This window comes from Mesorhizobium sp. B1-1-7 (genome assembly GCF_006442705.1).
In the GTDB taxonomy this organism is placed as follows: Bacteria; Pseudomonadota; Alphaproteobacteria; order Rhizobiales; family Rhizobiaceae; genus Mesorhizobium; species Mesorhizobium opportunistum.
Genome location: NZ_VFWQ01000001.1, coordinates 1 through 57,515, shown reverse-complemented (window position 1 = coordinate 57,515; position 57,515 = coordinate 1). Strand labels below are relative to the sequence as shown.

General features: G+C 63.7%; 48 protein-coding genes (1 of these 48 running past the window's edge). 19 read left to right on the top strand and 29 right to left on the bottom strand.

The genetic code is table 11. The features are described 5' to 3' along the window. Window positions 1–408, bottom strand: the 5' portion of a protein-coding gene (gene dksA, locus FJ978_RS00235) for an RNA polymerase-binding protein DksA (protein WP_006202025.1). 9 nt of this gene lie to the left of the window's left edge; the window shows 408 of its 417 coding nt (coding positions 1–408); it begins with the start codon at window positions 406–408; the stop codon falls past the left edge of the window. 273 nt (window positions 409–681) lie between these two features. Here dksA and FJ978_RS00230 point away from each other — a divergent pair, with 273 nt between their 5' ends. From FJ978_RS00230 to FJ978_RS00215, 4 genes are all read left to right on the top strand, one after another. Then, window positions 682–1,185, top strand: coding sequence for a histidine phosphatase family protein (locus tag FJ978_RS00230; RefSeq protein ID WP_013895270.1), 504 nt, complete (start codon window positions 682–684; stop codon window positions 1,183–1,185). 76 nt (window positions 1,186–1,261) lie between these two features. Beyond that, window positions 1,262–2,740 carry a YcjX family protein gene (locus tag FJ978_RS00225; RefSeq protein WP_140569316.1) on the top strand — a complete coding sequence of 493 codons (1,479 nt, stop codon included), beginning with the start codon at window positions 1,262–1,264 and terminating at the stop codon, window positions 2,738–2,740. After that, a complete protein-coding gene (locus tag FJ978_RS00220; protein ID WP_140569314.1) occupies window positions 2,737–3,846 on the top strand; it encodes a YcjF family protein in 1,110 nt (369 codons plus the stop codon). The genes FJ978_RS00225 and FJ978_RS00220 overlap by 4 nt, the downstream gene beginning before the upstream one ends. A 99-nt stretch (window positions 3,847–3,945) precedes the next feature. Further along, complete coding sequence (locus tag FJ978_RS00215; RefSeq protein ID WP_013895267.1) at window positions 3,946–4,497, top strand: hypothetical protein; 552 nt, start codon at window positions 3,946–3,948, stop codon at window positions 4,495–4,497. Window positions 4,498–4,574: 77 nt separating this feature from the next. Here FJ978_RS00215 and FJ978_RS00210 read toward each other — a convergent pair whose 3' ends face one another. After that, window positions 4,575–4,841, bottom strand: coding sequence for a hypothetical protein (locus FJ978_RS00210; protein WP_013895266.1), 267 nt, complete (start codon window positions 4,839–4,841; stop codon window positions 4,575–4,577). Between the two features lie 246 nt (window positions 4,842–5,087). Here FJ978_RS00210 and FJ978_RS00205 point away from each other — a divergent pair, with 246 nt between their 5' ends. Further along, window positions 5,088–6,923: a monovalent cation:proton antiporter-2 (CPA2) family protein gene (locus tag FJ978_RS00205; RefSeq protein WP_023769333.1), complete on the top strand. Its 1,836-nt coding sequence runs from the start codon at window positions 5,088–5,090 to the stop codon at window positions 6,921–6,923. Between the two features lie 27 nt (window positions 6,924–6,950). Further along, window positions 6,951–7,496 (top strand): DUF924 family protein, encoded by a 546-nt coding sequence (locus FJ978_RS00200; protein WP_140569312.1) that lies wholly within the window; start codon window positions 6,951–6,953, stop codon window positions 7,494–7,496. Window positions 7,497–7,508: 12 nt separating this feature from the next. Here the strand turns inward: FJ978_RS00200 and folK are convergent, their stop codons facing one another. The 3 genes from folK to folP form a co-directional block, all read right to left on the bottom strand. Further along, window positions 7,509–8,021 carry a 2-amino-4-hydroxy-6-hydroxymethyldihydropteridine diphosphokinase gene (gene folK, locus FJ978_RS00195; protein WP_013895263.1) on the bottom strand — a complete coding sequence of 171 codons (513 nt, stop codon included), beginning with the start codon at window positions 8,019–8,021 and terminating at the stop codon, window positions 7,509–7,511. Beyond that, window positions 8,005–8,364, bottom strand: coding sequence for a dihydroneopterin aldolase (folB, locus tag FJ978_RS00190; protein ID WP_023769331.1), 360 nt, complete (start codon window positions 8,362–8,364; stop codon window positions 8,005–8,007). The genes folK and folB overlap by 17 nt, the downstream gene beginning before the upstream one ends. Before the next feature lie 73 nt (window positions 8,365–8,437). Further along, window positions 8,438–9,322: a dihydropteroate synthase gene (folP, locus tag FJ978_RS00185; RefSeq protein WP_013895261.1), complete on the bottom strand. Its 885-nt coding sequence runs from the start codon at window positions 9,320–9,322 to the stop codon at window positions 8,438–8,440. 213 nt (window positions 9,323–9,535) lie between these two features. Here folP and FJ978_RS00180 point away from each other — a divergent pair, with 213 nt between their 5' ends. Beyond that, window positions 9,536–10,159 carry a DUF922 domain-containing protein gene (locus tag FJ978_RS00180; protein ID WP_181176735.1) on the top strand — a complete coding sequence of 208 codons (624 nt, stop codon included), beginning with the start codon at window positions 9,536–9,538 and terminating at the stop codon, window positions 10,157–10,159. 221 nt (window positions 10,160–10,380) lie between these two features. Beyond that, entirely contained in the window at window positions 10,381–11,859 is a 1,479-nt protein-coding gene (locus FJ978_RS00175; RefSeq protein ID WP_140569308.1) for an MDR family MFS transporter, read from the top strand. Window positions 11,860–11,874: 15 nt separating this feature from the next. Here FJ978_RS00175 and FJ978_RS00170 read toward each other — a convergent pair whose 3' ends face one another. The 3 genes from FJ978_RS00170 to FJ978_RS00160 form a co-directional block, all read right to left on the bottom strand. Next, complete coding sequence (locus tag FJ978_RS00170) at window positions 11,875–12,906, bottom strand: NAD(P)/FAD-dependent oxidoreductase (protein WP_140569306.1); 1,032 nt, start codon at window positions 12,904–12,906, stop codon at window positions 11,875–11,877. An 82-nt stretch (window positions 12,907–12,988) separates the two neighbouring features. Then, window positions 12,989–13,309, bottom strand: a complete 321-nt coding sequence (locus FJ978_RS00165; RefSeq protein WP_027144910.1) for a 2Fe-2S iron-sulfur cluster-binding protein — start codon at window positions 13,307–13,309, stop codon at window positions 12,989–12,991. 97 nt (window positions 13,310–13,406) lie between these two features. Beyond that, on the bottom strand, window positions 13,407–13,775 hold the full coding sequence (locus FJ978_RS00160; RefSeq protein WP_013895256.1) for an Hpt domain-containing protein: 369 nt from the start codon (window positions 13,773–13,775) through the stop codon (window positions 13,407–13,409). A gap of 272 nt (window positions 13,776–14,047) precedes the next feature. Here FJ978_RS00160 and FJ978_RS00155 point away from each other — a divergent pair, with 272 nt between their 5' ends. Both FJ978_RS00155 and FJ978_RS00150 read left to right on the top strand, forming a co-directional pair. Beyond that, window positions 14,048–20,347, top strand: a complete 6,300-nt coding sequence (locus FJ978_RS00155; RefSeq protein ID WP_140569304.1) for a kinesin — start codon at window positions 14,048–14,050, stop codon at window positions 20,345–20,347. A gap of 188 nt (window positions 20,348–20,535) precedes the next feature. Continuing rightward, on the top strand, window positions 20,536–21,150 hold the full coding sequence (locus FJ978_RS00150) for a 3'-5' exonuclease (RefSeq protein ID WP_140569302.1): 615 nt from the start codon (window positions 20,536–20,538) through the stop codon (window positions 21,148–21,150). Between the two features lie 40 nt (window positions 21,151–21,190). On the opposite strand, the gene FJ978_RS00145 is transcribed toward FJ978_RS00150, so the two are convergent. The 4 genes from FJ978_RS00145 to FJ978_RS00130 are packed head-to-tail and all read right to left on the bottom strand — an operon-like array spanning window position 21,191 to window position 25,265. Continuing rightward, window positions 21,191–21,898 carry an ABC-type transport auxiliary lipoprotein family protein gene (locus FJ978_RS00145; protein WP_013895253.1) on the bottom strand — a complete coding sequence of 236 codons (708 nt, stop codon included), beginning with the start codon at window positions 21,896–21,898 and terminating at the stop codon, window positions 21,191–21,193. Continuing rightward, on the bottom strand, window positions 21,879–23,252 hold the full coding sequence (locus FJ978_RS00140) for an MlaD family protein (RefSeq protein ID WP_023763666.1): 1,374 nt from the start codon (window positions 23,250–23,252) through the stop codon (window positions 21,879–21,881). The genes FJ978_RS00145 and FJ978_RS00140 overlap by 20 nt, the downstream gene beginning before the upstream one ends. Before the next feature lie 14 nt (window positions 23,253–23,266). Next, entirely contained in the window at window positions 23,267–24,076 is an 810-nt protein-coding gene (locus FJ978_RS00135) for an ABC transporter ATP-binding protein (protein ID WP_140569300.1), read from the bottom strand. A 1-nt stretch (window position 24,077) separates the two neighbouring features. After that, window positions 24,078–25,265, bottom strand: a complete 1,188-nt coding sequence (locus FJ978_RS00130) for an ABC transporter permease (RefSeq protein ID WP_140569299.1) — start codon at window positions 25,263–25,265, stop codon at window positions 24,078–24,080. Window positions 25,266–25,342: 77 nt separating this feature from the next. On the opposite strand from FJ978_RS00130, the gene dgcA reads away from it, so the two are divergent. Further along, window positions 25,343–26,326 (top strand): N-acetyl-D-Glu racemase DgcA, encoded by a 984-nt coding sequence (gene dgcA / locus FJ978_RS00125; protein ID WP_140569298.1) that lies wholly within the window; start codon window positions 25,343–25,345, stop codon window positions 26,324–26,326. Here the strand turns inward: dgcA and FJ978_RS00120 are convergent. Continuing rightward, complete coding sequence (locus tag FJ978_RS00120; protein ID WP_140569296.1) at window positions 26,297–27,511, bottom strand: MFS transporter; 1,215 nt, start codon at window positions 27,509–27,511, stop codon at window positions 26,297–26,299. The two genes, dgcA and FJ978_RS00120, sit on opposite strands and share 30 nt — an antisense overlap. A 125-nt stretch (window positions 27,512–27,636) precedes the next feature. Next, window positions 27,637–28,452, bottom strand: coding sequence for a UDP-2,3-diacylglucosamine diphosphatase (locus FJ978_RS00115; RefSeq protein ID WP_140569294.1), 816 nt, complete (start codon window positions 28,450–28,452; stop codon window positions 27,637–27,639). Window positions 28,453–28,571: 119 nt separating this feature from the next. On the opposite strand from FJ978_RS00115, the gene FJ978_RS00110 reads away from it, so the two are divergent. The 3 genes from FJ978_RS00110 (at window position 28,572) to FJ978_RS00100 (ending at window position 33,135) form a co-directional block, all read left to right on the top strand. Beyond that, complete coding sequence (locus tag FJ978_RS00110) at window positions 28,572–29,351, top strand: SDR family oxidoreductase (RefSeq protein WP_140569292.1); 780 nt, start codon at window positions 28,572–28,574, stop codon at window positions 29,349–29,351. 161 nt (window positions 29,352–29,512) lie between these two features. Next, complete coding sequence (locus FJ978_RS00105) at window positions 29,513–31,855, top strand: NADP-dependent malic enzyme (protein WP_140569290.1); 2,343 nt, start codon at window positions 29,513–29,515, stop codon at window positions 31,853–31,855. 56 nt (window positions 31,856–31,911) lie between these two features. Then, window positions 31,912–33,135, top strand: coding sequence for a DUF2865 domain-containing protein (locus tag FJ978_RS00100; RefSeq protein ID WP_140569288.1), 1,224 nt, complete (start codon window positions 31,912–31,914; stop codon window positions 33,133–33,135). Here FJ978_RS00100 and gltX read toward each other — a convergent pair. From gltX to FJ978_RS00090, 3 genes are all read right to left on the bottom strand, one after another. Beyond that, window positions 33,053–34,426, bottom strand: a complete 1,374-nt coding sequence (gene gltX, locus FJ978_RS00095; RefSeq protein WP_140569286.1) for a glutamate--tRNA ligase — start codon at window positions 34,424–34,426, stop codon at window positions 33,053–33,055. The genes FJ978_RS00100 and gltX overlap by 83 nt on opposite strands. Before the next feature lie 190 nt (window positions 34,427–34,616). Beyond that, window positions 34,617–34,775 carry a hypothetical protein gene (locus FJ978_RS32640; RefSeq protein ID WP_167313527.1) on the bottom strand — a complete coding sequence of 53 codons (159 nt, stop codon included), beginning with the start codon at window positions 34,773–34,775 and terminating at the stop codon, window positions 34,617–34,619. 217 nt (window positions 34,776–34,992) lie between these two features. Further along, window positions 34,993–36,798 (bottom strand): ABC transporter ATP-binding protein, encoded by a 1,806-nt coding sequence (locus tag FJ978_RS00090; RefSeq protein ID WP_140569284.1) that lies wholly within the window; start codon window positions 36,796–36,798, stop codon window positions 34,993–34,995. A 475-nt stretch (window positions 36,799–37,273) separates the two neighbouring features. Between FJ978_RS00090 and FJ978_RS00085 the strand changes: the two genes are divergently transcribed. Continuing rightward, the gene (locus FJ978_RS00085; protein WP_013895240.1) at window positions 37,274–37,804 is read left to right on the top strand and encodes a dihydrofolate reductase family protein; all 531 of its coding nucleotides are present in this window, start codon (window positions 37,274–37,276) and stop codon (window positions 37,802–37,804) included. 29 nt (window positions 37,805–37,833) lie between these two features. Here FJ978_RS00085 and FJ978_RS00080 read toward each other — a convergent pair whose 3' ends face one another. Beyond that, window positions 37,834–39,510 carry an NAD+ synthase gene (locus tag FJ978_RS00080; RefSeq protein WP_013895239.1) on the bottom strand — a complete coding sequence of 559 codons (1,677 nt, stop codon included), beginning with the start codon at window positions 39,508–39,510 and terminating at the stop codon, window positions 37,834–37,836. A gap of 75 nt (window positions 39,511–39,585) precedes the next feature. Then, window positions 39,586–40,302, bottom strand: coding sequence for a DNA-3-methyladenine glycosylase I (locus tag FJ978_RS00075; protein WP_140569282.1), 717 nt, complete (start codon window positions 40,300–40,302; stop codon window positions 39,586–39,588). Between the two features lie 86 nt (window positions 40,303–40,388). On the opposite strand from FJ978_RS00075, the gene FJ978_RS00070 reads away from it, so the two are divergent. Continuing rightward, window positions 40,389–40,949 carry a DUF1003 domain-containing protein gene (locus FJ978_RS00070; protein ID WP_140569280.1) on the top strand — a complete coding sequence of 187 codons (561 nt, stop codon included), beginning with the start codon at window positions 40,389–40,391 and terminating at the stop codon, window positions 40,947–40,949. Further along, window positions 40,946–41,533, top strand: a complete 588-nt coding sequence (locus FJ978_RS00065; RefSeq protein WP_140569278.1) for a DedA family protein — start codon at window positions 40,946–40,948, stop codon at window positions 41,531–41,533. The genes FJ978_RS00070 and FJ978_RS00065 overlap by 4 nt, the downstream gene beginning before the upstream one ends. 20 nt (window positions 41,534–41,553) lie before the next feature. Here the strand turns inward: FJ978_RS00065 and FJ978_RS00060 are convergent, their stop codons facing one another. Next, complete coding sequence (locus FJ978_RS00060; protein ID WP_013895235.1) at window positions 41,554–41,913, bottom strand: diacylglycerol kinase; 360 nt, start codon at window positions 41,911–41,913, stop codon at window positions 41,554–41,556. A gap of 78 nt (window positions 41,914–41,991) precedes the next feature. After that, window positions 41,992–42,408 carry a GFA family protein gene (locus FJ978_RS00055; RefSeq protein ID WP_013895234.1) on the bottom strand — a complete coding sequence of 139 codons (417 nt, stop codon included), beginning with the start codon at window positions 42,406–42,408 and terminating at the stop codon, window positions 41,992–41,994. A gap of 395 nt (window positions 42,409–42,803) precedes the next feature. On the opposite strand from FJ978_RS00055, the gene FJ978_RS00050 reads away from it, so the two are divergent. Continuing rightward, window positions 42,804–43,874 (top strand): diguanylate cyclase, encoded by a 1,071-nt coding sequence (locus FJ978_RS00050; protein ID WP_140569276.1) that lies wholly within the window; start codon window positions 42,804–42,806, stop codon window positions 43,872–43,874. Between the two features lie 109 nt (window positions 43,875–43,983). Here FJ978_RS00050 and FJ978_RS00045 read toward each other — a convergent pair whose 3' ends face one another. From FJ978_RS00045 to FJ978_RS00035, 3 genes are all read right to left on the bottom strand, one after another. Further along, window positions 43,984–45,357 carry a 3-deoxy-7-phosphoheptulonate synthase class II gene (locus tag FJ978_RS00045; protein WP_140569275.1) on the bottom strand — a complete coding sequence of 458 codons (1,374 nt, stop codon included), beginning with the start codon at window positions 45,355–45,357 and terminating at the stop codon, window positions 43,984–43,986. A gap of 135 nt (window positions 45,358–45,492) precedes the next feature. Beyond that, the gene (gene mfd, locus FJ978_RS00040) at window positions 45,493–48,990 is read right to left on the bottom strand and encodes a transcription-repair coupling factor (protein WP_140569274.1); all 3,498 of its coding nucleotides are present in this window, start codon (window positions 48,988–48,990) and stop codon (window positions 45,493–45,495) included. Between the two features lie 70 nt (window positions 48,991–49,060). Continuing rightward, window positions 49,061–49,348 carry a succinate dehydrogenase assembly factor 2 gene (locus tag FJ978_RS00035; protein ID WP_140569273.1) on the bottom strand — a complete coding sequence of 96 codons (288 nt, stop codon included), beginning with the start codon at window positions 49,346–49,348 and terminating at the stop codon, window positions 49,061–49,063. 92 nt (window positions 49,349–49,440) lie between these two features. On the opposite strand from FJ978_RS00035, the gene recG reads away from it, so the two are divergent. Continuing rightward, window positions 49,441–51,549: an ATP-dependent DNA helicase RecG gene (gene recG / locus FJ978_RS00030; protein ID WP_140569272.1), complete on the top strand. Its 2,109-nt coding sequence runs from the start codon at window positions 49,441–49,443 to the stop codon at window positions 51,547–51,549. On the opposite strand, the gene FJ978_RS00025 is transcribed toward recG, so the two are convergent. The 5 genes from FJ978_RS00025 to FJ978_RS00005 all read right to left on the bottom strand — a co-directional run bounded on the left by FJ978_RS00025 (window position 51,501) and on the right by FJ978_RS00005 (window position 57,117). Beyond that, window positions 51,501–52,256, bottom strand: a complete 756-nt coding sequence (locus tag FJ978_RS00025) for a DUF502 domain-containing protein (RefSeq protein WP_013895228.1) — start codon at window positions 52,254–52,256, stop codon at window positions 51,501–51,503. The genes recG and FJ978_RS00025 overlap by 49 nt on opposite strands. A gap of 90 nt (window positions 52,257–52,346) precedes the next feature. Beyond that, window positions 52,347–54,170 (bottom strand): glutamine--fructose-6-phosphate transaminase (isomerizing), encoded by a 1,824-nt coding sequence (glmS, locus tag FJ978_RS00020; RefSeq protein ID WP_140569271.1) that lies wholly within the window; start codon window positions 54,168–54,170, stop codon window positions 52,347–52,349. A 173-nt stretch (window positions 54,171–54,343) separates the two neighbouring features. Then, window positions 54,344–55,702, bottom strand: coding sequence for a bifunctional UDP-N-acetylglucosamine diphosphorylase/glucosamine-1-phosphate N-acetyltransferase GlmU (glmU, locus tag FJ978_RS00015; RefSeq protein ID WP_140569270.1), 1,359 nt, complete (start codon window positions 55,700–55,702; stop codon window positions 54,344–54,346). Window positions 55,703–55,849: 147 nt separating this feature from the next. Continuing rightward, window positions 55,850–56,287, bottom strand: coding sequence for a nuclear transport factor 2 family protein (locus FJ978_RS00010; protein WP_140569269.1), 438 nt, complete (start codon window positions 56,285–56,287; stop codon window positions 55,850–55,852). Window positions 56,288–56,370: 83 nt separating this feature from the next. Next, on the bottom strand, window positions 56,371–57,117 hold the full coding sequence (locus FJ978_RS00005; RefSeq protein ID WP_140569268.1) for a cytochrome c biogenesis CcdA family protein: 747 nt from the start codon (window positions 57,115–57,117) through the stop codon (window positions 56,371–56,373). Window positions 57,118–57,515 lie beyond the last annotated feature (398 nt).

The following is a 57,515-nucleotide window of genomic DNA, read 5'->3' as shown; positions in this document are numbered from 1 at the left end:
GCGGTAGACTTTCTCGCGGCGCTCATGCCGCTCCTGCGCTTCGATCGACAATGTCGCGATCGGGCGCGCATCGAGCCGCTTCAGCGCGATCGGCTCGCCGGTTTCCTCGCAATAGCCGTAAGTGCCTTCGTCGATGCGCTGCAGCGCCGAATCGATCTTCGAGATGAGCTTTCGCTGGCGATCGCGGGCCCTGAGCTCGATGGCGCGGTCTGTTTCCGAAGAGGCGCGGTCGGCGAGGTCCGGGTGGTTGGCGTTTTCCTGCTGTAGGATTTCGAGAGTTTCGCGCGCTTCGCGCAATATGTCATTTTTCCAGGTGACGAGCTTTAGGCGGAAGTAGGATTTCTGCCGTTCGTTCATGAACGGCTCGTCTTCGGAGGGTACGTAATCGGCGGTAACGATGTCGTTCATTCGACTCACCCAAACAGCCCCAAATTTGGCGCCTATATATTCGCGACCAAACGCCTGCACAAGCGCAATCGGCCACCGACTCACGCAATTGTTAAAGTATCCCGGCGGCCCTCCTTGGGGCGAGATGCCCCTGATTCGATGGAGAAAGTGCGTCAACCCTTTGCCGCGCAGTCTCCTGTGATTCATCGCGCCGAGAACACGAACCATTGTGCGCCAAGCCGTTCTCGTGGCTAATCGCGGTGCGGTTTCGGCTTTCGGCGTCATGGAGGTTGGGTGAGCAGGCTCTATCTGTTACGGCACGCCAAGGCCGGTTGGGCGCTGCCCGGCATGCGCGATTTCGATCGCCCGCTCGACGCATCCGGCCGCGCCGATGCCGAGATCATCGGAGCGGCCATGCGATCACGGGGCTATGTTCCGGACCTGACGCTGTGCTCCAATGCCAAGCGCGCCAAGGAGACACTCGAGGGTCTGGCCGGCCAGACCGACACCGGCAAGGTTCTGTTTTTCGACACGCTCTACAGCGAGGACGCGGCCGGCTATCTCCGCCTCATCCGGGAGCACGGCGGCCCGGGTTCGCTGCTGGTCATCGGCCACAACCCGATGACGGAGGACCTCGCCATGGCGGTTTCGGGCGACGGCGACGAGACGGCGCGTGCAATGCTCAATCATGGTTTCCCGACCTCGGGCCTGGCGGTGGTGCGTTTCCTCGACGATCTGGCGAAAGCGTCCCAGCACGCCGGCTATCTCGAAGCGTTTCTGACACCGGCCGATCTTTGATCCCGATTTCCCGCACCATTTCAAAGCCGGGTTCCAGAGCCTATATCGGACGGACCGAAGCCCGAAAGATTACATTTTGGCATCATCGCTGACCACCTTCACCGACGAGGCGAGAATTGCCCTCGATACGCTGTCGGGACGTGCCTCAGGGCTTTTTTCTCCGTCGATGCGGTTGGGGGTTACAGGGCTTTCGCGCGCCGGCAAGACGGTGTTCATCTCCGCCCTGGTCCACAATCTGATCCACGGCGGGCGCCTGCCGCTGTTCGAGGCGCAGAAGTCCGGGCGAATCGCACGCGCCTTCCTCGAAGAACAGCCGGATGACGCCGTGCCGCGCTTCCAGTACGAAGATCACATCGCCGCATTGGTCAACGACCGCGTCTGGCCTGATTCGACGCGCGCCATTTCGGAACTGCGGCTGACCATCGAGTATGAATCGGCCTCCGGCTGGAGCCGCGTGTTCTCATCAGGCAAACTGTCGGTCGACATCGTCGATTACCCCGGAGAATGGCTGCTCGACCTGCCGCTGCTCGGCAAATCCTTCGCCGATTTTTCACGCGAGGCCATTGAAATGGCCACTTTGCCGGTGCGTGAGGACCTGTCGCGGGCCTGGCGGGCGATATCCGAAGAGATCGACCCGAACGCCGACGCCGACGAAATGACCGCACGCCGCCTGGCCGAAAGCTTCGCTGCCTATCTCAAGGCCTGCAAGCTCGACGAAAGGGCGCTTTCGACCTTGCCGCCAGGCCGCTTCCTGATGCCTGGCGACCTCGAAGGCTCGCCAGCGCTGACTTTCGCGCCGCTGCCCGGCCTCGGCGACAGGCGCCCGCGTAGCGGCTCGCTCCATGCCATGATGGAAAGGCGCTATGAGGCCTATAAGACGCATGTCGTCAAACCCTTCTTCCGCGAACACATCACGCGTCTCGACCGCCAGATCGTGCTGATCGACGCCATGCAGGCGCTGAATGCCGGTCCCGGCGCCATGGCCGACCTGGAGCGGGCGGTGACCGAGATCCTGGCCTGTTTCCGTCTAGGGCGGGGCAGTTTTCTCACCGACCTGTTTTCGCGGCGCATCGACCGCATCCTGGTCGCGGCGACCAAGGCCGATCACCTGCACCATGAAAGCCATGACCGCTTGCAGGCGATCGTGCGTCGCCTGGCCGACCGTGCCGTGGCGCGGGCGAATTTCACCGGCGCCGACGTCGATGTCGTCGCCATGGCGGCAGTACGCGCGACCCGCGAAGGCACCGTCAAGCAGGGCCGCGAGACTTTGCCGGTCATCATCGGCACGCCGATCGCCGGCGAGAAGATCAACGGTGAAACGTTCGATGGAAAGACGGAAACCGCTATATTTCCCGGCGACTTACCGGAGAAAATTGATGCGGTGTTCGATGTTTCGGGCCCGGATCATAGACAGGACTCCACCGACCCGGCAATCCGTTTTGTCCGGTTCCGTCCGCCAAAACTCGAACGCACGGCCGAAGGCGTCACGCTGTCGCTGCCGCATATCAGGCTCGACCGTGCCCTGCAGTTCTTGATCGGAGACCATCTGGCATGACCGCGCCCCGCAAGCCGGCGGCCTTCCGCATCGAGCCGGAGGCCGCGCCGAGACAACAGACGTCACAGGCGCGCCCGGACGAGCCCTCGCGCAAACCCCGAGCGATGAAGCCCGGCGTCGCGCTGGTCATCCCGGCGGAAGCCGACGTCTTCGACGAACCCGACATCATCGCCGCCGAACCGCCGCCGGCGATCGCCCCCAGGAAGCGCTCGCTGTTCGGCAGCATTTTCTTCGGCGCCATTGGCGTGCTGGTTTCGCTGGCCGTCGGCCTGTGGACCGACCAGCTCATCCGCGATCTGTTCGCGCGCGCCGAATGGCTGGGCTGGCTGGCCGCCGGCATGGCTGTAATCGCCGTGCTGGCGCTGCTGGTGATCCTCATCCGCGAATTCCTGGCGATCGCCCGCCTCGCCGAAGTCGAAAAGCTGCAGAAGCGGGCGCTGGATGCCATCGCCCGCGACGATCCGAAGGCGGCACGGTCGGTGGTCGACGAGCTGTCTGCCTTCGTCGCGGCCAAGCCCGAGACGGCGGCCGGCCGCCGCGCCCTGTCCGAACTGCGCGGCGAGATCATCGACGGTGGCAATCTGGTGCGCCTGGCCGAAGAGGAGATTCTCGGCCCCCTGGACGCCAGGGCCAAGGTGATGATCCTCGAGGCCGCCAAGCGCGTCTCGCTGGTGACGGCGGTCAGCCCGCGGGCGCTTGTCGATGTCGCCTATGTAGTCTTCGAGGCCGGGCGCCTCATTCGCCGCCTGTCGGAACTTTATGGCGGGCGTCCGGGAACGCTAGGGTTCTTCCGCCTGGCGCGCAGCGTGCTGGCGCATCTGGCGGTCACCGGCTCGATCGCTGTCGGCGACAGTTTCGTCCAGCAGATCGTCGGCCACGGCCTGGCGGCACGCCTTTCGGCCAAGCTTGGCGAGGGCGTCGTCAACGGCATGATGACGGCGCGCATCGGCATCGCGGCGATGGAAACCGCGCGTCCCCTGCCCTTCAGCGCCGCGAAGCGCCCGGGCCTGGGCGATTTCCTCTCGGCGCTGACATCGTTTGCGACAAGGAAAGGCGCCGAAACCGCCGAGCCCGGCAAACAAGGTTCGAGCCTTCGAGATGGTTGACAGATTGCGCTTTCGAGCACCGAAAGTGACGAAGCATTAACCAATCTTCTTCATGGTCGAACCGGTTTCAAACAGCCTCTTTGTTGCCGGGTGTCGTCGATGAAAAGCGTAATTCTGTCCAGCATCCTGCCTCTCGCCGCCGCGATCACAGCGGTCGCCGGTATCGCCTCGGGGGCGTCGGCAGCGGAGCCGGACAAACAATTCTTCCATTCGGCCGAAGGCAAATGGGTTGGCCCGGGCGAGATCGTCGCCGGCAAGTACAAGGGCACGAAGTTCAACTGCAGCTTCACGGGCTCGACGCCCGACGGCAAGATGGGCATGACGCTCGACGGCGGCTGCCGGGTCGGCATGTTCACCCAGCAGATGTCGGCCAAGATCGAGCGCAAGGGCCGCGACTACAAGGGCTCTTTCATGGGCGGCGCGGCCGGTTCCGGCCTCGACATTATCGGCGGCAATGTGGTCGACGCCCGCAAGGTGGTCTTCACCATCAACCGCAACCAGCTGCGCGGCGTCATGCAGGCGCGCATTCCCGACGACAATTCGATGACGGTAACGGTTGCCGTCCGCGTCGCCGATCAGCTTGTCCCGGTGATCGGCATGAGCCTGAAACGTGTCGACACCGTCGAAGTCGGTTCCATCGCCCCGAACTGACCATCCTGGATCTTGCCCGAACAAAAAAGCGGCGACCATCAGGCCGCCGCTCGGTTTTGATTCCATCGAATCAGGCGTTAGCCCTTGATCGCCGTAGTCAGCTCGTCATAGGCCTTGCAGGCGTCGGCCAGCGTGGTGGCGCCCTGGTACTTCGTTGTCACCGCCTGGACCTTGGCGGTCAGGTCGGCCGCCTTGGACGGATCCTTGGTGATCGCTTCCTGCAGCGCGGCGGCCATGTCCTGCGCTTTCTTGGTCGCGATCTCCGCCGTGCACTCAGGCGCCTTGGAGCAAGCCGAACCGGCCAGCACCGCCAGGCCGACGGCAACAAACAAAAACTTCTTCATGTCAGTCATCTCCTCAAAAAGGGCGCGACTTGATCGTCGCGCCCTCCAATGGCCGAAGCCGAGCGTCCTTAACCTCTGATTGTGGCAAGAAGCAACGTGGTTGCGGCGTCAACTTGTGTATCGCGCCTGCAACATCGCCTTGGTCCGGATTCGGGGCTATTCGATCCCCGCCGAAGCCCGTATCTTTGCGCCCTTGTCACACGACTTCACAATCGAAAACGATCCTCGAACGAGCGGAATGACGGCATGGCGGCAGAGGCATCGGGCAGCGATCTGGTCCAGGTGGTGGCGCTGCTTGCTGCCGGCGTCGTCGCCGTTCCCATCTTCAAGCGCATGGGGTTGGGCTCGATTCTCGGCTACCTGGCCGCCGGCGTGGTGATCGGACCGTTCGGCCTGCGCATCTTTTCCGAATCGGAAGCCATCCTCCATGTCGCCGAACTCGGCGTCGTCATGTTCCTGTTCATCATCGGGTTGGAAATGCAGCCGTCGCGGCTATGGGGCCTGCGCCGCGAGATTTTCGGGCTCGGCGCGTTTCAGGTCGGGGTCTGCGCAGTCCTGCTGACCGGCGTTGGAATGGCCGGCGGGTTTCCAGTCTCGCAATCCTTCGTTGCCGGCGCCGGATTCGTGCTGACCTCGACGGCAATCGTCATGCAGCTCCTCGAGGAACGCGGCGAAATAGCCTCGCCGAAAGGCCAGCGCATCGTCTCCATCCTGCTGCTGGAAGACCTCGCCATCGTGCCGCTGCTGGCCCTGATCGCGTTCCTGGCGCCCGGCGGCGCCGATACCAGCCTGTCGGAGCGGCTGACAGAGGTCGGTATAGGCCTTGCCGCGATCGTCGGGCTGGTGGTGGCCGGGCGCTATCTGCTCAACCCCTTCTTCCGCATCCTGGCGGATGCCCGTGCCCGCGAAGTCATGACGGCCGCCGCGCTTCTGGTCGTGCTCGGGTCGGCGCTCGCCATGCAGCTCAGCGGCCTGTCGATGGCGATGGGTGCGTTCCTGGCCGGCGTGCTTCTGTCCGAATCGACCTTCCGCCATCAGCTCGAGGCCGACATCGAACCGTTCCGCGGCATCCTGCTCGGCCTGTTCTTCCTCGCGGTCGGCATGTCGCTCGACCTGCATGTCGTGGCCGCGAACTGGAAGCTGATCGCCATCTATGTCGTCGCCTACATGGCAATGAAGGCGTTCGGCATCTATGCCGTCGCCCGCATCCTCAAGACAGGCCATCGCGAAGCGCTTGAACGCGCGGTTTTCATGGCGCAAGGCGGCGAATTCGCCTTCGTTCTCTATTCCGCGGCCGCCGCTGTCGGCATCATCGACAACCAGGCCAATGCGACACTCACCGCCATCGTCATCATCTCCATGGTGCTAACCCCGCTGGCCATCGTGGCGTTGCGGTACCTGACGCCGCACGACGAGCAGTCGCTCGATGGGGTCGATGTCGCCGACGGTCTGAGCGGCAGCGTACTGATCATCGGCTTCGGCCGCTTCGGGCAGATCGCCAGCCAGCCGCTGCTGCTGCGCGGCATCGATGTGTCGATCATCGACAACGACGTTGAGATGATCCAGGCGGCGGCCGACTTCGGCTTCAAGGTCTATTATGGCGACGGCACGCGGCTCGATATCCTCCATGCCGCGGGTGCCGGCAGGGCGCGCGCCGTGCTCATCTGCGTCGACAAGGCCGATGCCGCCGTTCGCATCGCCGAGCTTGTCAAAGCCGAGTTCCCCTTGCTGACCGTACTGGCCCGCGCCTTCGATCGCGGCACGGCACTGCAGCTCATTCGCGCGGGCGTCGATTTCCAGCTGCGCGAGACCTTCGAATCGGCGCTGGTGTTCGGCGGCTCGGCCCTGGAATCGCTCGGCGTGGATCCGGAGGACGTGGCCGAAACGATTGAGGATGTCAGGCGCCGCGACACCGACCGTTTCGAAACCCAGCTCGCCGAAGGCATCCGCGCCGGACAGCGTTTCCTCAGGGGCAATATCGGAACGCCGATTCCGACGCCGCTGTCCACGCCGCGACGTGCCGGTCAGGCCCTCAATGAAGAGACGGCCGGCGTCCTGCATAAATCCGAAACTGCCGATTGAATCCGCCGATTGAATAGGGAACCACGCATGGAATTGGACAGCAGAGCCCTGTCGGTCAGCAAATTCTGGCGTGACGCCGGCGAGGACGCATGGTTCGAGAAGAACGAGGCCTTCGATACCGACTTCCGCAATCGCTTTCTCGACCTGCACTACGCAGCCGCGCGGCGTGAATGCGACGGCTGGTCGGATCATGCCGAAGGCTCGCTGGCGCTGATGATCCTGCTCGACCAGTTTCCGCGCAATTGCTTTCGCGGCACCGGCCATATGTGCGCCACCGACCCGCTTGCCAGGCATTTCGCTCAAAAAGCGGTCATGGCTGGCCACGATCTGTTGCTCGAACCCGAACTCCGCGTGTTCCTGTATTTGCCATTCGAGCACTCGGAACTGCTCGCCGATCAGGAAAGGTCCGTGGCGCTCACCGCCGCCAATGCGCCGGAATACCTCAAATATGCCGAGGAGCACCGCGACATCATCCAGCGCTTCGGCCGCTTTCCGCACCGCAACAGGATGCTCGGCCGCGAAACCACGCCGGAGGAAAAGGCATTTCTGGACGGTGGTGGTTTCTCTGGCTGATGCCCAGCCCGCCTAGGGTAGCCACCAGTCGCGGCCGGATGGCAGTCGCTCGATGCCTGATGCGTCGACGGCCCCCAAGCGCTCGGCCACGCTACGGCCGGCAACCGCCAGACCGGGCGCGATCTCGGCCAGCGGCGCCAGGACGAAAGCGCGTTCCAGCATGCGCGGATGCGGCACTTCCAGCCCCGTCTCATGGATGACACGGTCACCGAACACCAGAATGTCGATGTCGATCAGGCGCGGCCCCCAGCGCTCCTCGCGCACCCGCTTCAGCTTGCGCTCCGCGTCGAGGCAGAGGTCGAGCAGCGCGCGAGGCGAAAGCCGCGTCGACAGTTCGGCGGCGGCGTTGAGGAAATCCGGCTGGTCGAGCTTGCCCCAGGGCGGCGTGCGGTAGAGCGAGGAGACGGCGGCCACGCTTGTATCGGCATCGGCGTCGAGAATGCGCAGCGCCGCGGCCATCGAGGCCGCCGGGTCGCCGAGATTGCCGCCGAGGCTGAGATAGACGGTGTTATTCTGGCCAGACAACGGTCACCTCGACGTAATCGAGCACGCCGGGCACCGGTGCGTTGGGCTTGCGCACGGTGATTTCGGCCTTCCTGATTTGGGGAAACCGTTCCGTCAGCGCCTTTGCCACCTCCATTGCCAGGGCCTCGATCAGGAAGCGCCGCTCCCCGGTGATGATCTTCTCGATCACCATGAAGGCGATGCCGTAATTGACGGTCTCCCCGATCGCGTCGTCGACAAGGGCGCGTCCGGGTTCGACGGACAGCACCGCGTCGACATAGAAACGCTGGCCCAGCGCCTCCTCCTCGTCCAGCACGCCATGCCGGGCAAAGAAGGCGCAGTTTTTCAAGCGGATGACATACATGGCTCAGCGTCCCGGTCCTTAGAGCGACGTGCGTCCACTTGGACGCACGAAGTACGCTCTAACACTTCTGAATCTACGCATCGTGCTTTCCGAAAATCGATCCCGATTTTCGGGCCGATGCGGCGGTTTCACGTGCCAGCATAGCATCCGCCATGGCCAGTGCGTCCACGTTGATTGCGACATCGTGGACGCGAAACAGATGCGCGCCCTTGAGCCTGAGGATGACGCTGGTCGCCGCCGTTCCAGCGGCGCGGTCGGCCGCATCGCGGCCGGTGACGGTGCCGATGAAGCGCTTTCGCGAGGTGCCGGCCATCAGCGGAAAGCCGAGCCCATGAAGCTCGGAGAACCGCGCCATCAGGTCGAGGTTTTCCTCCGCCGTCTCCTTGGCGAAGCCGAAGCCGGGGTCGAGCACGATATGGTCGTCGGCGACACCGTGCCCGCGGGCGATCTCCAGCGATTTTCCCAGGAAAGCCAACTGGTCGGCAATGACGTCGGGCAGCTTCTCGCGATCCCGCCCGGTATGCATGATGATGAGCCCGGCACCGGTTTCAGCCGCGATGCGCGCAATGTCAGGTTCGCGCTGCAAGCCCCAGACATCGTTGACGATGTGCGCGCCGGCAGCCACCGCAAGGCGCGCGGTTTCGGCACGATAGGTATCGACGGAAATCAGCACGTCGCCGGCGCTCGCCAGCGCCTCGATTACAGGCAGGACGCGCGCCTGTTCCTCCCCGGCCGATACCGCGCCAGCGCCGGGCCGGGTCGATTCTCCCCCGACATCGACAATCCCCGCCCCTTCGGCGATCATGCGGCGTGCCTGAGCCAGCGCCGTCTCGATCCCACTAAACAGGCCGCCGTCGGAAAAGCTGTCAGGGGTGACGTTGAGGATGCCGGCAACCACGGCTCTTTCGCCAAGGTCGAGATGGCGTCCATGGGCCAGTTGCCATCGCCTCGCCGTCATTGCTCGTCAACCTTGGAGAATGATGCCGAAAAATGTGAAGCGGTTTTCGGACGACATCATGCTCTACCCCTTTGATTTAGAGGCGGATTCAGATTTCAGGTCGAACCGACCTGAAATCATCCGACTCTAGGCTCATCAACGATGTGTGATCCGCATCGGATCAATTCCGTTGCGCCGGCAACGGCCGTAAAGCAAGGTGCTCGAAGAGGCAACATGATGAAACGATCCCTGCTCTGCGCACTGCTGCTTGCCATGACCGCCATCCCGGCGGGCGCGGCCAGCCTCGTGAAGACATACAGCTATTTTTCCATCGGCGGCAGCACCCTCGACGATATCGAGACGCAGCTTTCCAAACACGGGCCACAGGTCAAGAGCACTGGTTCCCGCCACCCCGGCGCCACCCAGATGGCCTTCACCACCCGCATCAGCTACGCCCGGCAGGCAGGTTCCTGCCGGATCGCCGACGCCGCCGTGACCGTCAAGGTCAAGGTGATCCTTCCGGAATGGCGCCGCCCCCGCAAGGCGGACGCCGACGTGAAGCTGTTCTGGGACACGCTGTCGGCCGACATCAAGCGCCATGAGGAGCGCCATGTCGAGATTGCCAAGAACCATGCCCGCAAGCTGGAAGAGGCGCTGAAGGCGACCTATCCGCGGAAGGATTGCGATGCGGCAAAGGCCAAGGCGGCCCAAATCACCGCCGCCGTCCTCGCCGAGCACGACCGCGCCCAGGTGCAGTTCGACCGCGTCGAGAGCGTCAATTTCGAAAGCCGCATCCTGCGGCTCCTGCGCTATCGCATCGAGCGCATCGAGAGTGGCCAATTGCGGCCGCCGGCCTGAATTTTCCTCGGCGCATCCATGGCGCCAACCCGGTCGAAGCGTAGTGCCAGGTTCGAAAAATTTGCGAGCGGCGGTCGAAATCGGCCTATAGGGAACGACATATCACGGGTTGGCAGCGCACGACCCATAGAGCACGAGCACCACGACCGATCGCGTGGCGGACACACCAGGCCGGCCCTGTCGGTGAACCGCACGGCGCGCAAGCACATGGACAAAAGACTATGGACCAGGCTGTCGACAAGCAGACCATGACGGCTGCAGCCACGCCGCTGACCGAAAGCGAGAAGAACGCCATCATCGCCGGCGTGCTTCTGTCGATGCTGTTGGCGGCGCTCGATCAGACCATCGTCGCGCCGGCGATGCCGACCATCGGCCACGCGCTCGGCCATGCGCAATATCTGCCATGGATCGTCACCGGCTACCTCCTGACCGCGACCGCCATGGCACCGCTCTACGGCAAGATCTCGGACGTTTATGGCCGCCGGCCAACCGTTTATGCCGCCATCCTGATCTTTCTCCTCGGATCGGTGGTCAGTGCGATGGCGCCAAACATGTTTGTGCTGGTCGTCGGCAGGGCCATCCAGGGCGCCGGCGGTGGCGGCCTGTTCACCTTGACGCAAACCGTCATCGGCGACCTCGTCCCGCCACGCGAACGAGCGCGCTACGCCGCCTGGATCTCCGGCACCTGGGCCGTCGCCAGCATCGCCGGGCCCCTGCTTGGCGGCACCTTCGCCGAACATCTTCACTGGTCGCTGATTTTCTGGATCAACATCCCGCTCGGCCTGCTGGCGATGGCGATCATCAACAACCCGCTCAAGAAGCTGCCGATCGCCGCCAAGCATCATCGCATCGACGGCCTGGGCGCGCTGCTGCTGGTCGCGGCCACGGCCTTGCTGCTGCTGGCGCTCAACTGGGGCGGCAGCGAGTACCCGTGGCTGTCCGGCGAAATCATCGGGCTGCTGGCGGCGTCCGCGGTTTTCTGGGCGGCGTTTTCGCTGCGGCTGCTGCGCGCGGCCGAACCGCTCATCTCGCTTGAAGTGCTGAGCAACCCGATCGTCCGCGCCGGCACCTTGTCGATGTTCCTTCTGCAGGCTGCCAACATAGGCCTGGCGGTCTACCTGCCTGTCTACCTGCAGTCGATCGTCGGCCTTTCGGTCAGCGAGTCGGGTCTTGCGATGCTGGGGCTGCTGCTTGGCACCGTGGCCGGCGCGACATTCAGCGGGCGAACAATACCGCGCTTCGTCCACTACAAGCGGATCGCCATGGTGGGCGTGCTCTTCTCGATCATATGCCTCGGCCTGCTCGCCCTCGTCGCCGGACACGCTTCGCTGCTGGTTGTCGAAGTCCTGACGGTCTGCATCGGCCTGGGCAGCGGGACGACCTTCCCGGTCGCCACCGTATCGGTCCAGAACGCCGTCGACCGGGCGCATCTTGGCGTCGCAACCGGCGTGCTGACCTTCCTGCGTTCGCTGGGCAGCGCGCTGGGCGTTGCAATGCTCGGCGCCGTCGCCCTCGGCTATGGCCTGCCGCTGGCCGGCGAAGGCACGCTGGCCGTCGGCCAGGTCATATCCGCCGAGCCCTTCGTGATGATCTTCCTTGTCGCCGCGGCGACGCTGTTCCTGGCGCTGATCACGCTTGCGTCGATGCCGGAAAAACCGCTTCGCGGCCAGGCCGAGCACCCGCCGGTGATGGCCGAGTAGAGCCGGTCAGCCAGGTCACTCCACCACGCCGAGCTTCTTTTGCAGGCTCGTGGACGATGTCGTGTACTGGAACACGATACGTTCGCCGGGGCTGATGATGCGCTTGGCGGCCTGCGCCATCAGCGCCACCTCGTGAAAACCCGACAGGATCAGCTTCAGCTTGCCGGGATACCAGTTGATGTCGCCCACCGCGAAAATGCCGGGCACCGATGTCTGGAACTTCTCGGTGTCGACCGGGATCAGGTTTTCGTGGAGATTGAGCCCCCATTCCGCGATCGGGCCGAGCTTCATGGTCAGGCCGAAGAATGGCAGCATGCGGGTGCAAGGCACCTCGACATCGCCCTCTGGACCACCCTTGATCGTCGCGGATGAGAGCTGGCCGTCGGCGCCGGTGAGCCCGGTCACCTGGCCAACCCTGAATTCCAGCTGCTTCATCTCCTGCATGGCATACATCTTGTTGACGCTGTCCGGCGCCGCCCGGAATTCGGGCCGTCGGTGAACCAGCGTGACGCTCTTTGCCACCGGCTGCAGGTTCAGCGTCCAGTCGAGCGCCGAGTCGCCGCCGCCGACGATGACCAGGTCGTGGCCGCGAAAATCCTCCATCCGGCGCACCGAATAGAAGACGCTCTTGCCTTCATAGGGTTCGATGCCGGGGATCGGCGGGCGCTTCGGCTGAAACGAGCCGCCACCGGCGGCGATCACCACCACCTTGGCCTCGAACACCTCATTTTCGTCCGTGGTGACGCGAAAGCTGCCATCCTCCAGCTTCTCGAGGCTGGAAACCATGCGGTTGTAGGTGAAATCCGGCTTGAACGGCGCGATCTGCTCGAGCAGCTTGTCGACCAGCCCCTGCGCCGAGATCGAAGGCCAGCCGGGAATGTCGTAGATCGGCTTCTCCGGATAGAGTTCCGCGCATTGGCCGCCCGGCCGGTCGAGAATATCGATCAGGTGGCACTTCATGTCGAACAGGCCGAGCTCGAACACCGAAAACAGGCCGACCGGCCCTGCCCCGACAATGAGGACGTCTGTGCTGATGGTGCCGGTCATGCGCTCTGCCTCGCTGCTGTGTTGGCGTGAGACTGCATGACCACCGGCTCGCTGCCAAGCGGCAGCGGGAAAAATCGGCTTTTCAGCCCTGGCGCTCCGGCACCCGCACGATGAGGCCATCGAGTGCGTCGCGCACCTTGATCTGGCAGGAAAGCCGCGAATTCGGCTGGACCTCGTAGGCGAAGTCCAGCATGTCCTCTTCCATCGCCTCCGGCTCTCCGACTTCGGCCGTCCACGCCTCATCGACATAGACATGGCAGGTCGCGCAGGCGCAGGCGCCGCCGCACTCCGCCTCGATCCCAGGCACGGCGTTGCGGATTGCGTTTTCCATCACCGTCGAGCCGTTTTCGGCATCCACGTCGAAATGTGTGCCGTCATGGGCGATGAAGGTCAGCTTTGTCATTTGTCACCTGAGAGTTTCCGCCGAGATAATCACTCCGGCAGACAAGTCAACTGCCGCGCGAAAGCGCCGCTCGGTGACGTTTTTCCGCAAACCGGGATCAGCGATTGATGGCGGCGATGAAATCGCGCACTTCGTCGATCAGCGTGCCAAGCCGTTTGAGTGTCTGACCGTCCTCCGGACGACGCTCGATTTCGGTGGCGCAATCGGCGATGGCGAAGGCGCCGACGCCGCGCGCCGAGCCTTTCAGCCCATGCGCCAGCAGAAGCCGGCCCTTGACGTCGGCGTCGACTATTTTGTCGCGCACAGACAGCGCCTGCTGTACAAACAGCGCCAGCACCTCTTGCTCGAGGGCGCGATCGCCCATCGTTTGCCGGGCAAGGTGTGCCAAATCGACCGGCCGGGACTGCCTCGTTCCCGATACGTCGCCCCCGGGCATTGAGAAGGCAATGCCGCTTTCGCCACGCATGAACTCGAACTCCGTTTTCTTCGGTCGCCTGAAAAACTAGGCGAATCCAGTGGACAACGAGTTAATGAGTGGCCCGGAAAAATGTTGCGAAAACGGCACCGGAATCACGCTTCTGTTAACCTTATATTTAAAGTTTTACGTATCCCACGGAATGCATGTTTTCTTTACCCCCCTGTGTCATTACGATACGAGGGGTCCATTTTCAGCCTCCTGCGCGGGGTACGACAAAGACAATTATAAGCCCGCGGCAGCTAGTACAGGGTAGCGAAGGCATGGCGAAGAAACCAACGACGACGACGAGAACTCTCGACAACGATGTAGCCAGGGAACTGGAAAAAGCGCTCGATATCGACCTCAGCAGCGACAGTGACGGCGATCTCGATATCGCAGCTTCGATGGAAGATCTGGAAGCACAGATATCCCAGGCCGCCGATGAATTGGCACGAGAGGGGCGCAACCAGAAGCCGGAGCCCATCGTCAGTCAGGCCCAGCCCGCCAAGCCCGCGCCAAAGGCCAAGCCCGCCGAACTGCGCCCCGTTGAGACGCGCAATGGCAATGGCAATGGCACACAGGCGACGGGCTTCGGCACACAGGCGACGGGCTTCGCCCCGGCCAATGACGATCGCCAGAAGGATTACAAGACACTCCTGCACAGCCTCAACCGGCGCGCCTCCAACACCGTCTATTGGGTCATTGCCTTTGTCTCGCTCGCCTGGATCGCGGGCGCCGGCGGATTGGCCAACCTGCTTTTCGGACCGAGCATCTGGCGAATCCGCACGCTCGACCAGTTCTTTGCCCGCCCCGAACTGATTGGCCTCGCCGTCGCGGCGATCGTGCCGGTCATCCTGTTCTGGGCCTTCGCGGCGATGATCCGTCGCGCCCAGGACATGCGCATTGCCGCCCAGTCGATGACCGAAGTGGCTTTCCGCCTGACCGAGCCAGAAAACCTCGCCCAGGATCGCGTCATGATGATCGGCCAAGCCGTTCGCCGCGAGGTCGCGGCCATGGGCGAAGGCATCGAACGCACGCTCGCCCGCGCCGTGGAACTGGAAACGCTGGTCCATAGCGAAGTCAACCAGATCGAGCGCTCCTATTCGGAAAACGAGACCCGCATCCGCTCGCTTGTCGACGGGCTCGGCAGCGAGCGCGAGGCGGTCGTCACCCATGCGGAGCGTGTCCGCGCCTCGATTTCGGGTGCGCATGAAACGCTCAAGGAGGAAATCGGCGCCGCCAGCGACATCATCCGCGACTCGATCCTCAACGCGTCGACCAAGCTGTCGATGACGATCACCAATTCCGGTGACACGCTCATCGACCGCATCAATGAAAGCTCGATGTCGATCTTCGATTCGGTCGAAGGCCGCCTCGACACCATTACCGACAGGCTGTCGACCTCCGGCGAGGCTTTTGCCTCCCTGCTCGACACCCGTATCGCCAAGTTGACGGACACGACGGACGGCCTGACCCGGTCGCTGACCGACCTGCTCGACGATCGCACCACCGGGATGGTGTCGCTGCTTGGCGGCGCCGCCCGCACCCTCAATTCGGAATTCGAAGCCAGCCTCAACGGCATCGAGCGCACGCTCGCCGAACGTGGCCAGGCGCTGATCAGTGAATTCCAGACCCGCGCCGAGGCGCTCGACACCGGCACGCAGAAGCTCAACGCGGCGCTCGAGGCCCGCGCCCGCCAGATCAACGAGACACTGGTCGAACGCGCCCGCGAAATCGCCCACACCTTCGCCGAAAGCAAGGATACGTTGTCCGCGATGATCGATCAGGGCAAGACCCAGATCGGCGCCGACATGGCCGACATCGTCAACTCGACATCGACCATGCTGGAGGCTCGCGCCAGCGACTTTGCCGGACGCATGGAAGCGGCGCGTCATGTCGTCTCGCGCTCGTTCGATTCCGATATCCAGCGCCTTTCCGATGCCCGCGTCGGCATCGAGGAAGCCGTCGAGAACCACAGCCGCAAGCTGTCCGAAAGCCGTGAGCGCATGGCGGCCGCCATGCAGGAGGACCTGGCGAAATTCGACGAGAGCCGTGCCGGCATGGATGCCGCGGTGACCAACCAGGTGCAGAAGCTGGCCGAAGGCCGCAGCCTGATCGCGCGTGCCCTCGAAGAGGATCTGCGCAAGGTCAACGAATCGCGCGCTGCCATCGATGCGTCGCTCGGCAGCCATCTCGAAAGGCTGGAGGAAGGCCGCAACCGGCTCTCCCTGGCTCTGAACGAAGACTCCGGGAAGCTCGTGCAAGCTCGTACCATTATTGATGAAATGGTTGCCGGACATGTCGGCAAACTGGCTGAAGGCCGCAACATCCTGTCGCGTGCCCTGGAGGCCGATCTCGGCAAATTGTCCGACAGCCGCGCCGACATCGATGGCCTCGTCGCCGGTCAGGTCGAGAAGATCGCCGAAGGCCGTGCCGTGCTCGCCAAGGCGTTGGAAAGTGACATCGCCGGCATCAAGAGCCTCATCGAGTCGCACTCGGCAAAGCTGGCCGAGGACCGCAGCCTGCTCGGCCGTTCGCTCGAGGACGACCTTTCGGGCATAAGGAACCTGATCGAAGATCATTCGGGACGGCTCTCCAACGACCGCAGCCTGCTGTCGCAGACGCTCGAAGCCGACCTTGCCAAGCTGGCCGAGAGCCGCTCGAGCATCGACGGCCTCGTCGCCGGCCAGGTCGAGAAGCTGGCCGAAGGCCGCGACATCCTCAAGCGGGCGCTGGAGTCGGACCTCAACACCATCAAGGGCGTCATATCCAGCCAGTCGGAGAAACTGGCCGAGGACCGTGGACAGCTTTCTCGGGTCCTGGAAGCCGACCTGCAGAACGTGAACAGCGTCATCGCCGACCACATGAACAGGCTCGTTCAGGACCGCTCGACCCTGTCGAAGGCTCTCGAGGACGACCTTGCCAAGTTGGCCGAAAGCCGCTCCAGCATCGACGGTCTGGTCGCCGGTCAGGTCGAGAAGCTGTCGGAAGGCCGCGACATCCTGCGGCGCGCCCTGGAAGCCGACCTCAACACCATCAAGAACACCGTCGCCGACCAGTCGCAGAAGCTGGTCGATGACCGTGCGCAGTTCGCCAGGGCACTCGAAGCCGATCTCGAAAGCGTCAACAGCCTTGTCAACAGCCATTCCGAACGGCTCGTCCAGGATCGTTCGACGCTGTCGAAGGCGCTGGAGGACGACCTCGAAGGCGTCAACACCCTTGTCAACAGCCACGCGGACAGGCTTGTCCAGGAACGTTCGACCCTGTCCAGGGCACTCGAGGACGACCTTGCCAAGCTGGCTGAAAGCCGCTCCAGCATCGACGGTCTGGTCGCCGGCCAGGTGGAGAAGCTGGCCGAAGGCCGCGACGTTCTCAAGCGCGCGCTCGAAGCCGATCTTGCCAAGCTGGCCGAAAGCCGCTCCAGCATCGACGGCCTGGTTGCCGGCCAGGTGGAGAAGCTGGCCGAGGGCCGCGACATTCTCAAGCGCGCGCTCGAAGCCGACCTGCAGAAGCTGACCGAGAGCCGAGGCGACATCGACGGCATCATCGCCGGCCATGTCGGCAAGCTGGCCGAAGGCCGCGACATGCTGAGCCGCGCGCTGGAAGAGGATCTCGGCAAGCTCGCCGAGACCCGCAAGGACGTCGATCGCTCGCTGTCTGGCCACATCGATCAGATCGCGGCCAGGAGCACCGACATTTCCACCGCGATCGCGGCCGACGTGGAAAAGATCGAAGAGGCGTTCAGTCGCCAGACCGGGATCATCGAGGAACGCGCAGGCACCATGGAACGCGCGCTCTCGACCGGCGTCGACAACGTCCGCAACGTGCTCGAAAAGAGCGCCGTCTTCGTCGCCGGCGCTTTGCGCGAAAAGGTCCTTGAAGTCACCAGCGCGCTGCATGAGCAGGCTGGTGCGGCGTTCAGCGACGCCGATCGCAAGATCGCCGAGCGCGCCGAGCAGACGTCCGCCGCATTGCTGGCGCGGGCCGAAGACATCGCCCGTACCTTCGAGGATGCGGATCGTCGCCTCCATGCCCGTGCCGAAGACACTTCGAACGCCTTGCTTGCCCGGGCGGACGATACTTCCAGCACGCTGCTGGCCCGCGCCCACGAAACCGCCGACCAACTGGCTGCCCGTGCCAGCGAGATCGCCGGAACCTTCGACATGGCCGACCAGAAGCTTGCCGCTCGCGCTCAGGAGACCGCCGATCAGCTCTCCGCCCGCGCCAACGAGATCGCCGGCACTTTCGACGCGGCCGACCAGAAGCTTGTCGCCCGCGCCGTCGAGACGGCACAGTCGCTGGCCGCCCGCGCCGGCGACATCCTGCGCAACTTCGAAAGCGCCGACCAGCGGCTCGGCGTGCGCATCGGCGAATCGGCCGAAGCGCTCGCTGCCCGCGCATCGGACCTCGGCCGCATCTTCGATGCCGCCGACCAGCAATTGGTGTCGCGCATCGCGGAAGGTTCGGACGCGCTGTCCAACCGCGCTTCCGAGATCGGCCGCATCTTCGAAGAGGCCGACCAACGCCTGGTTTCGCGCATTGCCGACAGCACGTCGACGATCGGCGAGCACGCGCAGACCATCGTCGGCGCCTTCGCCAACACCGAGCAGAGGGTCGCCGATCGTGCGCGCCAGACCGGCCAGGAACTGGCCGTGCATGCCCGCGAAATCGAGCAGGCGCTTGCCGGCGCCGACGAGCGTCTCGCATCGAGCGCGGCGGCCGCGGCTGCCCGTGTCGAGGAGCAGGTCGCCAGCGTCGAGAACCGGCTCGCCTACACCGCCGAGACGATGGGCCAGAGGCTCAACGAGCAGGTCTCGAGCGCCGAGGCACAACTGGTGTCACGCGCCAATGTGATCGCCGAGACCTTCACGGCGGTCGGCCAGCATATCGGCCAGAGCACCAACGACGCCGCCAAGACGATCGGCGCCAACACCCGTGAGCTCAACACCATGCTCGCGGCGCGCTCCGCCGAGATGTCGAAGATCCTCGACGAAACCGCCCGCCCATTGGTCGAGCGTTTCGCACAGGGCGGCTCGGAGTTGCAAAAGAGCATGGAAGAGGTCACGGAACGCGCCACCGAGAAGCTGCGCAGCGAGAATGCAGCCCTTGTCAACGCGCTCGCCAGCCGCACCGCCGAGACCTTGTCGGCGGTCGAAGGCGCGCGCTCGTCGCTGTCCGACAGCGTCGCTGACCTCATCGGCCGCATGACCAAGTCCAGCTCGCAGCTCGGCCAGCTGATCGAGCAGGCCGCGGTCAATCTCGGCGAGGTCGACGAACGCCTGACCGGCAGCACGCAGAGCTTCGCGGCCACCACCGAAAAGGCGGCACAGACCTTTGCCAGCTCGGCGCGCCTGGTCGATTCGAACACGACAAGGCTGACGGACCTGTCCTCGTCGACCTTGCGTGAAGTCGCCTCGATCGCCACCAAGTTCGACGAACACAGCCGTCTGCTGGCCAGCGCCTCGGACCTGTTGAGTTCGGCCCAGAGCAACCTCGAACACACGCTCGAAAGGCAGTCGTCGCTCGAGGATCTTGCCGTCGGCCTGGTCAAGAAGTCGGAAGATCTCGAAAGGGTCATGCGCTCGTTCGAAAACCTCGTCGGCCAGACGCTGCAGAACGCCGAAGGCAAGACGATGGAGTCGGCCGACAAGATCCGCAACGCCATCACCGACGTCGTCGATTCGGCCACCAAGCGCTTCGCCGATGCGACCGAGGAGATGCGGCGCACGGCGGGCTCGATCAAGAGCGAGCTCGACCTCACCCGCGCCGAGCTCAAGAAGGGCGTCATCGAGATGCCGGAAGAGGCAAAGGAATCGACCTCCGCCATTCGCCGCGCCGTTTCGGAGCAGATCAACGCCCTGAAGGAGCTCTCGGATATCGTTGCCAAGTCCGGTCGTGGCGGCGGCGATGGTTCGGAGCAACGCCCCTTGCGCCCGGCGCCGCAAGCACCGGCGGCACGCCCGGCCGAACCGCCGCGTCGCGCCCCGGCCCCGCAGCCGGAACTGCGCACGCCTCAGGCGCCGCTGGGTGGAACCGCGCTGCGTGGCACGCTCGACCTCGATCGTCCGGCCGAGGCGGCACCGCGCCCTCGCGCTGACGCCAATACCCGCACGCCGCAGGGCGGCTGGGTACGCGATCTCTTGACCGCGGCGTCGAACGAAGGAGACCTCAGGCCCACGGCGCCTTCGGCGCCCGCGGAAGCACCACGCGCGGCCCCTGCCCAGCGCTCGCCGTTGCACGTCGTGGAATCGCTGAACTCGCTCTCCGTCGATATCGCACGGGCCATCGACCACGATGCCTCGATCGAGTTGTGGAACCGCTACCGGCGCGGCGAGCGGGACGTGTTCACGCGCCGGCTCTACACGCTGAAGGGCCAGCAGACGTTCGACGAAATCCGCCGCAAGTACCAGGCCGAGGCCGAATTCCGTGCCGCCGTCGACCGCTACTGCGACGACTTCGAAAAACTGCTCAAGGATGTCTCGCGCAACGACCGCGATAACATCATGGCGCAGACCTACCTGACGTCGGACACCGGCAAGGTCTACACCATGCTGGCCCACGCCAGCGGCCGGCTGCACTAAGCCAGGAATCGAACAGGCGGGGCCAAGGTCCCGCCTGTTCGATCTCCAAACCTCCGGCACGCGCTTAACCTGCCAACAACGACTGTTGCGAGCCGATGGATGCGTCGGGGACCGTCCAAGGTTCGACTTCCCCCACAGCGCGGAAATCCGCCGGAAAGCCGCAGCCCTGACGCTCAAAGGGTGTGATCGTGAAGACGGCAATCATATTCGACTGCGAGTTTCTTTGCCTTGAGGGCTCGCAACGCCGATTCTGGTGCGCGGCCCACGATCCCGACCCGGTCATCGCGCAGATCGGCGCGATCAAGCTTGGGCTCGAGGACGACTTTCCGCTGCTCGGCACGCACAAGGCCTATATCAGACCGGTCGACCGGTTTGGCCGGAGATACGCCCTCGACCCGTTCTTCACCAAACTGACCGGCATCACCGAGAAGGACGTCGAGACCGAAGGGGTCGTGCTGGGAGAAGCCCTCGCCGAAATCGATCGTTTTTCCGGTGGCGCGCGATTCTGGTCCTGGGGCAAGGACGAACTGAACATGATCGCCATCAGCTGCTATGTCGCGGGCATTCAGCCTTCGATCCCGGCCACCCGGTTTGACAATGCCGTCAAGCTGCTGATCGCGGCCGGGATGCCGATCGAGGACCTGGCGAGGACGCCGAGCAACAAGCTCGCGGACTACTATGGCGTCGAGCACCCGCCATTGCATGGGCATGACGCGCTCGACGATGCGCTGTCCGTAACCTACACGCTGCAGCATCTGATGCTGACCGGAAAGCTGCGGCCGGATGTCTTCGAGCGCCTGTAGCTTGAAAGCGTTGGCGAGATTTAGCTAACGAGACCGGCGCTCAGATCACCGAATCCGTCCAGCGAACGATCTGCCTGGCGGCATCGCCGAACGCATTGTCGAGCGCACCGACATAGGCGGAGTTGCCTTTGCCCGAAACGGGTGCGGATGCGTTGAAGCTCTTGGAGGCGCGCACCTCGCCATTGCGGTCGTTGAGCAAGCGCACGAACAGGTCGACCTCGGCGTGTTCGCCACCATCGACGCGCACTTCGAAGGACCGGACCTCGACGATGACCTGGTAATCGATCGCCAGACCCTCGCCCGGCTTGCCGACACCGGCAAAGCTGCCCGAGCGCTGGAACGTCTCGGCTAGCCGCGCCTGCACGATCAGCGGCAGGCGATCGGCCCATTGCGCGCCCTTGAGATACTGGATCGAGCGGTCGGAGGGTTTGATGACGATGTTCTGGCTATCCAGCGCCTTGAGCGCCGAAGGCTGGGCGATCAGGATCTGCTTGCTGCTATGGCCATGCGCGTCGACCGAAGGCGCAGACAGCTCAAAGGTGTCGAGCGGCGCAGGCTTGCCGCCTAACGCCGCGCAACCCGCCAGCGTCAGGACAAGCAGTGCCGCAGCCGACGTCAACCCGCCCGTTCTCACCCACACAGACTTCACGCGCGATCCCCGTTGTCCCCGGATCGTAAGATCAACCCGCTTTTGCAGCTCATGTTTCTGAGGCGAGCCGACGCCGAAGTCAACGCCGCGCCCTGCCATCGAATTGCCGAACCTCGCCGTCGCCACCCGAAAGGATGCGCTGCGGATTGCGGCTGAGATCCGTCACCGCTTCCTCGATGCGGTTGATCGATCGGCGGCTGTCCTGCACCAGCGCCTCGACATTTGTCAGGCCTTGGCCCGAGAACCGCGCCAGATTGTCGGTGATGACGCCAAGCCGCGCATTCAGCGTGTCGGCGACCTGCTTGAACGATTTCAGCGTCGCCCTGGCGTCGGCCATCACGCCATCCGCCTGGCCGGAGCCGAGCAACTTGTCGACCCTGGCGAGGATACCGTCGACACGCACCGAGGCATCGTTGAGCCGCTGCGCCAATTGCTTGGCATCCTTGATCGTCTGGTCGATGTCGTCGGCGCGGTTGGCGAACTTGTTGGTCACGACAGCGATGTCGGCGGCGGCCTTGTTGGCGTTCTCGCTGGCCTTCTGGATGTTGGCCAGCGCCGTGCGCACCTGCGCCGGGTCGATGCCGTCCAGAACGCCGTCGACCTTGGCCAGCGTGCCCTGCGTCTGCTTGGCGAAGTCGTTGACGGAGCCGACCGCCGTGTCGACATTCTTGATGACGCCGTCGAGCTGCTGCGAGGTTTGTTTGAGGTTCGCGGTCACCGTGTCGACGTTGGCCACGATGCTCTTGATCTTGTCCTTGTCGACGGCATTGAGCAGGCCTTCCGCCGCCTTCAGCGTGCCGTCGAGCTTGCCGGACACGCCCTTCAGTTCGTCGGAGAGCGCGCTGACCGAGGACAGGAACTTGTCGATGCCGTCGGAATTCTTGGCCAGCGCGTCGGAGAATGTCTGCACATTCTTCACGGTCTGCGTCAGCGGCCCGCGAACATCCTTGGTGAAGCCTTCGAGTTCGCTCAGCACCTTGTCGGCGCGATTGAAGATGTTCTGCGCTGTCTGCAACAGATTGGTCACAGCGGATGGGTTGGCGACGATCTCGGCGACCTTGCCTTCCTTTTCCGCCTGGTCGAGCAGCTTCACTTCCTTGGGATCGGCGCCCTTGAGCTCGATGTTGGCCTGCCCGGTGAGGCCGGCAAGGCCGATATCGGCCTGCGTCGACTTGGTTATCGGCGTCATCCGATCGATCTCGGTGTCGGCGATGGCGACGGTCGGATTGTCGACGTCGATATAGACACGCTTGACGTCGCCGACCTTGACGCCGTTGAACAGCACGAAGCTGCCGCGGCCGAGGCCGGAAGCCGAGCCCGGGATGCGCACGCGCAGCAGCGTCGTCTCGCCCCTGTCACCGATCGCGGCCGTCCAATAGACAAAGCCGAACGCCGCCAGGATCGCAACCAGCGTGAAAATCCCGACAATGACGTAGTTGGCTCTGGTTTCCATTGCTTCACTTATGGCTATGCGCGCGCCGCAAGATCAAGTTGCCGGGCGCGTTTTCCGCGGAAATAGGATTTCACCCACGGTTCCTCGCTTTTCAGCATGTCGTCGATGCTGCCTTCGACGAGCACCTTTTTCTTGCCGAGCACCGCCACGTGGTCGCAGGCGGTAAACAGCGTGTCGAGGTCGTGCGTGACCATATAGACGGTCAGGTCCATGGTGTCGCGCAGCTTGACGACGAGTTCGTCGAACTCGGCCGCGCTGATCGGATCGAGGCCGGACGTCGGCTCGTCGAGAAAGACGATATCCGGGTCGAGCGCCAGCGCGCGCGCCAGGGCGGCGCGCTTGATCATGCCGCCGGAGAGTTCGGAGGGGAATTTCTGCGCCGCATCCGGCGGCAGGCCGACCAGCTCGATCTTGAGCAATGCCAGTTCATCCATCAGCTTTCTCGGCAGGTCGAGATATTCGCGCATCGGCACCTGCACGTTCTCCAGCACGGTCAGCGCCGAAAACAGCGCGCCATGCTGGAACAGCACGCCAAGGCGCATGTCGATGCGCAGCCGCTCGATATCGCTTGCCTTGTCGACGTCGACACCGAACAGCTTGATCGTTCCCGATTGCTTGGGCATCAACCCGAGAATGGTCCGCAGGAGGACCGACTTGCCGGCGCCCGAAGCGCCGACGAAACCCAGGATCTCGCCGCGTTTGATGTCGAGCGAGAGTTTGTCGAGGATCAGCTTGTCCTCGATGGCGACAGTGACGTCGCGCACCGAAAGCACGAGGTCGCCCTCGTCCTGCTCCTTCATCGCGACCCCATTACCCTCAGCCATGTCAGAACTCGATCGCTGCGTAGAACATGGCGAAAAGCCCGTCGAGGATGATGACGACGAAAATCGACTTCACCACCGAGGCCGTCACGTGCTGGCCGAGCGATTCGGCGCTGCCGCCGACCTTCATACCCTCGACGGACGCAATCGTGCCGATGATCATCGCCATGAACGGTGCCTTGATCAGGCCGGCGAAAATGGTGCTGAGATCGATGGCGACGCGCAGCCGGTCGAGGAAGGCGGCCGGCGGAATGTCGGAGTAGAGCCAGGCCGCGGCGATGCCGCCGCCGAGCGCCGCGAAATTGGCGATGATCGTCAGGCACGGCAAGGCGATCACGAGTGCAACCAGGCGCGGAAAGACCAGCACGCCGATCGGGTTGAGGCCGATGACCTTCAGCGCGTCGACCTCCTCGCGCATCTTCATCGAACCGATCTCGGCGGTGATCGCGCTGCCGGAACGGCCGGCGATCATGATTGCCGTCATCAGCACGCCGAGTTCGCGTAGGATCAGCACGCCGACGAGGTCGACGACGAAGATATCGGCGCCGAAATAGCTGAGCTGGTAGGCGCCTTGCTGGGCGACGATCGCGCCGACGATGGCCGACATCAGCACCACCACCGGTATGGCGCCGACGCCCATGCGATCGATCTGGTTGAAGATCGCCGCCGGATTGACGGCATGGCCGCGGCCGAGCTTCATCTGCGCGCCGCGGATGGTGGCGCCCAAAATATTCATCGAGGCGAGGAAATCGTCGCGCATCTCATAGACGCGCCGGCCAACCGCTTCGAGGGCGCGAAGGACGATGTTGGGCGGCCGCGCCGGTCCGGATTCGGGCTCGCGGCGGACGGCCTCGCCCACCGCATCGAGCAGGATGGACGCAATCTCGCTCTGGCCCTGCAGCTGGACCTCGACGTTCTTCTTCTCGAAAACACTGACCAGCCGGTCGATCAGCCAGGCGCCGGCGGTGTCGATCTTCTCGATCTTGGAAAGATCGAGGGCCAAGGTCTTGAAACCGCTTCGTTTCTCGATCTTGCGCATGTCCGCGTCGATCAGTGCCACGGTCCGTGTCGTCCAGACACCGGAGAACGCGCAGCCAAGAACGCCGCCCTCCTCGCCGATAGCCACGCGCGGCTGGTGGTCAGCCTCCGAGGCGGTCGTGCCGCTTGCGTCGCGCTTGCCTATGGTCAACATGGCGTCCTGTTTAGCCTGATGGGTCCGACCTTGTCGATTTGCCGACAACCCTTCTCGCACAGCCGGAGCAGAAAAATATGGCGCGTGTCATTTCGGTCGAGGCCGAGCGTTTCCCGATCGCCGGCACCTTCACCATTTCGCGCGGCTCCAAGACCGAGGCCGAGGTCATCACCTGCACAATCAGCCAGGATGGGCATGTCGGGCGCGGCGAATGCGTTCCCTACAGGCGCTACGGCGAGACCATGGACGGCGTGCACGCGGCGATAGAGGCCATGCGCGGGCGGATCGCCGGCGGCATCGACCGGATCGCCCTGCTCGATGCGATGCCGGCTGGCGCGGCCCGCAACGCCATCGACTGCGCCCTGTGGGACCTCGAAGCCAAGATCAGCGGCATTCCGGCGGCGAAGGCAATCTGGCCGGCCCCGCTGCATCCGCTCGAAACCGCCTACACGCTGTCGCTCGGCGAACCCTCGGCGATGGCGGCACAAGCCAGCGCCAATGCCAGCCGGCCGCTGCTGAAGGTCAAGATCGGCGGCGACAACGACATCGCCCGGATCCAGGCGGTAAGGCAGGCCGCGCCCGAGAGCCGAATCATCCTCGATGCCAATGAGGGCTGGACCGACGACAACATCGTCGCCAACCTCGCCTTTGCTGCGGAACAAGACATCGCGCTGATCGAACAGCCGCTGCCGGCCGGCCATGACGGCATCCTGCGCCACATCGCGCATCCGGTGCCGATCTGCGCCGATGAAAGCGTACACGAGGCGAAAAACCTGGATTTGCTTGTCGGCCTCTACGACGCCGTCAACATCAAGCTCGACAAGTCCGGCGGGCTGACGGCGGCGCTCGTCCTGCGCGACCGCGCCCGGGAACTCGGTTTCGGCGTCATGGTCGGCTGCATGGTCGGCACATCGCTGGCGATGGCGCCGGCGGTGTTGCTCGCCCAGGACGCCGATTTCGTCGACCTCGACGGTCCGCTGTTGCTTGCGCGCGACCGCGAGCCGGGCCTTGCCTACCGGGGTTCGCTCGTCTCACCCCCGGACCGGGTGCTTTGGGGCTGAGCGCGCCGCAAGCCCGATCAGCACAAGGCCGACGATCGCGATCGGAATCATCGCCAGGAAACCATCGACGCCGAGACGGTCATAGAGCGGACCGGACGCAAGCGTGACGGCCGCCATGAAGAAGCCGTTGAAGAAATAGGCGATGCCTTGCGCGGCACCGGTGCGCTCTTCGGAAACGGTCTCGCCGATCATTTTCTGCAGCCCGATCAGCACCATTGCGACGGACACCGAATGCAGCGACTGCACGGCGAAGAAGCCGGCGACGCCAAGGCCGAGCGGCCATACCAGTGGAAAGACGATCCAACGCACGATCGAACCGATGCCGGCGATCACCATCACCTTGACCACGGATACGGAGGCGAAAATGCGATTGAAAAACAAAAACATGCAGACTTCGGACACCACGCCCCAGGCCCAAAGCAGGCCAACGACGGAATCGCTGATGCCGATCGATTTCCAGTAGATGGAAACAAAGCCGTAGAGGAAGGCGTGGCTGGCGGTGATGATGCCGACGCCAAAGGTGAAATAGAGGAAATAGGCATTGAACAGGCTCGGTGCCGCGTGCTGGATTTCAGTGGCCGACAACGGCGAAGCCTTGCGCGGCCGCCCCATGCGCGGTGCAAACAAGGCCGCGGCAAGCGCTGCGGCTAGTGCTGCGAATATGATCACCGGCACGGCCTTGGCTCCGGCCGCCGCCAGGATGAAGCCGCCCACGATATTGGCGCACAGATAGGAGATCGAACCCCATTTGCGCATGGCGGTGTAGTTCGAGCCGAAGCGGCGCACCCCGGACAATGCAAGCGAATCGGCCATTGGCGAATGCGGTGTCCAGACGATCGTCAGAATCAGTGATACGGCCAGCACGATCGCGTAGGTCGCCGGCAGGAAATAGCCTGCCGAAATGACCATCGTTGCCGCGACCAGCACGATGTAGACGTCGGCGCGGTCCTTCGCCCGGTCGGCAAGTGCCGTCAGCATGGGCGTCGTCAGGACGCGCAGGAACATCGGCGCGGCAAGGATGACGGCGATTTGTTCGGCGCCAAAACCTTTCGCCTGCAGCCAGAGCGGAAAATAGGGCAGATGCGTGCCTTGCGACACGAACAATGTCGCGAAGATCAGGCTCATGCGCAGCTCGAAATGGCGCGGCTTGACGAGTTGTTCTGGCGAAAGCGGCGGCAGGGACATGAATCGATCCAATTACGCCGCGCTCGGCCGGCTGGCGATGTAGATCGATCCCTTAACATGGCGGAAAACCAGGCGAAACCGGCTGGACTAACCGATTAACGCTGAAAGCCGCCGTGAATTCCGTGTCAGGCCGCCTGCCCGACCCGATCTTCGATCAGCATCGGGATGAAAGGCTCGTCCGGCGCTTCAGGCAGGACATGCGCCCAGATCAGGATTTCCATGCGGCCGTCGAAATGTTCGACCACCGCCGTGCAGCTCTCCACCCAGTCACCGGTGTTGATGTACTGCACATCGCCATAGTTCTCGATCGCGGCGTGGTGAATGTGGCCGCAGATGACGCCGTCGACATGCGAACGCCGCGCTTCCTCGCTGAGCACGGTCTGGAACGAACCGATGAAGTTTACCGCTTTCTTGACCTTGACCTTGGCCCAGGACGAGAACGACCAGTAAGGCAGGCCGAGCAGCTGGCGCAGACGCGTGATGACACGGTTGACCTGCATGGCCGCGTCGTAGGCATGGTCGCCGAGATAGGCGAGCCAGCGCTGGTTGTGGACGACGGTGTCGAACTGGTCGCCATGGATGACCAGCAGGCGCCTGCCGTCGGCGGTCTCATGGATGGCACGGTCGGCGACGACGATGCCGCCGAAATGCACGCCCTGGAACTGGCGGGCAAACTCATCGTGATTGCCGGCGATATAGGTGATCGAGGCGCCCTTGCGCGCCTTGCGCAGAAGTTTCTGCACCACGTCATTGTGGCTTTGCGGCCAGTGCCAGCTCCGCCGCAGCCGCCAGCCGTCGACGATGTCACCGACCAGATAGATGATGTCGGCGTCGTGATAGCGAAGGAAATCGATCAGGAATTCCGCCTTGGCAGCCTTCGAGCCGAGATGGACATCGGAAATGAACATGCTGCGGAAGGTGCGGGGCTCTTGGCCGGACATCGCGTTTTCACCGTTGCTTTCGCGCAGCCTATGCCCCGATTCATGCAACAACCGTATGACGGTTGCGATTGGGCCAGCCTAAGAGCTAGCCTGCCGGCCAAATCACAGGAGAAATCGTCATGGATCTCGGTATTCGCGGCAAGAAAGCCATCGTCTGCGCTTCGAGCAAGGGACTTGGAAAAGGCTGCGCCATGGCACTGGCCGAGGCCGGCTGCGACATCGTCGTTAACGGACGAAACGCCGAACTGGTGGCGAAAACCGCCGCCGAGCTGCGCGAGCGCTACGGCGTGACGGTCTCGGAAGTCGTCGGTGATGTCTCGAAACCCGAAGTGCAGAAGGCACTGCTTGCCGCCTGCCCTGAGCCCGACATTCTCGTCAACAACAATGGCGGCCCGCCATTGCGCGATTTCCGCGAACTCGATCGCGGCAAGATCCTCGAAGGTGTCACCCAGAACATGGTCACACCGATCGAGCTGGTGCAGGCCGTCATCGACGGCATGGCCAAACGTGGCTTCGGCCGCATCGTCAACATCACCTCGCTGTCGGTCTACGTCCCCATCCCCGGCCTCGATCTGTCGTCGGGCGCGCGCGCCGGCCTGACCTCGTTCCTCGCCGGCGTGGCGCGCACGGTGATCGACCGCAACGTCACCATCAACAGCCTGCTGCCGGGCAAGCTCGATACCGATCGGCTGCGCGGCCCGCATGAGGCAGGCACCGTCGAGGATCCCGCGGCGGCGGCGGCGCGCAAGACCCGCATCAGCGCCGACGTGCCGGCCAAGCGGCTCGGCACGCCCGAGGAGTTCGGCCAGATCTGCGCCTTCCTGTGCTCGGTCCATGCCGGCTACCTGACCGGGCAGAACATTCCGGTGGATGGCGGCCTCTACGTCAGCGCGTTCTGAGCCCCGACAATCGCAACGCGAAAGAAACCCTGTCCAAGCGGCTGAAATAAATCAGCTATTCCTGTCTCGCCAATGTGATCCGCGATTGCGTCATTTGGCGTCTCGAAAAACCGCGGCCGCATGCTAAGAAGGGTCGCAGGCAGAGCGCAGGGAGGGCCGGAATGACTGGCGAGAACAAGAAAACGGTACGTTCGGACCTCGACGAAGCCGCCCTCTACTTCCACAAGCATCCGACGCCTGGAAAACTCGAAATCCAGGCGACCAAGCCGCTCGGCAACCAGCGCGACCTGGCGCTCGCCTATTCGCCCGGCGTGGCGGCCCCTTGCCTGGAGATCCGCGACGATCCGGCGACCGCCGCCGACTATACGGCACGCGCCAACCTGGTCGGCGTCGTTTCCAACGGCTCGGCCGTGCTCGGCCTCGGCAATATCGGCCCGCTGGCGTCGAAACCGGTGATGGAGGGCAAGGCGGTTCTGTTCAAGAAATTCGCCGGCATCGACGTCTTCGACATCGAGATCGACGCGCCCGAAATCGAGCGCATGGTCGAAACAGTCGCCGCCCTGGAGCCGACCTTCGGCGGCATCAACCTCGAGGACATCAAGGCGCCTGAGTGTTTCGAGGTCGAGGAACGGCTCAAGGCGCGCATGAAGATACCGGTGTTCCACGACGACCAGCACGGCACCGCCATCATCGTCGCCGCGGCCGTGCTCAACGGGCTGGAATTCGCCGGCAAGACCATTTCGGACATCAAGGTCGTCACCTCCGGCGCCGGTGCCGCGGCCCTCGCCTGCCTCAACCTCCTGGTCTCACTCGGCGTGCGCGTCGAAAACATCTGGGTCACCGACCGTTTCGGCGTCGCCTACAAGGGCCGCACCGACGAGATGGACCGCTGGAAAGACCCCTATGTGAAGGATACCGAGGCGCGCACGCTGGCCGACGTCATTGCGGGCGCCGACGTCTTCCTCGGCCTTTCGGCCGCCGGTGTGCTGAAGCCGGAACTGCTCCAGCACATGGCGCCGAAGCCGCTGATCCTGGCGCTTGCCAATCCCAATCCGGAGATCATGCCGGAGGTTGCGCGCGCGGCGCGCCCCGACGCCATGATCTGCACGGGCCGGTCCGATTTTCCCAACCAGGTCAACAACGTACTCTGCTTCCCCTACATCTTCCGTGGTGCGCTGGACTGCGGCGCCAGCGCCATCAACGAGGAGATGAAGATGGCGGCGGTCCGCGCCATCGCGGCCCTTGCCCGCGAAGAGCCTTCGGACGTCGCCGCGCGCGCCTATTCCGGCGAGACGCCGATCTTCGGACCCGAGTTCCTGATCCCCTCGCCCTTCGATCCCAGGCTCATCCTGCGCATCGCACCGGCGGTCGCCAAGGCGGCCTGCGACACCGGCGTCGCGACACGGCCGATCACCGATTTCGCCGCCTATATCGACAAGCTCAACCGGTTCGTCTTCCGCTCCGGCCTGGTGATGAAGCCGGTGTTCTCGTCCGCCAAGGCCTCGAGCGCCAAGCGCGTCATCTACGCCGACGGCGAGGATGAGCGCGTGCTGCGCGCCGCCCAGGTGGTGCTCGAGGAAGGCATAGCCGAACCGATCCTGATCGGCCGTCCGCATGTCATCGAAGTCAGGCTGAAGCGCTACGGCCTGCGCATCAAACCGGGTGTCGATTTCGGACTGATCAACCCGGAAGACGATCCGCGTTATCGCCACTATGTCGACCTCCTGATCGAGCTCGCCGGCCGGCGCGGCGTGACGACGGAGGCCGCGCGCACCATGGTGCGCACCGACAATACGGTGATCGCCGCTCTGGCGCTGAAGCGCGGCGACGCCGACGCCATGGTCTGCGGCCTCGAAGGGCGCTTCGAGCGGCATCTGCGCAACGTGACGCTGATCATCGGGCCGCGCGCCGGCATCAAGGATTACGATTTATCGACGCTGTCGATGCTGATCTCGCAGCGCGGCATCATCTTCCTCACCGACACCCACGTCTCCGTCGACCCGACCGCCGAGGAGATCGCCGAGATGACCGTGCTGGCGGCCGAGGAAATCCAGCGCTTCGGCATCGAGCCGAAGGCGGCACTGCTGTCGCATTCGGATTTCGGCTCGCGCGATTCGCCGAGCGCGCTCAAGATGCGGCAGGCAGCGGCGATCCTGGCGCGCATCGCGCCGGAATTGCAGTGCGACGGCGAAATGCATGCCGATTCCGCTTTGTCGGAGCATCTGCGCCAGCGCGTCTATCCGCATTCGCGGCTGAAGGGCGAAGCCAATCTCCTGGTCTTCCCGAACCTCGATTCGGCCAACATCACGCTGACGGCGCTGCGTGCCATGATGGATGCGCTGCATGTCGGGCCGATCCTGCTCGGCACCGACAAGCCGGCGCATATCCTGACGCCTTCGGTCACGTCGCGTGGCGTGGTCAACATGACCGCGCTGGCCGTCGTCGAAGCCGCGCACAAGGCACAGGCGATCGTCGATCTGGGCGGAACGCAGCTTTCGCAGTAAATTGCGGTTAACCGCGAATACGATAGCCTTGCGGACGATCAGGCGGAGTTGGACGGATGACAGTCGGAGGGTTGAAGCAGGCGCATGCTGCCGTGCTGCTTGGCCTTTTGCTGTCCGGCGCCACAATCACCGAGCCGCAGGCTGCCTCTCGGGTTTGCCGCCAGTTGGAAGCCGATCTTGCCGCTGCCTCGCGCGGCGGTGGCGGCGGTCCGGCAATGATCCGCAAATACGACGCCGCGATCGAACGGCAGCGTGAGCAGATTTCAAAAGCCCGCGGCCAGGCGAACGGCGCCGGGTGCGGGTTTTCGCTGTTTTCCCGCAACGTCAACCAATGCGCCGGCCTCAACGCCACCATCGACCGCATGAACGCCAATCTCGACAGCCTGCAGGCCAAGCGAGCACAGCTCGCCGGCGGCGGCGGATCGCGCCGTGACCGTGGCCGCATCCTGGCCGCGCTCGATGCCAATGGCTGCGGCGACGACCCGGTTGCGCCGCGCCGGGAACCCTTGCGGGAAGCAAGCCGTGAAGACGGCAACGCAAACCTGTTCGAGCAGCTTTTCGGCGGCGACAACCGGCAGGGCGGCAGATCGGACCAGCTTGACGATACGAGGGACCAGCCTGGCGATGCAGACGAGGAGCGCGGTGTAAGCCGCGTCCTGAACCGGCCCGGCATTCCGGACTTTCCGGGCACCGGCGGTGAATTCCACACCACCTGCGTGCGCACCTGCGACGGCTATTTCTTCCCCATGTCGAACGCCGCCTCGACCAGCGACTTCGAGCGCGACCAGAAGAATTGCGAATCGAGCTGCCCCGGCACAGAGATGCAGGTTTTCTATTCGCGCGGCATGGACGACGATTCGGCGTCGATGACGTCATCGGTCACCGGCAGGCCCTACAGCGAATTGCCGACCGCCTATCTCTACAAGCAGTCCAATGTGGCGCGGCCGCCGGCATGCGGTTGCAATGCCGCGCAGAATTTCCAGATCATCGGCGGCAACCCGCCTGCCCCCCAGCAATCCCAACCCGAGACCGAGGCGGCACCGTTCATCCCGGTTCCGCCTTCCAAGCCCGATCCGGGCGCGGATCCGGAGACCCTGGCGAATATGGAGGGCGGGCTCGACCGCGAGGCCATCAAGCGTCTCTCCGCCAAGCCGGTGACGTCGCCCGTGTCCGCCTTGCCGCCGGAGCAGCGCAAGATCAGGGTCGTCGGGCCAGCGTTCCTTCCCGACCCATCAGCGGCAATAGATCTGCAAGCTCCGGCCCCGAAGGCAGCCCGGTAAGGGCAAGCCTCAGCGGCATGAACAGTGCCTTGCCCTTGCGCCCGGTCGCTTCCCTGATCTTGCCCGTCCAATCCTTCCAGACCGTCCCGCTCCAGGGATCTTCAGGCAGGACATCAAAGGCCTGGTGAAGGAAATCGCGGTCGTCCGTGGAAAATTCGGGCTTCTCCTGCGGTCCCTCGCGCAGGATGCGCCACCAGCCCACCGCATCCGCCAACCTGTCGAGATTGCCGCGCACCGCCAGCCAGAACGGCTCGGCCTGCTCGCCTGAAATGCCAAGCACCATCAGCCGGTCGCGCGCTTCATCGAACGGCATATGGTGCAGCAGCACGCGGTTGAGCACGAAAAGCTCGTCCTGATCGAACTTGGCCGATGATTTCGACGTCGCGGCCGGGTCGAAGTGGCCGGCGAGTTCGCCGAGGTCATGCGCGGCAGCGACATTTTCCGAAGTGCCGACCAGCACGGCGAGCGAAGCGACCGCCATCGGCTCGATGCCATCCTCGCGCAGGCTTTCGATGGAGAGCGCGCCGGTGCGCTTCGACAGCCCCTCGCCCGAGACGGTGGTCAACAGATTGTGGTGGCCGAATACCGGAGGTTCAGCACCCAATGCTCGGAACAGGGCGATCTGGACGCCCGTGTTGGTAACGTGGTCGTCGCCGCGGATGACATGGCTGATGCCCATCTCGATGTCATCGACGACGGAAGGCAGCGTGTAGAGATAGGTGCCGTCCTCGCGCATCAGGACGGGGTCGGACAGCGAGGCCAGGTCAACCGTTTCCTCACCGCGCACCAGGTCGTTCCAATGGATCTCGGTACGCTCCGGCTGCAGCGGATCGCCGGAGAAATTGGGCAATAGGAAGCGCCAGTGCGGCCGGCGGCCGTCGGCCTGGTATTCGGCCACCTGCTCCTGCGTCAGCGTCAAGGCCTCGCGGCCATAGACCGGCGGCAGGCCGCGCGTGCGGCGCACCTTGCGCCTGAGATCGAGTTCCTCCGGCGTTTCGTAGCAGGCATAGAGAACGCCCGCCGCCTTCAGCCGCTCGACCGCCGCGTCATAGATCTCGAAGCGCCGCGACTGATATTCGGTGGCATCCGGGAAAATGCCCAGCCAATGCAGGTCGTAGAGGATGGCGTCGGAGAATTCCTGCTTCGAGCGGGCGATGTCGGTGTCGTCGAAGCGTTGGATGAAGCGGCCCTTGTTGTTGAGCGCAAACAGCCAGTTGAACAGAGCGGTGCGCGCATTGCCGATATGGATGCGGCCGGTCGGTGACGGGGCGAAACGAACGGTAACTGTCATGAGCGGGGCGTACCGGATGCCTTGGTGATTGACAAGATGCGCCCCCGCGCCGTGCGGCAGACATAGAACATGGCGCAAGCAATGAAAAGACCGGGGTGGCGTGCGCTCAAGCGGCACATAGGTCGCCTTTTCCTGCCGCGATAAGTCAACTCGTCGGGGCCGGCGCCGGCGAACGTGTCGTCGAAGCCGATCAGTGGCCGAAGTCGTCGGAACCGAGCCGGGTCCAGCGGTCGCCCATCAGCCCACCGATAAAGATGTCGCCGGAGCGGACCGCTTCCGTGACCTCCGCAATTCGAGAGCGGACCATCGCACCCGACTGGCCGGCAGGGTCGAGATAGATCTCCCTCATATACTCGGCCGTCTCTGCGATCGCGCGATCGCGGAGGTGACGCCGCCGGCGAAACTTGGCCAGGAAGAGTGCCGCGACCCGGTAGAAACGACATGTCGCGGCCTGCGTTATAAACAAAACGCCTCGAAACCGGGGCCGCAAAAAGATGCCGCGTACGTCGCTCCGGCTGACCGATGCCTGAGAGGGACCTCCAGCCGAAGCCGGAGGCCCCTTTTGGTCAAACGACCAGGCCCTTGGTCAGTTCAAGCGCCTGGCGCTCGAACAGGCGGCGGTAGATGCCGCCCTTCAGCCGGATCAGCTCGTCATGCGAGCCTTCCTCGACGATCTTGCCGCGATCGAAGACCAGCAGCCTGTCGAGCGCCCGCACCGTCGAGAGCCGGTGTGCGATGACCAGCGTGGTGCGGCCGACCATCAGCCGTTCCATCGCCTGCTGGATCAGCACCTCCGATTCCGAATCGAGGCTCGATGTCGCCTCGTCCAGGATCAGGATGCGGGCATCGGCGAGGAAGGCACGCGCGATCGCCACGCGCTGCCGCTCGCCGCCCGACAGTTTCACGCCGCGCTCACCCACCAGCGTGCCGTACCCCTTCGGCAGGCTGGTGATGAAATCGTGCGCGCTCGCCAGGCGTGCGGCATGCTCGATCTCATCCTGCGTCGCACTTGGCCTAGCATATGCGATGTTTTCGGCCAGCGACCGGTGGAACAGGATCGGCTCCTGCTGGACGATCGCGATCTGCCCGCGCAGCGATGCCTGTGCCACCTGCGAGATATCCTGGCCGTCGATCAGGATCTTTCCAGCGTTCACATCGTAGAGCCGCTGGATCAGCTTGACGAAAGTCGTCTTGCCCGACCCCGAATGGCCGACCAGCCCCACACGTTCACCCGGTCCGATGTCGACCGAGAAGTCGCGATAGAGCGGCGACCGGTGGCTGCCATAATGGAAGGTGACGTTGTCGAAGCTGATCGCCCCTTGCGTGATCCGGATCGGCCTGGCGCCGGGCCGGTCCTCGATGCCGAGCGGTTCGGACTGGAAATCGACCAGTTCCTCCATGTCGTTGATCGAGCGCTGCAGATTGCGGATATGCGTGCCGATATCGCGCAAATAGCCCTGCAGCACGAAGAACGAGGTCAGCACGAAGGCGACGTCGCCGGCACTCGCCTGCCCCCACGACCACAGCATCAGCGCCAGGCCGATCACCGCGGCGCGCATGACCAGCAGCAGCACTCCTTGCGTGGTGCCGTTGATGGTGCCGCGCACCCAGGTGCGCCGCGTGCGCGCACGCCATTTGGCAACCACCTTGGCGAGGCGGTGCTCCTCGCGCTCCTCGGCGCCAAAGCCCTTGACCACGGCGTTGCAGCTCACCGCGTCGGCCAGCGATCCGCCGAGGCGCGTGTCCCAAGTGTTGGCAAGCCTTGCCGCCGGCGCGACATAGCCGAGCGACAGCATCGCCGTCACCATGATAAACAGCACCGAGCCTGCCGCGACGACCGCACCCATCAGCGGCCAGAACCAGCCGAGCAGCAACGTCGAGCCGACGAGCATGACAACCGACGGCAGCAGCGCGATCAGGATCGTGTCGTTGAGCAGGTCGAGCGCCCACATGCCGCGCGTCACCTTGCGCACCGTCGAGCCGGCAAAGGAGTTGGCGTGCCAGTCGGTGGAAAAGCGCTGGACGCGATGGAAGGCATCGGCGGCGATGTCGGCCATCATCTTCAGCGTCAGCTCGACGATTCCCATGAAGGCCAGGTTGCGCAGCACGACGCCGGTCAGAGCGAGCGCCATCAGGACGGAAAACGCCGTCATCGCGGCATTCCAGGCAATGGCATCCGCGCCGGCGCTGCTGGCGACGGCGTCGACCAGCCGGCCGGAATAGAGCGGCGTCAGCACGTCGGCCAGCGTCGACAGCAGAAAACCGCCCATGATGAGCGACAGCCGCCATGGCTGGCGCCGCCAATGAGTGAGCGTGAAGCCAAGAACGTTGCGAAAGGCGCTCGCGCGCAGATCGATCTTAAAACGAGCCATGATGTCATTCGGGCGCAAACGAGCCCGATCCCAGTAAGGTCGAAAATTGAAAAGCCGCGCTGGGGCAGATGGTGCCCGGGATGCGGAGTGGCATATTGGCGTCGAGCCCTCGGGAGGGCGGCGACCGGCATCGGCATAAGCCTGAGCTCGATCCGGCTTCGGCACGAGAGACAGACCCTCGCGGAGCGCCGGATGAGACCTAAGCTTCGCGGCCTCGCATTACCATTTGAAATACTGCCATTCGGACCTCCCGCAAATGAATCGCGGAACGGTCCTTATAGTGACAGCCCGACGCATCGCCAAGACCAGCCCGTCCCCAAAAGCGTATCTGGTCCAGCCACTGAGGTTATTTTGCAACAACGGCTGGTGAACGCTTTGGCCGCCTGCCCGTCGGCGCACAGTTTGCGCCCAATCTCGCTTCAGCGTAACGGCGGGCCGGATTATGCTGAAAACCCCCGGTTGGAGACCTTGCGGCATGGCCAAGCTCATTTTCAGGATGAACCAGTCCCTCGATGGCTACGTCGACCACCTGGCAATGCCCCCACGCCCCACGCTCTTCCGTCACTGGACAGAGCAAGTGCGCGACCTTGCCGGCAGCGTGTACGGTCGCGGCATGTACGAGGTCATGCGTTATTGGGACGAAGACCGTCCCGAGTGGAGCGCGGAAGGACACGAGTTCGCGGCGGCGTGGCGAAACCAACCGAAATGGGTCGTGTCGCGCTCGCTGACGTCAGTCGGCCCCAATGCCACACTTGTCCAGGACGACGTCGAGGCGGTAATCCGTGGGCTGAAGGCTGATCTCGCTGGGGAGATTTCGCTGTCTGGCCCCAACCTTGCCCGAAGCGTGACCGACCTTGGTCTGATCGACGAGTATCAGCTCTACTTCCACCCGGTCGTGCTTGGTCACGGCAAGCCGTTCTTCGCCGGCCCTCGGCCGCCGCTTCGCTTTGTGGCCAGCGATCTGATTGACGATGACGTGATCAGGTTGACCTACGTTCCTGCCTGATCCGCCAACACTCATCCAGCATCGATCCACTAGCCGCGATCCCGGAATCGGTTGGTAATGGGATAGCGGCGGTCGCGGCCGAAATTCTTCCTGGTGATCTTCACGCCCGGTGCAGCCTGCCGGCGCTTGTACTCGGCGATGTAGAGCAGGTGCTCGATGCGCGTCACCGTCGCCCGGTCATGGCCGCGTGCGACGATGTCGTCGACCCCCATCTCGTTCTCGACCAGGCATTCGAGGATGTCGTCCAGCACCGGATAGGGTGGTAGCGAATCCTGGTCGGTCTGGTTCTCGCGCAACTCCGCCGACGGCGCCTTGTCGATGATGTTCTTAGGGATCACCTCGCCGGAAGGCCCGAGCGCGCCTGGCGGCACATGGCTGTTGCGCCAGCGCGACAGCGCGTAGACCTGCATCTTGTACAGGTCCTTGATCGGATTGAAGCCGCCATTCATGTCGCCGTAGAGCGTGGCATAGCCGACCGACATCTCGCTCTTGTTGCCGGTAGTGACCACCATCGAGCCGAACTTGTTGGAGATCGCCATCAGGATGGTGCCGCGCGCGCGGCTCTGCAGGTTTTCTTCTGTGATGCCTTCCTTGGTGCCCTCGAAAAGCTGTGTCAGCGCATGCAGGAAGCCTTCGACCGGCTCGAAAATCGGCACGATGTCATAGCGGCAGCCGAGCGCGCGGGCACAGTCCTCGGCGTCCTTCAGCGAATCCTTCGACGTATAGCGGTAAGGCATCATCACCGCGCGCAGCCGCTCCTCGCCGAGCGCATCGACGGCAAGGGCGGCGCAGATCGCCGAATCGATGCCGCCGGACAGGCCAAGCACGACATTCTTGAAGCCGTTCTTGTTGACGTAGTCGCGCAGGCCAAGCATGCAGGCGCGGTAGTCTGCCTCTTCCCGTTCGGGAATCTTCGACATCGGCCCTTCCGCGCAGGCCCAGCCGTCGTCCGTGCGCTTCCAGGTCGTGACGTCGACCGCGTCCTCGAATTGGCTCATCTGGAAGGCGAGCGTCTTGTCGGCGCCGATGGCAAACGACGCGCCGTCGAAGATCAGTTCGTCCTGGCCGCCGAGCTGGTTGGCATAGATGATCGGCAGCCCGCATTCGATGACCTGGCGGATGACGACCTGGTGGCGGACATCGATCTTGGCGCGGTAGTAGGGCGAACCGTTCGGCACCAGCAGGATTTCCGCTCCGCTTTCAGCCAGCGTCTCGCAGATGCCGACTTCGCCCCAGATGTCCTCGCAGATCGGAATGCCCAGCCGCACGCCACGGAAGTTGACCGGCCCCTGGATCTCCGGCCCGGCCTGGAAGACGCGCTTCTCGTCGAACTCGCCGTAATTCGGCAGGTCGAGCTTGTAGCGCTCGGCGATGATCTTGCCGCCATCGGCGAAGACGATCGAATTGTGGGTGCCGCTCTTGCGCTTCAGCGGCGTGCCGATGATGACGCCGGGGCCGCCATCGGCGGTGTCGGCGGCAAAGTCCTGCGCGGCCTTCTCACAGGCTTTCAGGAAGGCCGGCTTCAGCACCAGATCCTCCGGCGGATAACCGGCGAGGAAAAGTTCGGTGTAGAGCACGAGGTCGGCGCCCTGGCGCGCGGCATCCGCCCTCGCCTCGCGAGCCTTGGCAAGATTGCCGGCGACATCGCCGACGGTCGGGTTGAGCTGGGCGATCGCGATGCGCAGGATGTCGAGCTTCTTGGTCATGCTTTCCGGTTTAGCGCGGCGGAATTGGCCTCGCAATGGCGTTCGTTTGGACCAATTCGGGCCAGGCTTTGGCGTTCAATCGTCGCCCACATACTCGCGCAACGACTGCGGCGAATGGTTCTCGCCGATCGACATCGCCAGGATGCGCGAAATGTGCCGGCGCGGCAGGCCGGTGTCCGCCACCCATCGATTGATCTGTGCCTGGATCTTGTCGAGGTCCCGCTTCGAGGTCGGACTATCGGCGATGTCGAGGCCGGCATCGCGAAGGGCTGCGGCCATATCGGCCGAAATGACGAAGGCGTCCCATCCCAGCCAGCGCAGGAAATACTGGCCGGTGTTGCCGCCGAGCCGGCTGCCGTGCTTGCCGAGATAGGCCATCAGCCCGACTTGATCATCGGCTGGCCAATCGGCGAGGAAATTGCCGAAGCCGCCATGTTCCCCGGATACGCGTTCGACGAAGGCCGCATTTTCCCGGACGGACCTGATCTTCTGCGGGTTGCGCACGATGCGCTGGTCGGAAGTCAGCTCGTGCCAGAAATCGTCCGGCTGGAACAACAGCCGCTTCGGCTCGAAACGCAGGAACGCTTCTTCGAAGCCCGGCCACTTCTGCTCGATGACGCGCCAGACGAAACCCGCCGCGAAAACGCGCTCTGCCATGGTCGAGAGAATGCGATCGTCCGATATGTCGGCCACGGCTGCATTGTCGGGCACAGGCCCCAGCAGTGATGCAAGCTCCGCCTCGCCGCCCTTGCGTTTCGCCGCGCGCAGACGAATTTTCTTGAAATCGGCCATCGGTCCCTCGCTGTCCGGCTGAATGTACCACTTCCCGTCAGGGCCGGCAGCCTCTACGTCTATTTCCACCGACGATGGAGATGGCCATGAACAAAACGATAGATGAACTGGCGAACCGCTGGCTCAAGCGTCGGCCGGACGGCCTCAGCCCGTTGGAAAGCCGGGTGCTGCAATCGGCGCTCGAGCGCACCACGATCTCCAGGGACACCAACAAGGCGGTGGCTTTCCACCAGACGTTCGGCGACCGCCTTGCCGATACGATCGCCCGCATCGGCGGCTCCTGGTCCTTCATCCTGGCCTTCCTGGCTTTTTTGGCCCTGTGGACCGCCGGCAATGTCTGGCTGCTGTCGCGCGACGCCTTCGACCCCTACCCGTTCATCTTCCTCAACCTGGTGCTGTCGATGGTCGCCGCCCTGCAGGCGCCGGTGATCATGATGGCGCAGAACCGCCAGACCGAACGCGACCGCATCGATGCCGCCCATGACTATGAGGTCAATCTGAAGGCCGAGATCGAGATCATGGCGCTGCACGAAAAGCTGGATGAGCTGCGCCACAGCCAGATCCTCGGCATGCGCGAAGAGATCGCGCGGCTGGCCGATCTCGTCACGCGGATCGACGAGAGGCTGTCGCAACAGTCGGCTTCATGACCGACGCGATCCATCATTTCATCGAACAGTATGGCCTGCTTGCCGTCTTTCTCGGCTGCGTTGCCGAAGGGGAAAGTGCTGCCATCCTCGGCGGCTTCTTCGCCCACCAGGACGTTTTCGTGCTGTGGCATGCCGTTGTCGCGGCAGCCCTCGGGGCCTTCGCCGGCGACACCTTCTTCTTCATCCTGGGCCGAAGTTTCGCCGACAATCGCCATGTCGTCAGGCTGCGCGAGCGGCCCGGTTTCCGCCGCGCTTACCGCCTGCTCAACACCCACCCCAACATCTTCGTGCTGTCGAACCGCTACGTCTACGGCATGCGCCTGGTCGGCGGCATCGCGGCCGGCCTTTCGACCATAGCCGCACCGCGCTTCGTCGTCCTCAATGCCATCTCGTCGATGATCTGGGCAGTGCTGTTCAGCTCGATCGGCTATGTCTTTGGACTGGGGGCCGAGCATTTGATCGGCCAGACGCTGATGCGCCACGAGCGGCTGTTCATCGGACTTGGCATTGGCCTCGCCGTGGCCGTACTTGCCTGGCTGGTCGCCCACCATATCGCCAAGCAGGAGCGCGGCCGCGAGCAGTGATGTCGCGGACGGCAGATGGGTCAGATGGGAAAGCCGGTGAGCCGCTCGATGAGCGCAATGCCCCAGACGCCGGCGACGATGACCACCGAAATCAGAACCGCCAGCGAACCGCAATCCTTGGCCAGTTGGATGTCGACATTGAACTCGCGGCTGAAGGCGTCGCAGGCCGCCTCGATGCCGGTGTTCAAGACCTCGACCATGATCAGCAGCAGAACCGCGCCGATCAGCAACGCGTAACCGCGCCACGAGACGGAAACGAACCACCCTGCCGGCAAGGCGAGCGCAAGGAGCGTCAGCTCCTGCTGGAATGCCTTCTCGTTGGCGGCCAGCTTGCGAAACGCCCGCACCGAATTGATAAAAGCGTCGATCAGCCGCTGCATGCCCAAATCCCTCTCCGAATCACCGGCACGGGATAAAGCAATGGCCCGATCAATGGAATAAGGCGCCTCGTCCAAAATTCATTCAGCGACAGGTATCGATGGCGTCGACTTCTCAAACTGCGGCAGCCCATCGTCGATCGAATAATAGTCGCCCTTGTCGCCAACGAAGATATGACAGTCGCCCTTGAGGCCCGTCGGCCTGTCGAACGATCCCGCCATGACCGAAATGTAGTCTTGATCCCCCCGCTTCCAGAAAAGCACCGACCCGCATGCCTTGCAAAAGCCACGCCTGGCGAAGGAGGAAGCCTCATACCATGTGATGCTTTCCGAACCTTCGATCACGATGTCGGCGTCGGCGACATTGGTCGCGGCGTAGAAATGGCCGCTCTGCTTGCGGCACTGCGAGCAGTGACAATAGACAACGCCGCGCAGCGCGCCGCGCGTCCGGAAACGGACCGCTCCGCACAGACAAGATCCCTGGTGACTGTCACTCATTCCAACCTCCTCCGAAAACGCGGCATCGTCCTCACCGCCAGGATTCCAGCTTTGCGGCGGCCGCACGCAAGAAAATGCGACATGCTCTGGTGCAGAAAATCCGAAATTTGGTTTCTCCAACAGCGTAACAGGCCTGCGAACTCAGGCTGCCGAACCGGCATTGTTGTTGGTGGCAGGATGAAGCCTTTACAGCCGCAGCCGGAGAAAACCTGCGGATTTTATGCGAATTAAGGAAACTTTAGCGCTGGCGCATCTATGGTCATGTCGTGTGAAGGTTGCGGGTGGGGACGCGCCTCTTCGCGTCTCGTTCTGGAATGTCGGTAGCATTCCCCCATGTCGGCGATAAGTGGACCCGCAAATCTTCGCCGGGATCCGAGGGGAAGAGTGGATCAGACATGCAGCCGGCAGCCACCCAGACCGAAAGAAACACCGATATCGCCAGCACCGTCGTCACGACCATGCGCCAGCTTGGCGTGCTCGGCCTGCCGCGCAACTACGAGATTTTCTACGAGGCGTTGAGCGGCACCAACCGGGAGCTCAGTCTCGCCGTCGTGTCGCTGAGCAGCCGGCCGACGCAGGATGAGCTGGATCAGATCGGGCGCACCTTCTTTGCCCACAACCATGGCCCCGGCATCGTTGAGCATGCGCGGGACGTCATCGCCAGGGAGCTCGAGGAAGTCGCATCACTCCTGCGGAGCGAGCGCAGCCACATCGAGAAATACGGCAGGATCCTCGACGAGACATCGAGCGGTCTGAGCGGCCGCAGCTTGCTGTCGCAGGACCTCTTGCAGAAGATAGCCAACGCCATGTCGGTCGCCACCAGTTCGACGATCGATCATGGCAGGCAGATCGCATCGACACTCCGTGACAAGACCGCCGAACTCGAGAGCGTCAAGTCGAAGCTCGAGGAATACAAGCGGCTGGCCGACACCGACCCGTTGACCCAAATCTGGAACCGCCGCGCCTTCGACAAGGAAATCACCAGAATCTACAACAGCAACAAGGGCATCCTGTTCAATGCCCTGATCCTTGCCGACATTGATCGGTTCAAGGACATCAACGACCGCTACGGCCATCCGGTCGGCGACAAGATCATCCAGATCATCGCCGAGATTTTCCAGACCAGCATTCGCGGCGACATGTTCGTCGCCCGCACCGGCGGCGAGGAGTTCGCGCTGATCATCGAGGGCGCCAGCGAGGACGCCACCTACGAGATCTCGGAGCGCATCCGTGCGCTGATCGAGCAGACGCCGTTCACCAGCAGCCAGACCGGCGCCAATTACGGCACCGTCACCGTCTCCATGGGCATCTGCATGGCATCCGAGGCCGATGGCCCCGAAGACCTCTATACCAAGGCCGACCGGGCGCTTTACCGGTCCAAGGTCAGCGGGCGCAACCGCGTCACCAGGCATTCGACGATGGCCGGCCGCGCCGGCAAGAGCTGGCTGCTCTACAAGAAGGACTGAAGCCTTCCATCCCCGCTCTGTCGGCTCGGCGGTCACTCGACCACAAACAGAAAAGGCGCCGGGATTTCCCAGGCGCCTTTTTTTCTGCGTGAATTCAGCCTGGCAGCAATCAGCCGTTGACAACCTGCTTGTGCCGCACCGGATGGCTCTTCTTCAGGAGATCCGACACCAGGAACGCCAGTTCGATCGCCTGGTCGGCATTGAGACGCGGGTCGCAATGCGTGTGGTAGCGGTCCTGCAGTTCCTCGGCGGTGATGGCGCGTGCGCCACCGGTGCATTCGGTGACGTTCTTGCCGGTCATCTCGACATGGATGCCGCCCGGATGCGTGCCTTCGGCGCGGTGCACCTCGAAGAAGGTCTGCACCTCCTTCAGGATGCGGTCGAAAGGCCGCGTCTTGTAGCCGGCGGCCTCGATGGTGTTGCCGTGCATCGGGTCCGACGACCAGACGACACTGCGGCCTTCCTTCTGCACCGCGCGCACCAGCTTCGGCAGATGGTCGGCGACCTTGTCGGAACCGAAGCGCGCGATCAGCGTCAGCCGGCCGGGCTCATTGTCCGGGTTGAGCAGGTCGATCAGCTCCAGCAAGCCGTCCGGCGTCAGCGACGGGCCGCATTTCAGGCCGAGCGGGTTCTTGATGCCGCGGCAATACTCGACATGGGCATGGTCGGGCTGGCGGGTGCGGTCGCCGATCCAGATCATGTGGCCAGACGTGGCGTACCAGTCGCCGGACGTGGAATCGACGCGGGTCAGCGCCTCCTCGTACCCGAGCAGCAGCGCCTCGTGGCTGGTGTAGAAATCGGTCTCGCGCAGCGCGTAATTGGTCTCCGAGGTGATGCCGACGGCCTTCATGAAGTCCATCGTCTCGGTGATGCGGTTGGCGAGCGACTCGTACTTCTCGCCTTGCGGGCTGTCAGAGACGAAACCGAGCATCCAGCGATGCACGTTCTCCAGGCTGGCATAGCCGCCCTGTGCGAAAGCGCGCAGGAGGTTCAGCGTCGCCGCCGACTGGCGGTACGCCATTTCCTGGCGGGCGGGATCGGGGATGCGCGACTTCTGATCGAATTCGATGCCGTTGATGATGTCGCCGCGATAGCTCGGCAGCGTCACCTCGCCCTTGGTCTCATTGTCGGACGAGCGCGGCTTGGCGAACTGGCCGGCAACACGGCCGACCTTCACCACCGGCTGCGCGCCCGCAAAGGTCAGCACCACCGACATTTGCAGGAAGACCCGGAAAAAATCGCGGATGTTGTCCGCGCCATGTTCGGCGAAACTCTCGGCGCAGTCGCCGCCCTGGAGGAGGAAGGCCTCGCCGGCGGCGACAGCCGCGAGCTGCTTCTTCAGCTTGCGCGCCTCGCCGGCAAAGACCAGCGGTGGAAAGGTGGCGAGCTGGGCCTCCGTGTTCTTCAGCGCAGCAAGATCCGGATAAGCAGGAACCTGCTTGATCGGCTTTGCTCTCCACGAATTCGGCGACCATTTCGTCATCGCTGCACCCAACGCTCTTTCCGGCAAGCACCCTCGCCCGCCATTTCCAGCCCCTATAGGGGTGGCGGCTCCATACACGAAGCCGATTTTCTATTCTAGACCGGAATTTCAGTGCTGGCGAATGATGGCCGGCGGCTAGGCGGCCTTCTCCACCAGCCGCGCCAGCTGCGTCATGACGACCGCGGAGCCCGCAAGCCGCTTCTCGGCCGTCGGCCAGTCACGGGTGAAGACGACACTGTGGTCAGGCCTGATCTTGGCCAATGACCCCTGTTCGCCAATGAACTTGACCAGACCGACCGGGTTGGAGAATTCGCGCTTGCGGAAATGGATGACGACGCCCTTCGGCCCGGCGTCGAGTTTTTCCACATTGGCCTTGCGGCAGAGCGCCTTGATGAAGACGATCTTCAAGAGATGCTTCACCTCGTCCGGCAGCGGGCCGAAACGGTCGATCAGCTCGGCGCCGAAAGCGTCGATCTCCTCGGTGTTTTCGAGATCGCCGAGGCGGCGGTAGAGCGCCAGCCTGAGCTGCAGGTCGGGCACATAGCTTTCCGGGATCATCACCGCGGTGCCGACGGCGATCTGCGGCGACCAGCCGCCATCCGGGACCTCGCCGGAATCCTTCACCTCGGCCACGGCCTCTTCCAGCATCTGCTGGTAAAGCTCGAAGCCGACCTCCTTGATGTGGCCGGACTGCTCTTCGCCCAGAAGATTGCCGGCGCCACGGATATCGAGATCGTGGCTGGCGAGTTGGAAGCCGGCGCCCAGCGTGTCGAGCGACTGCAGCACTTTCAGCCGGCGCTCGGCCGTGTCGGTCAGCTTGCGGTTGGCCGGCAAGGTGAACAGCGCATAGGCGCGCACCTTCGAGCGCCCGACGCGGCCGCGCAGCTGGTAGAGCTGCGACAGGCCAAACATGTCGGCGCGATGGATGATCAGCGTGTTGGCGGTCGGGATATCCAGGCCGGATTCGACGATGGTCGTCGACAAAAGCACGTCGTACTGGCCGTCGTAGAAGGCATTCATGATGTCGTCGAGTTCGCCTGGCGGCATCTGGCCGTGGGCCACGGCGACTTTCAGTTCCGGCACGGATTCACGCAGAAAATCATGGATTTCGGCGAGATCGCTGATGCGCGGAACCACATAGAACGAATGCCCGCCGCGATAGCGCTCACGCAGCAGCGTCTCGCGGATGACCAGCGGATCGAAGGGCGAGATGAAGGTGCGCACCGCCATGCGGTCGACAGGCGGCGTGGCGATCAGCGACAGTTCGCGCACGCCGGTCAGCGCCAGTTGCAGCGTGCGCGGGATCGGCGTCGCCGACAGCGTCAGCACGTGGACGTCGGTCTTCAGATCCTTCAGCCGTTCCTTGTGCTTGACGCCAAAGTGCTGCTCCTCGTCGATGATCAGCAGGCCGAGATTCTTGAACGAAATGGCGGACCCGAGCAGCGCATGGGTGCCGATGACGATATCGACCTGGCCCTCGGCAATGCCTTTCTTGGTTTCGGCCAGTTCCTTGGCGCCGACCAGCCGCGAGGCCTGGGCAACACGGATCGGCAGGCCGGAAAACCGCTGCGAAAACGTCTTGAAGTGCTGGCGCGACAACAGCGTCGTCGGCACCACCACGGCGACCTGGAACCCTTCCATGGCCGCGATGAAGGCGGCGCGCAGCGCCACTTCGGTCTTGCCGAAGCCGACGTCGCCGCAGATCAGCCGGTCCATCGGCTTGCCGGCGCCGAGGTCATCCCTGACCGAGTCGATCGCCGTCTGCTGGTCGTCGGTTTCCTCGTAAGGGAAACGGGCCGAGAATTCGTCATAGAGGCCCTCGGCCGGCACCAGCGCGGGTGCTGCCCGCATCTGCCGTTCGGCGGCGATGCGGATCAATTGCCGGGCCATGTCGAGCAAGCGCTTCTTCAGCTTCGCCTTGCGCGACTGCCAGGCGCCGCCGCCGAGCTTGTCCAGCGTTGCCTCGGCTGTGTCAGAGCCGTAGCGCGACAGGAGTTCGATGTTTTCCACCGGCAGGAACAGGCGGTCGTCGCCGGCATAGTGGATTTCCAGGCAGTCATGCGGCGCGCCGACCGCTTCGATGGTGCGCAGGCCGATGAAGCGGCCGATGCCGTGGTCGGCATGGACGACGATATCGCCGGCCGACAAGGCCGATGCCTCGGCTATGAAGTCGGAAGCGCGCTTCTTGCGCTTCGAGCGCCGGATCAGCCGGTCGCCCAGAATGTCCTGTTCGGCGACGACGACCAGCCTTTCGGTCTCGAAGCCGGATTCCAGCGGCAGCACGGCCAAGGCCGCCTGCCCTGGCTCAAGCTGATCGGCTTCGGCAAGCGTCTCGACCTGCTTGAGATTGCCGAGATGATGCTCGGCCAGGATCTGGCCAAGCCGGTCGAGGGAACCTTCGGTCCAGCCGGCGATGACGACGCGGCGACGGGCCGCGCGCTCATCGGCGATATGCCTGACGACGACATCGAAGACATTGACGTTCGGATCGGCGCGCTCCTCGACGAAGCTGCGGCCATGGCGTGATCCGGCGTGGTAGACCTTTTTGGCGCCGGCATCGGGCGCGTCGAACGGCGTGAAGTCGATCGCTTCGCGCGGCCCGAGCGAGGCGATCAGGTTTTCCGGCGAGAGATAAAGCAGATCCGGCGCCACCGGCTTGTAGGGCACGGCATCCTTCAAAGCCGCGTCCGCCTGCTTCTTGCGCGCCTCGTAGTGGTCGAGAATCAGCGTATGGCGTTCGGCCAACGCCTCATGCGCCAAGTGGTCGAAGACGACAGGCGTGTCGGGCAGATAGTCGAACACGGTCTCCAGCCGCTCATAGAAGAAAGGCAGCCAGTGCTCCATGCCGGCGAAACGCCTGCCCTCGCTGACCGCCGCATAGAGGCCGTCATCACGCTGCGGTGCGCCGAAGGCTTCGATATAGGCGCGGCGGAAGCGGCTGATGGTTTCGGGCGTCAGTGCCACCTCGCTCATCGCCTGCAGCGCCATCGACTTGCGCTGGCCGGTGGTGCGCTGCGTAGCGGCATCGAAGACGCGGATCGATTCCAGCGTGTCGCCGAAGAAATCGAGCCTCAGCGCCTCGGTCCAGCCCGGCGCGAAGAGGTCGAGAATGCCGCCACGCACGGCGAACTCGCCGATACCGCGCACCGTCGGCACGCGTTCGAAGCCCGACGTTTCCAGCCGCGACACCAGCGCGTTCATGTCGATCTGGTTGCCGGGCCTGGCATGAAAAGTCTGTGCCTCGACAAGCTCGGCCGGCGGAATGCGCTGCAGCAGCGCATTGGCGGTGGTGAGGATGACGGCGCGGTGTGGCTTCCTGGCCAGCGCGATCATGGCGGTCAGCGCATCGAGGCGCTTGGCCGCGGCATCCGAACCGGGCGAAACGCGGTCATAGGGCAGACAATCCCAGGCCGGCAGTTCGAGCACCGGAAGGCCGGGGGCCGCGAAGGACAACGCCTCGATGATTGCCGGCAGGCGCTGGCCGTCACGCGCCACGAACAATACCGGCTTGTCGGGCGCGATCTCTAGCGCGGCCTGCACCAGCGCGAAGGCTTCATAGCCATCGGCGACACCGTCGACGATGAACTGGCCGGCACGGCCTTTCGGCAGACCAATGGTGGGAATGAGGCTCATCAAATCACGGTCTTGTTGTCGCAATTCCGAACGGAAAACCGCTTGGCACTTTTCCTGGAATTGCTTGTGTTCAGAAAATCATGGTCCGGCGGGACGCCAGGATCTTTTGCAGGACGGCGCAGTCGATATCCTCCGGCACCGGGCGTTCGCCAGTGATCAGCGGCAGGAATTCGGTGTCGGGAATGTCGAGGAGTCTCTCATATTGGTCGATCTCCTCGGCCGTCAAGGCGCCGATCTCGGCATCGGCGAAGGTGCCGAGGATCAGATCCATCTCGCGCAAGCCGCGATGCCAGGAGCGGAACAAGAGCTTGCGGCGGTGGACGTCCAGCCCCTCGCTTGATCGTTTCGTTCCGGTCATTGTTGCGCATCCTCACTTGCTGCGGCGCATATAGCGTGGATAGAAGGGGCTGTCAGCCTTGCGCTGCTGCCGTCGCGACATAAGCTGACATCATGCGTCCTTCCATCCTCGACCCCCTCTTTGTCCCGATCACCTCGCTCGCCGGCGTCGGGCCGAAGGTGGGCGCATTGATCGAGAAAGTCGTCGCCGCCGATCTCGGCGATCGCGCGGCGCGCGCCGGCGACCTTCTGTTCGTGCTGCCGCACACCGTCATCGACCGCCGCAACCGGCCGGGCATCGCGCTCGCCGCCGAGGGCGCGATCGTAACGCTCGAGGTGCGCATCGACCGTCATCAGCCGCCGCCGCGCGGCAACCGGTCGGTGCCCTACCGGGTCTTTGCCCATGACGATACCGGCGAAATCGGGCTGACCTTCTTCCATGCCCATGCCTCCTATCTCGAAAAGGCGATGCCAGTCGGCGAGCATGTCGTGGTCTCGGGCCGCATGGAATGGTTCAACGGCCGCCCGACCATGGTCCATCCCGACCATATCGCCATGGCCAGCGAGGCGGAAAACCTGCCGCTGGTCGAACCGGTCTACCCGCTCACCGCGGGGCTGTCCGGCAAGGTGCTGCGCCGGGCGATCGGCCAGGCGCTCGGCCGCTTGCCCGAATTGCCCGAGTGGCAGGACAGCGCCTTCATGCGCCGGCACACCTTTCCGACCTTTGGCGATGCGCTCGCCCGCATCCACAACCCGGCCGATCCGATCGACGTCTCCATCGACGGCGCTGCCTGGCGGCGCCTCGCCTATGACGAATTGCTGGCGGGCCAAGTCTCGCTGGCGCTGGTGCGGGCAAAGATCCGCCGCTTGTCTGGCCGTCCCCTGGTCGGCGACGGCAGCATCGTAGAGAAACTGCGCGCAGCGCTTCCTTATTCGCTGACCGCTTCCCAGGAATTCGCGCTGGCCGAAATCAATGCCGACCTCGCCGACCCCGAGCGCATGCTGCGGCTTCTGCAAGGCGATGTCGGGTCCGGCAAGACGGTCGTCGCGCTGCTTGCCATGGCGCGCGCCGTCGAGGCTGGCGGCCAGGCGGCGTTGATGGCGCCGACCGAAATCCTGGCGCGCCAGCATCTGGCGACGATCGCCCCGCTTGCCGCCAGCATAGGCCTGCGCATCGCCATCCTGACCGGGCGCGAGAAAGGCCGCGAACGCGCCGACACGCTGGCCGGCCTGGCCAGCGGCGAGATCGACATCGTCGTCGGCACCCACGCGCTGTTCCAGGAAACGGTGACTTTCGACGACCTGGTGCTGGCCGTCATCGACGAGCAGCATCGCTTTGGCGTCCACCAGCGGCTTGCCATCACCGCCAAGGGCGATGCGCCCGACATGCTGGTGATGACGGCGACCCCCATCCCGCGCACGCTGGTGCTGACCGCCTTCGGTGACATGGACGTGTCGAAATTGACGGAAAAGCCGGCCGGCCGCCAGCCGATCCGAACCGTCACGCTGCCGCTGGAGCGCCTGGACGAACTGGTCGGCCGCATGGAGGACGCCGTCGCCGGCGGCCAGAAGATCTACTGGATCTGTCCGTTGGTCGAAGAGTCCGAAGAGATCAAGCTGATGTCGGCGGAAGATCGTTTCGCCTCGCTGAAGCCGCTGTTCGGCGATCGTATCGGCCTTGTCCATGGCCGCATGAAGGGTGCGGAGAAGGACGAGGCGATGCGCGCTTTCAAGCAAGGCGAGACACGCATCCTGATCGCCACCACGGTCATCGAGGTCGGCGTCGACGTGCCTGATGCCACCGTCATGGTCATCGAGCATGCCGAGCGCTTTGGCCTGGCGCAGTTGCATCAGCTGCGCGGCCGTGTCGGACGCGGCGACAAGCCGTCCTCCTGCGTGCTGCTCTACAAGGATCCGCTCGGCGAGACCGCTAAACGCCGGCTGTCTGTGATGCGCGAGACGGAGGACGGCTTCCTGATCGCCGAGGAAGACCTGAAATTGCGCGGTGAAGGCGAGCTTTTGGGCACCCGCCAGTCCGGCACGCCGGGTTTCCAGGTGGCGCGTATCGAGGCGCATGCCGATCTTCTGGAAGCTGCCCGCGACGATGCAAGGTTGATCCTGTCACGCGACCCCGAACTTCAGTCCGACCGCGGCGAGGCGCTGCGCCTGCTGCTTTACTTGTTCGGACGCGACGAAGCCGTCCGGCTCTTGCGCGCCGGTTGAGCCAAGGCGGCAACCGATGGGTTGGCAAGCATTCCCTCGATCGGCTCACCATTCACGACAACCATTTGCTTGACCTCGGGCGCCACCAGTCCGGCCGAAACGATCAGCTTGGCACCGTCCTCGATCGTCATGTCGAGCAGCACGATGTCCGACTTCGGCACGTACATCAGGAAGCCGGTGGTTGGGTTCGGCGTGCAGGGCATGAACACGGCAATCAGCGGATCGCCTTGCTGATCAAGCTTCTGGTTGATCTCGGTCTCTTTCTCGCTGGCGACGAAGACCAGCGACCAGACACCCTTGCGCGGATACTCGACCAGCCCGACCTGGCGGAACATGTCGCCCTTGTTCGACAGCACGGTCTCGAAAATCTGCTTCAGCGAGCCATAGATGCCGCGCACCAGCGGCATGCGGCCAAGCATGCGCTCACCGAAATTGACGATGGCGCGGCCGACGATGTTGGCCGTCAGGAAGCCGATCAGCGTGATCAGGATCAGGGCGACGATCAGCCCGAAGCCCGGCACAGGGAACGGCAGGTAGGTATCGGGGTTGTAACGCGCTGGAATATAAGGCTTTACCCAGGAATCGACCCAGCCGATGAACGACCAGGCGATATAGGCGGTGATCGCCAGCGGCGCGCAGACGACGAAGCCCGTGAGGAAATAGTTCCTCAGCCGGGTCATGCCAGAAGTCTTCGGAGCGTCGGACATGGTTCACCGGCCGTGGGTTGCAGCGCAACATTAGTGAACAGCAAGGCCGTTTGGAACTGCGAAGTTTTTAAAGGCGCCTGTTTAAAACCCCTACTCCACCGTCACCGATTTCGCCAGATTGCGCGGCTGGTCGACGTCGGTGCCCATGAAGACGGCGGCGAAATAGGCCAGCATCTGGATCGGCAGCGCATAGATGATCGGCGAGATGATTTCGGGCACATCGGGCAGCACGATCGTTTCCATCGTCTTCACGCTTACCTGTGCCGCGCCCTTGCTGTCGGTGATCAGGATGATCTTGCCGCCGCGCGCCGCCACTTCCTGCATGTTGGACACGGTCTTCTCGAAGATGCGGTCATGCGGCGCGATGACGATGACCGGCATGTTCTCGTCGATCAGCGCGATCGGGCCATGCTTCAGCTCGCCTGCGGCATAGCCTTCGGCGTGGATGTAGGAGATTTCCTTGAGCTTCAGCGCGCCTTCCATGGCCAGCGGGAAATTGGTGTCGCGGCCGAGATAGAGCACGTCCTTGTAGCGCGACAGTTCGCGCGCGATGCGCTCGATCTGCTCCTCGAGCTTCAGCACCTGGTTGGCATAGCGCGGCGCTTCCGAAAGCGCGCGCACCAGAGTTTTCTCCTGTTCCTTCGAGATTGTGCCGCGCGCCACGCCGGCGCGCACCGCAAGCGCGGCCAGCACGGACAACTGGCAGGTGAAGGCCTTGGTCGAGGCGACGCCGATCTCGGGGCCAGCAAGTGTCGGCAGCACGACGTCGGATTCGCGCGCCATGGTCGATTCCCGCACGTTGACGACGGCGCCGATCTTCATGCCGGCCTTGCGGCAGTAGCGCAGCGAGGCCAGCGTGTCGGCGGTCTCGCCCGATTGCGAGATGAAGAATGCGGCATCGTTGGCAGACAGCGGCATTTCGCGGTAGCGGAACTCCGAGGCGACATCGATATCGACCGGCAGCCGCGCATAGCGCTCGAACCAGTATTTGCCGATCAGGCCGGCGAGATAGGCGGTACCGCAGGCGGAGATCGCCAGCCGGTCGATCTTGGCGAAATCGAAAGGCAGGTCGAGCGGCTTGGAGACGCCGGAGACGAAATCCACATAGTGGGCCAGCGTGTGCGAGATCACCTCGGGCTGCTCATGGATTTCCTTCTCCATGAAATGGCGGCGATTGCCCTTGTCGACCATGAAGCTGGTCGACAGCGACTGCTGGCGCTTGCGGGCGACTTTTTTGCCGTCGATGTCGAAGATGGCAACGCTGTCGCGGCGCACCACAGCCCAGTCGCCGTCTTCGAGATAGGTGATCGAATTGGTGAACGGGGCGAGCGCGATGGCGTCCGAGCCCAGGAACATTTCGCCATCGCCATGACCGACGGCCAGCGGCGGACCGTTGCGGGCGCCTACGATCAGATCCTCGTCGCCCTTGAACATGATGGCCAGCGCAAAGGCGCCTTCCAGCCGCTTCAGCGCCTGATGGGCGGCCTCGACCGGCTTCAGCCCCTTGGCGAGTTCACGCGCCACCAGGTGGGCGACGACTTCGGTGTCTGTTTGCGACGAGAAAGAATAGCCGTCGCGGATCAGTTCGTCGCGCAATTCCGCGAAATTCTCGATGATGCCGTTGTGGACGATGGCGACGCCGGCGGAAAAATGCGGATGCGCATTGGTTTCGTTGGGCACGCCATGGGTCGCCCAGCGTGTGTGGCCGATGCCAATTGTGCCTTCGAGCGGCTCATCCTTGAGCCGGCGTTCGAGGTTGACCAGCTTGCCCTCGGCGCGCCGGCGGCCAAGCTCACCCTTCTCGATGGTGGCGACTCCGGCCGAGTCATAGCCGCGATACTCAAGCCGCTTCAGCGCATCGACAATGAGCGGCGCAACCTGCGAGTGGCCAACGATTCCAACGATACCGCACATGCAGACAGCCCCCAATTCCCCGTGGAAAACCAGCGTTATTTAGGGATGGCCGGTCCGCCGCGAAAGTCACATTGCATTTCGTCCGCTGTAACGGACGCTTCTGCACGCATGCATCATGACACAGCGCACTTGCAATCCGGTTACTGCAATCGTTCAGTTTTTGAAGGCCGGTCTTACTTCTTTTTGGCAGCCGCGGCCGAGGCAAAGCGCTCGCGCAATTCCTTGCCCTTGCCGGGGATCGTCTTCTGGCGCGCCCGACCGAAGGCCAGTGCGTCGTCGGGCACGCTTTCAGTGATGACGCTGCCGGAGGCGATGTATCCACCCTTGCCGATGGTGACCGGCGCCACCAACGAAGAGTTCGAGCCGACAAAAGCGCCCTCGCCGATGTCGGTGAAGAATTTCGAGTAGCCGTCATAGTTGCAGGTGATGGTGCCGGCGCCGATATTGGCGCCCGCGCCGACACGCGCATCACCGATATAGGTCAGATGGTTGACCTTGGCGCCCTCCTCGACAACAGCCTGCTTGACCTCGCAGAAATTGCCGACTTTGGCTTTTTCCCGCAGATCGGCGCCCGGCCGCAGCCGTGCGAACGGACCGACATCGCAATTCGCCGCTACAGTTGCGCCTTCGATATGGCTGAAGGCATGGATCTTGGCGCCGCCGGCGATTTTCACGCCCGGGCCGAACCAGATATTGGGCTCGACGATCGTGTCCGAGCCGATCTCGGTGTCGTGCGAGAAGAAAACAGTCTCCGGCGCGATCAGCGTCACGCCCGAAAGCATCGCCTCGTGCCGCCGGCGCTGCTGCCAGATGCCTTCGGCCTGCGCCAGTTCGGCGCGGTTGTTGATGCCGAGCGCATTTTCAAAGCTCGCCTCGGTCGCAACCACATCGAGGCCTTGCCCGCTGGCGATCTCGACAATGTCGGTGAGGTAATATTCGCCCTTGGCGTTCTTGTTGCCGACCGCGTCGAGCAGCTTCAGCGCCTGGCTGCCGGCCACCGCCATCAGCCCGCCATTGCAGAATGTGATCTTCTTCTCTTCCTCGCTGCAATCCTTCTCCTCGCGGATAGCGACCAGCTTGCCGCCCTTCTCGATCAGCCGGCCATAGCCAGTTGGATTGGGTGTACGGAAGCCGATGACGGCGACGGCAGCGCCTTCCGCCAGCTTCAGTCGCGCCACGGTCAGCGCCCCTGGATCGATCAGCGGCGTGTCACCGAACATCACCAGGACATCGTCGTAAACCCTTGATATCGCTTCGCGCGCAGCCAGCACAGCATGCGCGGTGCCGAGCCGTTTTTCCTGGACGAAGGTCTCTGCTTTAGGCGCGAATTTCGCCGCCGCCTTGCGCATTTCCTCCGCCCCATGGCCGATAACCAGCGCCTGGTCGCCGGCCCCGGCGGCTTCGGCCGCCTTCACCACATGCGCGACCATCGGCAGGCCCGCGATCTGGTGCAGCACCTTCGGCAGCGCACTCTTCATGCGCGTGCCTTCGCCGGCGGCGAGGATGATCGACAGGCAGGATCTCTGGCTCATGGAAGGACAACCATATGAAAGCGTTGGGAATCAAATCATGCTAGCAGTGGCGCCATGCTGGACCAATGCGGTTAAATTCCGGTGAGATGGCGGAGCAGATGACTCTTGATCAGCGGGGCTTGAGACGGAATCCGACAGTCAGCACACCTACAACAGGCCATGTTTCCTGAATGCCGCCTGCTCGTCACCTGATATCCAGCCAAACACCTTCAGCTTGCCGTCGCGCTTTTCGACGAGATAGTTGATCGCAAAGTCGATCGTCACGGGACTCCCGTCCTTGCGTTCATAATCACCGGACCAGCTTACCCCAGCCACGCAATGGTCCTGGTCGATAGGTGTCACAGAGACGTCCTTACAGGTCATCCTCTTGCTGCCGAGGGCACGATAGGCCTCAAAACCCTTTTTCATGATGGCCTTCAACTGCTGGCCATTCTCGCCGACCATGACCGCGGCCGGCGTCACCGAGACAAAACCAGCCGAATACATGTCCGCGACGTCGTTGGGATCGACGGTGTCGGCGATCGCGTCATTGTAGACCTTCTCATAGGCCTTGAAGAACTTTCGCACGTCCGCCTTGGCTACCATTCTCGCCTCCCGGCTCGAAAAAAGTGTCGGTCAATGGCACTGCAAATGCAGGCCGCCATGCATCGTTCCCGTGCTGAAGTGGACTATCCAAGCCGCCCCAGCACGGGGAAATTCTCCAGCAACCAGTAGGAGACGGCCTGCACGCCACCGGTGAGGAAAAACACGCCGGCGACGACCAGCAGCGCGCCGATCGCCTTTTCGACGCGGCCGAGATGGACGCGGAATTTGCCGAGGAAACGCATGAAGGCGCCGGAAAACAGCGCTGCGATCAGGAACGGTATGCCAAGCCCAAGCGAATAGGCGGCGAGCAGCAGCGCGCCCTCGCCCACGGTTTCGCGCCCACCAGCCAGCGTCAGGATCGGCCCCAGTACCGGGCCGATGCAGGGCGTCCAGCCGAAGGCGAAGGCCAGACCCATGACATAGGCGGCGACAGCACTTGCCGGCTTGCCCTGCGACTGGAAGCGCGCCTCGCGCGAAAACAGCGGGATGCGCAGGATACCGAGGAAATTCAGGCCCATCAGGATGATCAGCACGCCGGCGCCCATCGCCAGCGGCTCCTGCCAGACGCGCAGCAGCCGGCCGATGGTCGAAGCGCCTGCGCCGAGCGCCACGAACACGGTCGAGAAGCCGAGCACGAAGGCGATCGAGGAATAGAGCAGCGCGCCGCGCGTGCCTTCACGCGCCGTCGCACCCGCATTGCCGCGAAAATCGTCGACCGAGACGCCGGCCATGTAGCAGAGATAGGGCGGCACCAGCGGCAGCACGCAAGGCGACAGGAACGAGATGGCGCCCGCCCCGACCGCGCTGACATAGCCGATATCCAATGCCATTCCAAAAGCCCTACTGTTTCGGCGACGATACTGTTTTGGCGCCGGTATAGCGACGCCCTGGCCTGTGCGCCAATCACCAATGTGTGGCAACCGGTCGCTGTTCGGGCAATCTCCCTGGCCCCGAATTCAGCTGCGCCACGCAACTAGTACGACCGAACCGAGGGAATTGTTACCGGCAGCCAAGCCCCGGCTACCGATGTCCCACAAGCCCTTTCGGGAAGAACTTCCGGCCGGCAGGCGTTGACACAACGAGACCGCGATTTCCCGCGCGTCTCCACATATCAGGGAGGTTTCCATGAAAATCATGACCGCAGGGCTGGCCGCGCTTCTGCTCAGCACCGCCGCATCCTTCGCCGCCGAGGCGTGGAAGGAAGCCGATGTCGGCGGCACCAAGATCT

Bases quoted from the DNA above. Each gene is read 5' to 3' on its own strand.
- FJ978_RS00175 (WP_140569308.1), top strand. From the start codon at position 10,381: ATGGACCAGGCTGTCGACAAGCAGACCATGACGGCTGCAGCCACGCCG.
- FJ978_RS00045 (WP_140569275.1), bottom strand. From the start codon at position 45,357: ATGACGAAATGGTCGCCGAATTCGTGGAGAGCAAAGCCGATCAAGCAG.
- FJ978_RS32640 (WP_167313527.1), bottom strand. From the start codon at position 34,775: ATGAGGGAGATCTATCTCGACCCTGCCGGCCAGTCGGGTGCGATGGTC.
- FJ978_RS00215 (WP_013895267.1), top strand. From the start codon at position 3,946: ATGAAAAGCGTAATTCTGTCCAGCATCCTGCCTCTCGCCGCCGCGATC.
- FJ978_RS00050 (WP_140569276.1), top strand. From the start codon at position 42,804: ATGCAGCCGGCAGCCACCCAGACCGAAAGAAACACCGATATCGCCAGC.
- FJ978_RS00070 (WP_140569280.1), top strand. From the start codon at position 40,389: ATGAACAAAACGATAGATGAACTGGCGAACCGCTGGCTCAAGCGTCGG.
- FJ978_RS00085 (WP_013895240.1), top strand. From the start codon at position 37,274: ATGGCCAAGCTCATTTTCAGGATGAACCAGTCCCTCGATGGCTACGTC.
- FJ978_RS00110 (WP_140569292.1), top strand. From the start codon at position 28,572: ATGGATCTCGGTATTCGCGGCAAGAAAGCCATCGTCTGCGCTTCGAGC.
- FJ978_RS00060 (WP_013895235.1), bottom strand. From the start codon at position 41,913: ATGCAGCGGCTGATCGACGCTTTTATCAATTCGGTGCGGGCGTTTCGC.
- FJ978_RS00140 (WP_023763666.1), bottom strand. From the start codon at position 23,252: ATGGAAACCAGAGCCAACTACGTCATTGTCGGGATTTTCACGCTGGTT.
- FJ978_RS00170 (WP_140569306.1), bottom strand. From the start codon at position 12,906: ATGACCGGCACCATCAGCACAGACGTCCTCATTGTCGGGGCAGGGCCG.
- FJ978_RS00205 (WP_023769333.1), top strand. From the start codon at position 5,088: ATGGCGGCAGAGGCATCGGGCAGCGATCTGGTCCAGGTGGTGGCGCTG.
- glmS (WP_140569271.1), bottom strand. From the start codon at position 54,170: ATGTGCGGTATCGTTGGAATCGTTGGCCACTCGCAGGTTGCGCCGCTC.
- FJ978_RS00090 (WP_140569284.1), bottom strand. From the start codon at position 36,798: ATGGCTCGTTTTAAGATCGATCTGCGCGCGAGCGCCTTTCGCAACGTT.
- FJ978_RS00115 (WP_140569294.1), bottom strand. From the start codon at position 28,452: ATGTCCGGCCAAGAGCCCCGCACCTTCCGCAGCATGTTCATTTCCGAT.
- FJ978_RS00055 (WP_013895234.1), bottom strand. From the start codon at position 42,408: ATGAGTGACAGTCACCAGGGATCTTGTCTGTGCGGAGCGGTCCGTTTC.
- FJ978_RS00130 (WP_140569299.1), bottom strand. From the start codon at position 25,265: ATGTTGACCATAGGCAAGCGCGACGCAAGCGGCACGACCGCCTCGGAG.
- recG (WP_140569272.1), top strand. From the start codon at position 49,441: ATGCGTCCTTCCATCCTCGACCCCCTCTTTGTCCCGATCACCTCGCTC.
- FJ978_RS00210 (WP_013895266.1), bottom strand. From the start codon at position 4,841: ATGAAGAAGTTTTTGTTTGTTGCCGTCGGCCTGGCGGTGCTGGCCGGT.
- FJ978_RS00120 (WP_140569296.1), bottom strand. From the start codon at position 27,511: ATGTCCCTGCCGCCGCTTTCGCCAGAACAACTCGTCAAGCCGCGCCAT.
- glmU (WP_140569270.1), bottom strand. From the start codon at position 55,702: ATGAGCCAGAGATCCTGCCTGTCGATCATCCTCGCCGCCGGCGAAGGC.
- FJ978_RS00160 (WP_013895256.1), bottom strand. From the start codon at position 13,775: ATGCGTGGCGAAAGCGGCATTGCCTTCTCAATGCCCGGGGGCGACGTA.
- FJ978_RS00105 (WP_140569290.1), top strand. From the start codon at position 29,513: ATGACTGGCGAGAACAAGAAAACGGTACGTTCGGACCTCGACGAAGCC.
- FJ978_RS00065 (WP_140569278.1), top strand. From the start codon at position 40,946: ATGACCGACGCGATCCATCATTTCATCGAACAGTATGGCCTGCTTGCC.
- FJ978_RS00010 (WP_140569269.1), bottom strand. From the start codon at position 56,287: ATGGTAGCCAAGGCGGACGTGCGAAAGTTCTTCAAGGCCTATGAGAAG.
- FJ978_RS00025 (WP_013895228.1), bottom strand. From the start codon at position 52,256: ATGTCCGACGCTCCGAAGACTTCTGGCATGACCCGGCTGAGGAACTAT.
- FJ978_RS00035 (WP_140569273.1), bottom strand. From the start codon at position 49,348: ATGACCGGAACGAAACGATCAAGCGAGGGGCTGGACGTCCACCGCCGC.
- FJ978_RS00075 (WP_140569282.1), bottom strand. From the start codon at position 40,302: ATGGCCGATTTCAAGAAAATTCGTCTGCGCGCGGCGAAACGCAAGGGC.
- FJ978_RS00100 (WP_140569288.1), top strand. From the start codon at position 31,912: ATGACAGTCGGAGGGTTGAAGCAGGCGCATGCTGCCGTGCTGCTTGGC.
- FJ978_RS00180 (WP_181176735.1), top strand. From the start codon at position 9,536: ATGATGAAACGATCCCTGCTCTGCGCACTGCTGCTTGCCATGACCGCC.
- gltX (WP_140569286.1), bottom strand. From the start codon at position 34,426: ATGACAGTTACCGTTCGTTTCGCCCCGTCACCGACCGGCCGCATCCAT.
- FJ978_RS00005 (WP_140569268.1), bottom strand. From the start codon at position 57,117: ATGGCATTGGATATCGGCTATGTCAGCGCGGTCGGGGCGGGCGCCATC.
- FJ978_RS00220 (WP_140569314.1), top strand. From the start codon at position 2,737: ATGACCGCGCCCCGCAAGCCGGCGGCCTTCCGCATCGAGCCGGAGGCC.
- FJ978_RS00135 (WP_140569300.1), bottom strand. From the start codon at position 24,076: ATGGCTGAGGGTAATGGGGTCGCGATGAAGGAGCAGGACGAGGGCGAC.
- mfd (WP_140569274.1), bottom strand. From the start codon at position 48,990: ATGAGCCTCATTCCCACCATTGGTCTGCCGAAAGGCCGTGCCGGCCAG.
- folB (WP_023769331.1), bottom strand. From the start codon at position 8,364: ATGTATGTCATCCGCTTGAAAAACTGCGCCTTCTTTGCCCGGCATGGC.
- FJ978_RS00165 (WP_027144910.1), bottom strand. From the start codon at position 13,309: ATGACAAAGCTGACCTTCATCGCCCATGACGGCACACATTTCGACGTG.
- folP (WP_013895261.1), bottom strand. From the start codon at position 9,322: ATGACGGCGAGGCGATGGCAACTGGCCCATGGACGCCATCTCGACCTT.
- dgcA (WP_140569298.1), top strand. From the start codon at position 25,343: ATGGCGCGTGTCATTTCGGTCGAGGCCGAGCGTTTCCCGATCGCCGGC.
- FJ978_RS00155 (WP_140569304.1), top strand. From the start codon at position 14,048: ATGGCGAAGAAACCAACGACGACGACGAGAACTCTCGACAACGATGTA.
- FJ978_RS00080 (WP_013895239.1), bottom strand. From the start codon at position 39,510: ATGACCAAGAAGCTCGACATCCTGCGCATCGCGATCGCCCAGCTCAAC.
- FJ978_RS00145 (WP_013895253.1), bottom strand. From the start codon at position 21,898: ATGGCAGGGCGCGGCGTTGACTTCGGCGTCGGCTCGCCTCAGAAACAT.
- FJ978_RS00200 (WP_140569312.1), top strand. From the start codon at position 6,951: ATGGAATTGGACAGCAGAGCCCTGTCGGTCAGCAAATTCTGGCGTGAC.